General features: G+C 55.8%; 56 protein-coding genes (1 of these 56 cut by a window edge). 21 read left to right on the top strand and 35 right to left on the bottom strand.

Translation table 11 applies throughout. From position 1 onward, the window contains the following. The 5 genes from fdhF to QOY30_RS01105 form a co-directional block, all read left to right on the top strand. A protein-coding gene (gene fdhF / locus QOY30_RS01125) for a formate dehydrogenase subunit alpha (RefSeq protein WP_283742805.1) crosses the window boundary here: on the top strand, positions 1-1,096 show its 3' portion. 1,742 nt of this gene lie to the left of the window's left edge; the window shows 1,096 of its 2,838 coding nt (coding positions 1,743-2,838); the start codon falls outside the window, past its left edge; it ends in the stop codon at positions 1,094-1,096. After that, complete coding sequence (gene fdhD, locus QOY30_RS01120; RefSeq protein WP_283742804.1) at positions 1,093-1,902, top strand: formate dehydrogenase accessory sulfurtransferase FdhD; 810 nt, start codon at positions 1,093-1,095, stop codon at positions 1,900-1,902. The genes fdhF and fdhD overlap by 4 nt, the downstream gene beginning before the upstream one ends. After that, complete coding sequence (locus QOY30_RS01115) at positions 1,899-2,120, top strand: formate dehydrogenase subunit delta (protein WP_283742803.1); 222 nt, start codon at positions 1,899-1,901, stop codon at positions 2,118-2,120. Before fdhD ends, QOY30_RS01115 begins: the two co-directional genes overlap by 4 nt. A 19-nt stretch (positions 2,121-2,139) precedes the next feature. Next, positions 2,140-3,132 carry a GTP 3',8-cyclase MoaA gene (gene moaA, locus QOY30_RS01110; RefSeq protein WP_283742802.1) on the top strand — a complete coding sequence of 331 codons (993 nt, stop codon included), beginning with the start codon at positions 2,140-2,142 and terminating at the stop codon, positions 3,130-3,132. A gap of 181 nt (positions 3,133-3,313) precedes the next feature. Further along, positions 3,314-3,520, top strand: coding sequence for a DUF2188 domain-containing protein (locus QOY30_RS01105; protein ID WP_283742801.1), 207 nt, complete (start codon positions 3,314-3,316; stop codon positions 3,518-3,520). Positions 3,521-3,553: 33 nt separating this feature from the next. Here the strand turns inward: QOY30_RS01105 and QOY30_RS01100 are convergent, their stop codons facing one another. The 6 genes from QOY30_RS01100 to QOY30_RS01075 all read right to left on the bottom strand — a co-directional run bounded on the left by QOY30_RS01100 (position 3,554) and on the right by QOY30_RS01075 (position 8,317). Beyond that, positions 3,554-4,177 (bottom strand): class I SAM-dependent methyltransferase, encoded by a 624-nt coding sequence (locus QOY30_RS01100; protein ID WP_283742800.1) that lies wholly within the window; start codon positions 4,175-4,177, stop codon positions 3,554-3,556. Positions 4,178-4,197: 20 nt separating this feature from the next. Next, on the bottom strand, positions 4,198-5,112 hold the full coding sequence (hemF, locus tag QOY30_RS01095; protein WP_283742799.1) for an oxygen-dependent coproporphyrinogen oxidase: 915 nt from the start codon (positions 5,110-5,112) through the stop codon (positions 4,198-4,200). A gap of 23 nt (positions 5,113-5,135) precedes the next feature. Then, entirely contained in the window at positions 5,136-5,693 is a 558-nt protein-coding gene (gene tsaC, locus QOY30_RS01090; RefSeq protein WP_283742798.1) for an L-threonylcarbamoyladenylate synthase type 1 TsaC, read from the bottom strand. Between the two features lie 104 nt (positions 5,694-5,797). Next, positions 5,798-7,084, bottom strand: coding sequence for a phosphoribosylamine--glycine ligase (gene purD / locus QOY30_RS01085; protein WP_283742797.1), 1,287 nt, complete (start codon positions 7,082-7,084; stop codon positions 5,798-5,800). 49 nt (positions 7,085-7,133) lie between these two features. Further along, on the bottom strand, positions 7,134-7,373 hold the full coding sequence (locus tag QOY30_RS01080; protein WP_283742796.1) for a hypothetical protein: 240 nt from the start codon (positions 7,371-7,373) through the stop codon (positions 7,134-7,136). A 2-nt stretch (positions 7,374-7,375) separates the two neighbouring features. After that, a complete protein-coding gene (locus tag QOY30_RS01075; RefSeq protein WP_283742795.1) occupies positions 7,376-8,317 on the bottom strand; it encodes a tetratricopeptide repeat protein in 942 nt (313 codons plus the stop codon). Between the two features lie 243 nt (positions 8,318-8,560). Between QOY30_RS01075 and QOY30_RS01070 the strand changes: the two genes are divergently transcribed. Further along, a complete protein-coding gene (locus QOY30_RS01070) occupies positions 8,561-8,902 on the top strand; it encodes a hypothetical protein (RefSeq protein ID WP_283742794.1) in 342 nt (113 codons plus the stop codon). Between the two features lie 43 nt (positions 8,903-8,945). Here the strand turns inward: QOY30_RS01070 and purH are convergent, their stop codons facing one another. The 3 genes from purH to dusB are packed head-to-tail and all read right to left on the bottom strand — an operon-like array spanning position 8,946 to position 11,784. Further along, on the bottom strand, positions 8,946-10,508 hold the full coding sequence (purH, locus tag QOY30_RS01065) for a bifunctional phosphoribosylaminoimidazolecarboxamide formyltransferase/IMP cyclohydrolase (RefSeq protein ID WP_283742793.1): 1,563 nt from the start codon (positions 10,506-10,508) through the stop codon (positions 8,946-8,948). Positions 10,509-10,525: 17 nt separating this feature from the next. Further along, complete coding sequence (locus QOY30_RS01060) at positions 10,526-10,780, bottom strand: helix-turn-helix domain-containing protein (RefSeq protein WP_283742792.1); 255 nt, start codon at positions 10,778-10,780, stop codon at positions 10,526-10,528. After that, positions 10,777-11,784 carry a tRNA dihydrouridine synthase DusB gene (gene dusB, locus QOY30_RS01055; protein WP_283742791.1) on the bottom strand — a complete coding sequence of 336 codons (1,008 nt, stop codon included), beginning with the start codon at positions 11,782-11,784 and terminating at the stop codon, positions 10,777-10,779. The genes QOY30_RS01060 and dusB overlap by 4 nt, the downstream gene beginning before the upstream one ends. A gap of 92 nt (positions 11,785-11,876) precedes the next feature. Between dusB and QOY30_RS01050 the strand changes: the two genes are divergently transcribed. The 4 genes from QOY30_RS01050 to QOY30_RS01035 all read left to right on the top strand — a co-directional run bounded on the left by QOY30_RS01050 (position 11,877) and on the right by QOY30_RS01035 (position 15,453). Then, positions 11,877-13,031 carry a UbiH/UbiF family hydroxylase gene (locus tag QOY30_RS01050; protein WP_283742790.1) on the top strand — a complete coding sequence of 385 codons (1,155 nt, stop codon included), beginning with the start codon at positions 11,877-11,879 and terminating at the stop codon, positions 13,029-13,031. Between the two features lie 18 nt (positions 13,032-13,049). Further along, on the top strand, positions 13,050-13,763 hold the full coding sequence (locus QOY30_RS01045) for a DsbC family protein (RefSeq protein WP_283742789.1): 714 nt from the start codon (positions 13,050-13,052) through the stop codon (positions 13,761-13,763). Beyond that, positions 13,760-14,221: a DUF4149 domain-containing protein gene (locus QOY30_RS01040; RefSeq protein WP_283742788.1), complete on the top strand. Its 462-nt coding sequence runs from the start codon at positions 13,760-13,762 to the stop codon at positions 14,219-14,221. Before QOY30_RS01045 ends, QOY30_RS01040 begins: the two co-directional genes overlap by 4 nt. An 86-nt stretch (positions 14,222-14,307) precedes the next feature. Further along, positions 14,308-15,453: an EAL domain-containing protein gene (locus QOY30_RS01035; protein ID WP_283742787.1), complete on the top strand. Its 1,146-nt coding sequence runs from the start codon at positions 14,308-14,310 to the stop codon at positions 15,451-15,453. Positions 15,454-15,491: 38 nt separating this feature from the next. Here QOY30_RS01035 and mltA read toward each other — a convergent pair whose 3' ends face one another. The 4 genes from mltA to QOY30_RS01015 all read right to left on the bottom strand — a co-directional run bounded on the left by mltA (position 15,492) and on the right by QOY30_RS01015 (position 20,753). Then, positions 15,492-16,676 (bottom strand): murein transglycosylase A, encoded by a 1,185-nt coding sequence (mltA, locus tag QOY30_RS01030; RefSeq protein WP_283742786.1) that lies wholly within the window; start codon positions 16,674-16,676, stop codon positions 15,492-15,494. A gap of 6 nt (positions 16,677-16,682) precedes the next feature. Next, the gene (gene apaG, locus QOY30_RS01025; protein WP_283742785.1) at positions 16,683-17,066 is read right to left on the bottom strand and encodes a Co2+/Mg2+ efflux facilitator ApaG/CorD; all 384 of its coding nucleotides are present in this window, start codon (positions 17,064-17,066) and stop codon (positions 16,683-16,685) included. 66 nt (positions 17,067-17,132) lie between these two features. Beyond that, the gene (locus QOY30_RS01020) at positions 17,133-19,007 is read right to left on the bottom strand and encodes a protein kinase domain-containing protein (RefSeq protein WP_283742784.1); all 1,875 of its coding nucleotides are present in this window, start codon (positions 19,005-19,007) and stop codon (positions 17,133-17,135) included. 3 nt (positions 19,008-19,010) lie between these two features. Then, entirely contained in the window at positions 19,011-20,753 is a 1,743-nt protein-coding gene (locus QOY30_RS01015; protein ID WP_283742783.1) for a DAHL domain-containing sensor histidine kinase, read from the bottom strand. 484 nt (positions 20,754-21,237) lie between these two features. Here QOY30_RS01015 and rpe point away from each other — a divergent pair, with 484 nt between their 5' ends. The 6 genes from rpe to QOY30_RS00985 all read left to right on the top strand — a co-directional run bounded on the left by rpe (position 21,238) and on the right by QOY30_RS00985 (position 27,887). After that, positions 21,238-21,924 carry a ribulose-phosphate 3-epimerase gene (gene rpe, locus QOY30_RS01010; RefSeq protein WP_283742782.1) on the top strand — a complete coding sequence of 229 codons (687 nt, stop codon included), beginning with the start codon at positions 21,238-21,240 and terminating at the stop codon, positions 21,922-21,924. After that, positions 21,924-22,610: a phosphoglycolate phosphatase gene (locus tag QOY30_RS01005; RefSeq protein WP_283742781.1), complete on the top strand. Its 687-nt coding sequence runs from the start codon at positions 21,924-21,926 to the stop codon at positions 22,608-22,610. The genes rpe and QOY30_RS01005 overlap by 1 nt, the downstream gene beginning before the upstream one ends. Before the next feature lie 111 nt (positions 22,611-22,721). Further along, positions 22,722-24,308 carry an anthranilate synthase component I family protein gene (locus QOY30_RS01000; RefSeq protein ID WP_283742780.1) on the top strand — a complete coding sequence of 529 codons (1,587 nt, stop codon included), beginning with the start codon at positions 22,722-22,724 and terminating at the stop codon, positions 24,306-24,308. Positions 24,309-24,320: 12 nt separating this feature from the next. After that, positions 24,321-24,890 carry an anthranilate synthase component II gene (locus tag QOY30_RS00995; protein WP_283742779.1) on the top strand — a complete coding sequence of 190 codons (570 nt, stop codon included), beginning with the start codon at positions 24,321-24,323 and terminating at the stop codon, positions 24,888-24,890. A 2-nt stretch (positions 24,891-24,892) separates the two neighbouring features. Continuing rightward, complete coding sequence (gene trpD, locus QOY30_RS00990; RefSeq protein WP_283742778.1) at positions 24,893-25,912, top strand: anthranilate phosphoribosyltransferase; 1,020 nt, start codon at positions 24,893-24,895, stop codon at positions 25,910-25,912. A 16-nt stretch (positions 25,913-25,928) separates the two neighbouring features. Then, complete coding sequence (locus QOY30_RS00985) at positions 25,929-27,887, top strand: RelA/SpoT family protein (RefSeq protein WP_283742777.1); 1,959 nt, start codon at positions 25,929-25,931, stop codon at positions 27,885-27,887. A gap of 69 nt (positions 27,888-27,956) precedes the next feature. Here QOY30_RS00985 and QOY30_RS00980 read toward each other — a convergent pair whose 3' ends face one another. From QOY30_RS00980 to QOY30_RS00960, 5 genes are all read right to left on the bottom strand, one after another. After that, positions 27,957-28,715, bottom strand: a complete 759-nt coding sequence (locus QOY30_RS00980) for a hypothetical protein (protein WP_283742776.1) — start codon at positions 28,713-28,715, stop codon at positions 27,957-27,959. Positions 28,716-28,780: 65 nt separating this feature from the next. Continuing rightward, entirely contained in the window at positions 28,781-29,131 is a 351-nt protein-coding gene (locus QOY30_RS00975) for a hypothetical protein (RefSeq protein ID WP_283742775.1), read from the bottom strand. 259 nt (positions 29,132-29,390) lie between these two features. Then, on the bottom strand, positions 29,391-29,828 hold the full coding sequence (locus tag QOY30_RS00970) for a phage holin family protein (protein WP_283742774.1): 438 nt from the start codon (positions 29,826-29,828) through the stop codon (positions 29,391-29,393). A 124-nt stretch (positions 29,829-29,952) separates the two neighbouring features. Then, entirely contained in the window at positions 29,953-30,717 is a 765-nt protein-coding gene (locus QOY30_RS00965; protein WP_283742773.1) for a class I SAM-dependent methyltransferase, read from the bottom strand. A 10-nt stretch (positions 30,718-30,727) separates the two neighbouring features. Beyond that, positions 30,728-31,426 (bottom strand): phytochelatin synthase family protein, encoded by a 699-nt coding sequence (locus QOY30_RS00960; protein WP_283742772.1) that lies wholly within the window; start codon positions 31,424-31,426, stop codon positions 30,728-30,730. Between the two features lie 279 nt (positions 31,427-31,705). On the opposite strand from QOY30_RS00960, the gene QOY30_RS00955 reads away from it, so the two are divergent. Then, the gene (locus tag QOY30_RS00955) at positions 31,706-31,834 is read left to right on the top strand and encodes a hypothetical protein (protein ID WP_283742771.1); all 129 of its coding nucleotides are present in this window, start codon (positions 31,706-31,708) and stop codon (positions 31,832-31,834) included. A 198-nt stretch (positions 31,835-32,032) separates the two neighbouring features. Here QOY30_RS00955 and QOY30_RS00950 read toward each other — a convergent pair whose 3' ends face one another. The 5 genes from QOY30_RS00950 to QOY30_RS00930 form a co-directional block, all read right to left on the bottom strand. After that, complete coding sequence (locus QOY30_RS00950; protein WP_283742770.1) at positions 32,033-32,416, bottom strand: bacteriohemerythrin; 384 nt, start codon at positions 32,414-32,416, stop codon at positions 32,033-32,035. 118 nt (positions 32,417-32,534) lie between these two features. After that, complete coding sequence (locus tag QOY30_RS00945; protein ID WP_283742769.1) at positions 32,535-33,734, bottom strand: YbfB/YjiJ family MFS transporter; 1,200 nt, start codon at positions 33,732-33,734, stop codon at positions 32,535-32,537. Between the two features lie 71 nt (positions 33,735-33,805). Beyond that, the gene (locus tag QOY30_RS00940; protein ID WP_283742768.1) at positions 33,806-34,567 is read right to left on the bottom strand and encodes an SDR family oxidoreductase; all 762 of its coding nucleotides are present in this window, start codon (positions 34,565-34,567) and stop codon (positions 33,806-33,808) included. 87 nt (positions 34,568-34,654) lie between these two features. After that, positions 34,655-35,731: an alkene reductase gene (locus tag QOY30_RS00935; RefSeq protein ID WP_283742767.1), complete on the bottom strand. Its 1,077-nt coding sequence runs from the start codon at positions 35,729-35,731 to the stop codon at positions 34,655-34,657. Positions 35,732-35,803: 72 nt separating this feature from the next. Continuing rightward, on the bottom strand, positions 35,804-36,073 hold the full coding sequence (locus QOY30_RS00930) for an ArsR/SmtB family transcription factor (protein WP_283742766.1): 270 nt from the start codon (positions 36,071-36,073) through the stop codon (positions 35,804-35,806). Positions 36,074-36,246: 173 nt separating this feature from the next. Here QOY30_RS00930 and QOY30_RS00925 point away from each other — a divergent pair, with 173 nt between their 5' ends. Continuing rightward, positions 36,247-37,236, top strand: coding sequence for an LLM class flavin-dependent oxidoreductase (locus QOY30_RS00925; RefSeq protein WP_283742765.1), 990 nt, complete (start codon positions 36,247-36,249; stop codon positions 37,234-37,236). Positions 37,237-37,250: 14 nt separating this feature from the next. On the opposite strand, the gene QOY30_RS00920 is transcribed toward QOY30_RS00925, so the two are convergent. Continuing rightward, entirely contained in the window at positions 37,251-37,925 is a 675-nt protein-coding gene (locus QOY30_RS00920) for a haloacid dehalogenase type II (RefSeq protein ID WP_283742764.1), read from the bottom strand. A 316-nt stretch (positions 37,926-38,241) separates the two neighbouring features. On the opposite strand from QOY30_RS00920, the gene malQ reads away from it, so the two are divergent. Beyond that, positions 38,242-39,744, top strand: coding sequence for a 4-alpha-glucanotransferase (gene malQ, locus QOY30_RS00915; RefSeq protein ID WP_283742763.1), 1,503 nt, complete (start codon positions 38,242-38,244; stop codon positions 39,742-39,744). A 105-nt stretch (positions 39,745-39,849) separates the two neighbouring features. Here the strand turns inward: malQ and QOY30_RS00910 are convergent, their stop codons facing one another. The 4 genes from QOY30_RS00910 to QOY30_RS00895 all read right to left on the bottom strand — a co-directional run bounded on the left by QOY30_RS00910 (position 39,850) and on the right by QOY30_RS00895 (position 44,657). After that, entirely contained in the window at positions 39,850-39,972 is a 123-nt protein-coding gene (locus QOY30_RS00910) for a hypothetical protein (RefSeq protein WP_283742762.1), read from the bottom strand. Between the two features lie 207 nt (positions 39,973-40,179). Continuing rightward, complete coding sequence (locus QOY30_RS00905) at positions 40,180-41,235, bottom strand: acetate/propionate family kinase (protein WP_283742761.1); 1,056 nt, start codon at positions 41,233-41,235, stop codon at positions 40,180-40,182. 82 nt (positions 41,236-41,317) lie between these two features. Further along, on the bottom strand, positions 41,318-43,687 hold the full coding sequence (locus tag QOY30_RS00900; RefSeq protein ID WP_283742760.1) for a phosphoketolase family protein: 2,370 nt from the start codon (positions 43,685-43,687) through the stop codon (positions 41,318-41,320). 91 nt (positions 43,688-43,778) lie between these two features. Next, positions 43,779-44,657, bottom strand: a complete 879-nt coding sequence (locus QOY30_RS00895; RefSeq protein WP_283742759.1) for an SDR family oxidoreductase — start codon at positions 44,655-44,657, stop codon at positions 43,779-43,781. 49 nt (positions 44,658-44,706) lie between these two features. On the opposite strand from QOY30_RS00895, the gene QOY30_RS00890 reads away from it, so the two are divergent. After that, positions 44,707-45,708, top strand: a complete 1,002-nt coding sequence (locus tag QOY30_RS00890; RefSeq protein WP_283742758.1) for a CDP-6-deoxy-delta-3,4-glucoseen reductase — start codon at positions 44,707-44,709, stop codon at positions 45,706-45,708. A 91-nt stretch (positions 45,709-45,799) separates the two neighbouring features. Here QOY30_RS00890 and QOY30_RS00885 read toward each other — a convergent pair whose 3' ends face one another. The 5 genes from QOY30_RS00885 to hemC form a co-directional block, all read right to left on the bottom strand. After that, complete coding sequence (locus QOY30_RS00885; RefSeq protein WP_283742757.1) at positions 45,800-46,222, bottom strand: hypothetical protein; 423 nt, start codon at positions 46,220-46,222, stop codon at positions 45,800-45,802. Between the two features lie 127 nt (positions 46,223-46,349). Then, positions 46,350-47,510: a heme biosynthesis HemY N-terminal domain-containing protein gene (locus tag QOY30_RS00880; RefSeq protein ID WP_283742756.1), complete on the bottom strand. Its 1,161-nt coding sequence runs from the start codon at positions 47,508-47,510 to the stop codon at positions 46,350-46,352. Then, positions 47,507-48,598, bottom strand: a complete 1,092-nt coding sequence (locus tag QOY30_RS00875; protein ID WP_283742755.1) for a uroporphyrinogen-III C-methyltransferase — start codon at positions 48,596-48,598, stop codon at positions 47,507-47,509. The genes QOY30_RS00880 and QOY30_RS00875 overlap by 4 nt, the downstream gene beginning before the upstream one ends. A gap of 4 nt (positions 48,599-48,602) precedes the next feature. Next, positions 48,603-49,388, bottom strand: coding sequence for a uroporphyrinogen-III synthase (locus tag QOY30_RS00870; protein ID WP_283742754.1), 786 nt, complete (start codon positions 49,386-49,388; stop codon positions 48,603-48,605). 83 nt (positions 49,389-49,471) lie between these two features. Then, positions 49,472-50,416 (bottom strand): hydroxymethylbilane synthase, encoded by a 945-nt coding sequence (gene hemC / locus QOY30_RS00865; RefSeq protein WP_283742753.1) that lies wholly within the window; start codon positions 50,414-50,416, stop codon positions 49,472-49,474. 100 nt (positions 50,417-50,516) lie between these two features. On the opposite strand from hemC, the gene ppc reads away from it, so the two are divergent. After that, positions 50,517-53,285, top strand: a complete 2,769-nt coding sequence (gene ppc / locus QOY30_RS00860; protein ID WP_283742752.1) for a phosphoenolpyruvate carboxylase — start codon at positions 50,517-50,519, stop codon at positions 53,283-53,285. 219 nt (positions 53,286-53,504) lie between these two features. Here ppc and QOY30_RS00855 read toward each other — a convergent pair whose 3' ends face one another. Both QOY30_RS00855 and QOY30_RS00850 read right to left on the bottom strand, forming a co-directional pair. Then, positions 53,505-54,869, bottom strand: coding sequence for a hypothetical protein (locus QOY30_RS00855; RefSeq protein ID WP_283742751.1), 1,365 nt, complete (start codon positions 54,867-54,869; stop codon positions 53,505-53,507). A 653-nt stretch (positions 54,870-55,522) separates the two neighbouring features. Further along, entirely contained in the window at positions 55,523-56,893 is a 1,371-nt protein-coding gene (locus QOY30_RS00850; protein WP_283742750.1) for a hypothetical protein, read from the bottom strand. Positions 56,894-57,078 lie beyond the last annotated feature (185 nt).

The raw sequence follows: 57,078 nt of genomic DNA, 5'->3' as shown, positions 1-57,078 counted from the left end.
CATGGGCAGCTTCCCGCACGAGTTGCCCGGCTACCGCCATGTATCCGACAGCATCACGCGCGGACTGTTTGAAGATGCGTGGAATGTCACCATCCAGTCCGAACCCGGCTTGCGTATTCCCAACATGTTCGAAGCTGCGCTCGACGGAAGCTTCCTCGGACTTTATTGCCAAGGCGAAGATCCGGCGCAATCCGACCCGAACACGCAACACGTGCAGGCCGCGCTGAGTGCCATGGAGTTCGTTGTAGTGCAGGATATCTTCCTCAACGAGACGGCCAAGTTTGCGCATGTGTTCCTGCCGGGTTCTTCCTTCCTGGAAAAGGACGGCACTTTCACCAATGCCGAGCGGCGCATCTCGCGCGTGCGCGGGGTGATGCCGCCGCTGGCAGGCAAAGCCGACTGGGAAGTGACGATGGCGCTGTCCAACGCGCTGGGCTACCCGATGCACTACGACCATCCGTCGCAGATCATGGACGAAATCGCGCGCCTGACGCCGACTTTTGCCGGGGTCAGCTTCGACAAGATCGATCGTCTGGGCAGCCTGCAGTGGCCGTGCAACGACGAGGCTCCGGACGGCACACCCACCATGCACGTGGATCATTTTGTGCGCGGCAAAGGGCGCTTCCTCATCACGCAGTACGTGCCGACCGACGAGAAGGTGACGCGCAAATACCCGCTGCTGTTGACGACGGGCCGCGTGCTCTCGCAATACAACGTCGGCGCGCAAACGCGGCGTACCAGGAACGTGCATTTCTATGACGAGGACAGGCTGGAGATTCATCCGCACGATGCGGAGGAACGCGGCATTGCCGACGGCGACTGGGTAGGCGTGCAGTCGCGCGCGGGCGATACGGTTTTGCGTGCCACGATCACCGAGCGGGTGCAGCCCGGCGTCGTTTACACGACCTTCCACTTCCCGGAATCCGGTGCCAACGTGATCACGACCGACAACTCGGACTGGGCCACCAACTGCCCCGAGTACAAGGTGACGGCGGTGGAATTGGTGCGGGTCGACCAACCGTCCGAATGGCAGTTGCGCAATGCCCGGCATGACAAGGAGCAGCGCCGGTTGCTGGCCGACGCCACCGCAAAATGATCGTTCTCGAAAACATGCCGGCGAAAACACAGCTGACGGTTCAGCGTACCGGAAGTGCTTCCCAAGTCGACACCGTGGCAGAAGAAGTACCGGTGGCCCTGGAGTACAACGGTATTTCGCACACGGTGATGCTGGCCACACCCGCCGACCTCAAGGACTTCGCACTTGGCTTCAGCCTGACTGAAGGCATCGTGGAACGGCGCAGTGAAGTGTTCGACATCGAGATCGAGGAAGCGGAAGAAGGAATCACCCTGCATCTGGAGATCGCGGGCGGCGCCTTCGCCCGCCTCAAGGAACGCCGCCGCAGCCTGGCCGGGCGCACGGGCTGCGGTTTGTGTGGTGCGGAAAGCCTGACCCAGGTCATGCGCGATCTGCCGCCCGTAGCTGATAGCACCCCCTTTCCTCTCGCCGCGCTGCATGAAGGTATGCGCCGCTTGCCGGCTCAACAGCAATTGCAGCAGACGACAGGTGCCGTGCATGCCGCCTGCCATGTCTCTGCCGACGGCAGCATCAGCCAGGTGCGCGAGGATGTCGGCCGCCACAATGCGCTGGACAAGACACTGGGCGCGCTGGCAGGTATCGATGCAGTTCCCGAAGGAGCTTTGCTCATCACCAGCCGCGCCAGTTTCGAGATGGTGCAGAAATCTGCAGCGATGGGCTATGGCATCCTCGCTGCCGTTTCGGCACCGACCGCGGCTGCAATACGCCTGGCAGACAAGCTCAATCTCACTCTGGTCGGCTTTTTACGCGGCGCCAACTGCTCGATCTATACTCACGCAAAACGCCTGCAAGGAAGCAATCTATGAATATTCCCAACCTGATCAAGATGGCCAACCAGATCGGCGCTTTCTTCGAAGCCATGCCCAACCATGAACAGGCGGTAAAAGATATTGCCGCACATATCCAGAGAAGCTGGGACCCGCGCATGCGCGCGGCAATGCTCCAGCATATCGGTGATGCCGGCGATGTGGAGCTGTCACCGATGGTGCGGGAAGCTTTCCTGCTGGTAAAGAAGGCCGGCTGACGTTCGACTTATGGGAGCAATGGCCGTGAATGACATACAAGACACATTCGGCAGGAAAGTAAAATACCTGCGTTTGTCGGTGACCGACCGCTGCGATTTTCGCTGCACGTATTGCATGTCCGAGAAGATGGAATTCCTCCCGCGCAGCGAAATACTGTCGCTGGAAGAGTGCCTGCAAGTCGCCAAGACTTTCGTCGGGCTGGGAGTCGACAAGATCCGCCTCACCGGCGGCGAACCGCTGACGCGAAAAGACCTGCCATGGCTGGCCTCGCGCATACGCGAGCTTGCCGGGTTGCGCGAATTGACGATCACAACCAACGGCTCGCAGTTGGCGAAGTTTGCGCAACCGTTGGTGCAAGCGGGAATAGACCGCGTCAATATCAGTCTGGACAGCCTGGAGCCGGACACCTTCCACCGCATCACGAGGACCGGGAATCTGCCCCAGGTATTGGCGGGGATCGACGCGGCGATAGAGGCTTGGGGACCGCGTCACGTCAAACTGAATACCGTGCTGATCCGCGATATCAATCATCTCCAGGCGAATGACCTGGTCCGGTTCGCATTGGCACGCGGCATAGACATCAGCTTCATCGAACAGATGCCGCTTGGCGAGACCGGCTATCACCATGCCGATTCCTACTACAGCAACACCGAAATGCTGGAGCAGGTGAAGCAGCATTTCGAGGTTTTTCCCAGCGTCGAAAGCACGGGCGGTCCGGCACGCTATTGGCGCGTATCGGGTCACGAATCGCGCATCGGCTTCATCTCGCCGCACTCGCACAACTTTTGTGCGGACTGCAACCGGATGCGCGTGACTGCCCGTGGTGAATTGTTTCCCTGTCTCGGCAACGAGGGCATGGTGGACTTGCTGCCCGCGGTGCGGGCGGGTGACGAAGGCCGCGTGCGCGATCTGATCGCCCAGGCCGCCGGGCTCAAACCCAAGGCCCATACCTTCGATCTGACCCAGCCCGCATCCAGCATCGTGCGTTTCATGTCGCGTACCGGCGGATGACGCCCGGTCTGTAGCGGCATCCAGTCCTTTCCTGCAAGTCCCCAATCTGTGCATCAGCGCACAGAGCGCACTCTGTCCAAGTGCGAAGATTCTTTCTGGGGTACCGGTGAACAAGCCGTTCAGGCGCCGGTCCCACCAGAGTACGAAATATTCGCAAGCACACATACCAACAGGAGTTTATATGACCGACAAAAGATTATTTGTGGAACGCCGCCCCGAGGGTGACTATGCAGTCAGGAAATCAAATTCGGAACGTGCCAGCGATGTTTTGCCCACGCAGGCTGAAGCAATCAAACGTGCCAAGGAACTGAATCCCGGCGCCGCGCCCGTGGTTGAACGCGTTCGCAATACGCCAGGCGGAAAACCGGATCAGTGGCGCAAGGCATAGCATCGTCGCCGTGCCTAAAATTGGCCGTGGTTGTTAGCTATTGATCCGTCGGCAATAGCAATAGACGAATTTCTGGACCTTGCCCGCCGGCGTGTGATGCTCTTCCTTCTGGTGTTTCAGCAGGGTGAACGCATCGCCGAACTGATCGTGCAATTCGTCCGCACGGTAGCGCATCACTGGTAGGCCGCTGCATTGCTGCGGCCCGTCCTCTGCGAACGTGGCAACGATGACATGCCCTCCGGGCTTGACCGCATTGAACACGGTGCGCACGTAGGCATCGCGTTGCTGCGGTGTTGTCAGGAAGTGGAACACCGCGCGGTCGTGCCAGACATCATAACGTTTGCCGGGCAGGTCGACGTCGGTGATATCCGCCTCGATCCAGCGCACTTTGCTCTCCTGCATCCCCAGACGCTGGCGCGCCGCATGCAGCGCTGCAGCAGAAAGATCGAGCACTGTCAGGTCGCGGTATCCCTCTGCCAGCAGGTCATCCACCAGCGTCGAAGCACCTCCGCCGACGTCGATGATGCCGGCATCCTTGTTGGCAGTGGCTGCCTTGATCAGATCCAGCGACAACTGGGCATGAGGCTGGAACCAGCTCACCTCGTCGGTGGCCTTGGTTGTATAGACGGTTTCCCAATGTTCTTTGCCAGCTTGCATAGTGGCCTCCTGTATTTGCTTCACACCCAATCCCTGGGCACCAGATACTTGTCATACAGCTCGGCTTCCGGCGTACCTTTTTCAGGATGCCAGTCATAGCGCCACTTCACCAGCGGCGGCATGGAAAGCAGGATGGATTCGGTACGCCCGTTCGACTGCAGGCCGAAGATGGTGCCGCGGTCGATGACCAGGTTGAACTCGACATAGCGGCCGCGACGATAGAGCTGGAAATCGCGCTCGCGTTCGCCGTAGGGGGTGTCCTTGCGCTTTTCCAGCAACGGCACATAGGCCGACAGGTAGTGGTCGCCAACACTTTGCTGGATCGCGAAGCAGCTGTCAAAATCCGGTTCGCTCAGATCGTCGAAGAAGATGCCGCCGATGCCGCGCGGCTCCCCGCGATGCTTGAGGTAAAAGTAATCGTCGCACCATTTCTTGAAGCGCGGATGCAACGAAGGGTTGAGCGGCGCCAGCGAGTTCTTGCAGATCTGGTGGAAGTGTTTCGCATCTTCCTCGAAACCGTAGTAAGGCGTAAGGTCCATGCCGCCGCCGAACCAGAACACTTTTTCACCGTCGGGCTTGTGCGCCATGAACATGCGCACGTTGGCATGCGAGGTCGGCGCATAAGGATTGCGCGGATGCATCACCAGCGATACGCCCATCGCCTCCCAGCTGCAGCCGGCCAGCTCGGGGCGGTGCGCGGTGGCCGATGCGGGCATCTTGTCGCCCTGCACATGCGAGAACGCCACGCCGCCACGCTCCAGTACATTGCCTTCCTCGATCAGGCAACTGATGCCTTCGCCCTTGCCGATGCCGCCGCTGCCGCTGGCACGCTCCCATTTGTCGCGCAGGAATTTCTTGCCGTCCACTTGTTCCAGGCGTTCGACGATGAGCTCCTGCAGTTCGAGCAGGTATTCTTTGACGGCTGCGCTATCCATGTATTCTCCCGTTTGATGCGTTGTTATTTTCGAATGATTTTACCATCGGCCCATGCGCGAATTGTGGAAGGTTGTTTGCGTTTCCCCACCCGCCCGCGCAATACCCACACTGCTCCACCGAATAAGCGTTGGCATTCGGCATAAGTTTTCGTCGGGCGTTGTCCACTGCGATTGGCACTGGTGGAAACCAGTGCACTGCCTGCGCTGCGGCAGAGCCCCCTGGCAATTGGATGGGCGGTAAGGCGCACGGCCAGCGTGTCATGTTCACCGCGCAACCAGTGCGGGGCGGAATGGCGAGTCGGCATCAGGCAAGTAACGGCTTGCGAGCCATATTGCTGCAACTTGACCTGATCGGCAGGAGCAAGTGGCAACAAGTAGCGTGCAACTTGACGGTAGTGCGATGCGATCAGGATGAGGCCTTTGCGCTGCGGGCGCTGTTTGAGCTTGAGAATGCGCAGCACGGCATTGCGATTGGCCGGATCGCAACCCAAGCCATAGCAGGACTCGGTCGGATAGGCGATGATGCCGCCGCGCTTGAGGTGGGCTTTGAGTCGTCTGGCAGGTATAGCTAATTGGCGCAACTTGTTCCCCCAACCGAGCGTGAGTTGTTGGGGCTTTAGCCCCTTACAACCACGGCCTAACCCTTGCGGATGAAGCCCTCCCCCGGAGGGAGAGGAAACTTGGATTATTTGCGTCCGATGGCGCGATAGCCGATATCCCGCCTCATCTGACAGCCATCGAAGTGGATGGTATCGGCGATGTCATACGCATGCTTCTGCGCCATTTTCACCATATCCCCAAGCGCGACCACACACAGCACCCGTCCTCCGTTGGTGACGACCTTGCCGTCCTGCATGGCCGTGCCGGCATGGAACACATGCGCGTCTTCCAGCTTTTTCGCCCCCTGACCATTGGGAAGCCCCGTGATGACGTCGCCCTTGCGCGGCGTATCGGGATAATTGGCCGCAGCCATCACCACCCCCAGCGCGGTGCGTCGATCCCATTCCGCTTCGACTTTGTCGAGCGTGCCGTCGATGGCGTGCTCGACAATGGCGGAAAAATCGCTCTTCAAACGCAGCATGATGGGTTGCGTTTCGGGATCGCCCATGCGGCAGTTGAATTCCAGAACCTTGAGTCCGCCGTCGGGCGAGATCATCAGGCCCGCATACAGGAATCCGGTGTAGGTGATGCCTTCGCTTTCCATGCCGCGCACCACCGGCTGGATGACTTCGCGCAGCACCTTGGCATGGATGGTCGGCGTGACCACCGGCGCGGGAGAGTATGCGCCCATGCCGCCGGTGTTGGGGCCTTGGTCGTTGTCCTGCAAACGTTTGTGATCCTGGCTGGTCGCCATCGCCAGCACGTTCTTGCCGTCGACCATGACGATGAAGCTGGCCTCTTCGCCTTCCAGGAATTCTTCGATCACCACGCGCGCCCCGGCGTCGCCGAGCTTGTTGTCGGAGAGCATCATGTCGATGGCGTCGAACGCTTCGTCCTTGCTCATCGCCACCACCACGCCTTTGCCTGCTGCGAGGCCGTCCGCCTTGATGACGATGGGTGCGCCGTGCTTCTCGACATAAGCTTTCGCAGCCGCGATATCGCTGAAGGTCTCGAAAAACGCGGTGGGAATGTTGTGGCGCGTCATGAAACGCTTGGCGAAATCCTTTGAGGATTCCAGTTGTGCCGCGGCCTTGGTCGGGCCGAATATCTTGAGCCCTGCCGCACGGAACGCATCGACCACACCCGCCGCCAGCGGCGCTTCCGGACCGACCACGGTGAGCTCGATGTTCTCGCGTTTAGCGAACTCGATAAGATCCGGAATCGCGGTGATCGCGACGTTTTCCACGCCCTCTTCCAGCGCCGTACCCGCATTGCCCGGTGCAACATACACTTTCTGCACCTTGGCGCCCTGCGCCAGACGCCAGGCCAAAGCATGTTCGCGACCACCGTTACCTATTACCAATATCTTCATAACACAACCTCAAATTATCGTAATAGTGGGCTGCATGCCCACAGGGAGTTTATTTTTTGGGATTTTTTTGTCCGCGCTTTCCTGTGTAGGGATTAGTGTTGCCCTTGCTGCTCCAGTTGTCTCTTTGGGTTTTGTTGGCATTAGTTCGATTGTGCGGAGCAACATATTTTCCATCCTTCCTCATGTGCCCACGAACATGCTCTGAAGCTTCGGAGGGAATAGCAAACAATGCCGCCAATAAAATTGTTACGACAATCGAGCCTACAGAACTCATTACTTTTGTTGGCATCGCTAACATCCCTTGAATTTATTAGCGATACATTTTCTGGCAAGTTCTTGCGCTTCAGCAATTTGCTGTGCAGTCATTGAATGCTCCAACAAATCACGTGGTTTACTCAATTCCTGCTGATTTGCGCTATTCGCGTTAGCTATCCCAATATTCATCCACATGTGTGACAAAACATAATCTTGAGAGACACCACGCCCATTTATGTACATCGCCCCGAGACTGTATTGTCCTACTGCGTCACCCTGTTCAGCTGCCAATCGATACCACTTCACAGCCTCTTTGTAATTTTGAGAATCACCTTGCCCAATTTCGTACATATGCCCAAGGTGTGATTGCGCTAATGCATCACCCTGTTCTGCGGCCAACCGATACCATTTCATCGCTTCCTTATAATCTTGAGGAACCCCGCGTCCATATTCATAACAAGACCCAAGCTTGAATTGTGCTGTAGTTTCACCCTGCCCCGCTGCAAGTTGAAACCACTTCACTGCTTCTTTGTAATCTTGAGTTATACCTATGCCATTTAAGTACATCGTGCCGACGTTTATCTGAGCAAATTTATTACCCTGTTCTGCGGCCAATCGGTAATGCTTCATTGCCTCAATATTATCCTGAGGAACACCTTGTCCATTGAGATACACCCCTCCAAGGTAGAATTGCGCGCCATCATCACCTTGTTTTTCTGCCAGTCGAAGCCACTTCAAGGCTTCAGTGTAATTTTGTGGAACACCTTTTCCATCTACATACATTGCCCCAATCAATCCTTGTGCTAAAGCATTCCCATTCTCTGCTAGCTTCCTGAGTAATTTTGCTGCTTTTACATAATCATTTGCACTATAGGCACGTTTTGCATCTGACAACGGGTCAGCAACGGCTTGCCCAATCAATGCAAACAAACACCCACAAACCAACAATAAATGTTTTAGCAAAAGATTCACTTTCATTCTCTCTATCTTTTATTTCCCATGCTTAGGTTCTATTTAAATCGGCAACGTTACGTATACCTGTAAGTACCATGTCGTAAATGGGACTTGTAACTATCAAGTCATGAATAGTCATTAAATCTTTCTCGTGGCTCAAAACTTTTAACTACCATCGACAGACTGAATCACCAGTTCTAAACGCTAGGGTTTCAGTTGTATATTGTGCCTCGTTGTAATCTACATCAACCAACCGGAGATCAAACCATGAACCCATGTAAATGCATTAAGCAGACATTGCAACGGGTAGGCATTGTGCGACGCAAAAAAAGCAACTCAGACTTCTCCTCATTTATGGTCACTACACTACTTACGCGCAAGCAACTTCTAATTGAAGAGTGTGTAAAACAAGATGTCTCAATCAATATTGACGACCCGTCTGAGCAGTCTTCTGGCCCCTATTCAATTTTTAGTTGTATCGCATCTGAGGCTGAACTAGAAAGTCGTTTGAATGCCAAAAAAGAAACTATTCTTTCCAGACACGCAAACTTCATTGCGCTCTCTGCTCTCATTGTTTCAGCTGTTGCTCTCGTCAGGCCTTTCCTATGAGACACCAAAGGAAGGTTGAAAAGCGTAGCCCTTTCGCCCATATTTAATGCCTGAAGTGACGGAAGCCAGTAACCACCATCGCAATCCCATGCTCGTCGGCGGCGGCGATGACTTCCTCGTCGCGCATCGAACCACCGGGCTGGATGACCGCTTTCGCGCCTGCTGTCGCCAGCACGTCCAGACCATCGCGGAACGGGAAGAAGGCATCGGACGCGACAACGGAGCCCGTCAGGCTGAGGCCTGCGTTCTGTGCCTTGATGCTGGCGATGCGTGTGGAATCCACTCGGCTCATCTGCCCCGCACCCACGCCCAGCGTCTGACCGTCCTTGCAGAACACGATGGCATTGGACTTCACATACTTCGCCACGCGCCAGGCGAACAGCAGGTCGGTCAATTGCTCTTTGGTAGGCTGTACCTTGGTCACGACTTTAAGTTGCGACGCCTGCACGTTCAGCACGTCCGGCGTCTGCACCAGCAGGCCGCCGCCGACGCGCTTGAAGTCGAACTGGTTGTGTGCGTTGGACAGCGGCACGGTCAGCACGCGCACGTTCTGCTTCGCGGCAGTCACTTTCAGTGCAGCTTCGGTGGCGCTCGGCGCAATGATGAGTTCGACGAACTGGTTGGTGGTGATCTGCGTGGCACTTTCGGCATCCAGCTCGCGGTTGAAGGCGATGATGCCGCCAAAGGCGGAAGTGCTGTCTGTGGCGTAAGCCAGCTTGTAAGCGTTCAGCGCGGTGTCGGCGATCGCCACGCCGCACGGGTTGGCGTGCTTGACGATGACGCAGGCCGGTTGATCGAAAGTCTTGACCAGTTCCCAGGCCGCATCGGCATCGCCGATGTTGTTGTAACTAAGTTCCTTGCCCTGCAACTGGGTGTAGCCGGAGATGCCGCCCACCAGCGGCACGAGGTCACGGTAGAACGCGGCCTTCTGGTGCGGGTTCTCGCCATAGCGCATTTCCTGCACTTTGGCGAAGTTGAAATTGATCTGTGCCGGGAAGTCACTCTTGCTGCCGTCGCTGTTGATCGCGGTGAGGTAGTTGCTGATCATGCTGTCGTAGGCGGCAGTGTGCGAGAACGCCTTTTTCGCCAGATCGAACTTGGTGGCGGCGGAGACTGCACCCTTGTTGGTCTGCATCTCGGCCAGCACATCGGCGTAGTCGGCCGGATCGGTGACGATGGCGACATGCGCATGGTTCTTGGCGGCGGAGCGCACCATGGCCGGCCCGCCGATGTCGATGTTCTCGATGGCATCTTCGAGCGTGCAGCCGGGCTTGGCGATGGTCGCCGCAAACGGATACAGATTCACCACCACCAGGTCGATGGTCGGAATGTCATGCTTCTTCAACGTGGCGACATGCTCCGGCAGGTCGCGCCGCGCCAGAATGCCGGCGTGCACTTTCGGTTGCAGCGTCTTCACGCGTCCGTCCAGCATTTCCGGAAAGCCGGTGTAGTCGGCCACTTCGGTGACCGGAATGCCGTTGTCGGCGAACAATTTCGCCGTTCCGCCGGTGGAAAGAATCTTTACCCCGAGCTGATGCAAACCGCGGGCGAATTCGAGAACGCCGGACTTGTCCGACACGCTGATGAGTGCTTGTTTGATGGCCATCTGGATTCTTTCGTGGATTATTTGATTCGGTGGTCCTGCATCTTCTTGCGCAAGGTATTGCGATTGATGCCGAGCAATTCGGCGGTGCGCGTCTGGTTGCCACCCGCATGGTGCAACACGGTTTCGATCAGCGGTTTTTCCACGCAACAAAGCACCATGTCGTATACACCGCACGAAGGCTCCTCGCCGTCGAGGTCCTTGAAATAGTCGTTTACTGCCTTGCGCACATGTTTGGCGATGTCGTTCTCGTTAATCCCTATATCTTCAGTCATGCTGCAAGCTCCCCTTCGTAAAGCAGTCGTTCGCTGCTTATTTTTTGTTCTTCAAAAAAATCCGTTACGGCGCCCATCTGTTCGTCCACGCTCTCCAGTTGGTTCATGCGGTGTCGGAACACGGCCGAACCCGGCAAGCCCTTGGTGTACCAGGAGATGTGCTTGCGCGCCACGCGCAGCCCGGTATGCTCGCCGTAAAAATCATAGAGTTCATCAAGATGGCCAATCAGCACAGCCTGTATTTCGCCGACTTGTGGCGAGAGCTGGTGAGTGCCCGTCTGCAGGAAATGCTCGATCTCGCGAAACAGCCAGGGACGGCCTTGTGCGGCACGACCGATCATCACTGCGTCCGCGCCCGTATGTTGCAGCACGAAGCGCGCTTTTTCCGGCGTGGTGATGTCGCCATTGGCGATGACGGGGATATGCACTTCCGCCTTCACCGCGCGGATGGTGTCGTATTCGGCATCGCCGGTATAGGCACAGGCACGGGTACGGCCATGAATGGCCAACGCCTGGATGCCGCTTGATTCGGCAATGCGCGCGATGTTGACCGCATTGCGGTTGGTCTTGTCCCAGCCGGTACGTATCTTCAGGGTGACCGGCACATCCACGGAGCCGACGACGGCTTCCAGAATTTCCGACACCAGTTTTTCGTTCTGCATCAGCGCGGAACCCGCCATGACGTTACAGATCTTCTTGGCCGGACAGCCCATGTTAATGTCGATAATCTGCGCGCCGTGATCCACGTTGTAGCGCGCGGCCTGCGCCAGCATCTTGGGATCGGCACCGACGATCTGCACCGAAATCGGATCGACCTCACCTTCATGGTTGGCGCGGCGCATGGTCTTTTCCGAGCCGTACAGCAGGGAATTGGAAGCCACCATCTCGGACACCGCCATGCCCGCGCCCATGCGCTTGCAAAGCATACGGAACGGCCTGTCCGTCACGCCCGCCATGGGTGCGACAATGAGGTTGTTCTTGAGCTTGTAGCGTCCGATTTGCATGATGATTTCCAAAGGGGGCGGCGATTATAAATTAATCAACCTGCCCATGCTATGATGCTCAAAGATTTTTCTGCAGGATATGAAGTTTCGGCATGGAATTCGATATCGTTATCATCGGCGGTGGATTGGTAGGCGCAAGTCTTGCTGCCGCGCTCAAAAACAGCGGACTGCGACTGGCATTGATTGAAGGCCAGCCCTTGCCCGGGATCGATTCCGGGTGGGATAGCCGCATATACGCTTTCACCCCTGGCAATGTGGGTTTTCTCAAGGAATGCGGCGCCTGGCAGCGACTGGACATGTCGCGCGTGCAACAGGTGGAAGAAATGCGCGTGTTCGGCGATACCGGATCCAGGCTGAATTTCAGCGCCTATGAGATCGGCGCACCGGAACTGGCCTTCATCATGGAAAGCCGATTGTTACAGCATGCCCTGTGGGAAGACTTGAGTAAACAGGACAACCTGACCCTGCTGCAGCCCGCTCAATGCGCGGAAATGTCGTTGTTGGAAGAGGCTGCCCTTCTGAAATTGAAGGATGGCCGCGAAATTCGCGCCAGGCTCATCGTCGGTGCGGATGGGCGCGATTCCTGGGCGCGCCATCAGGCCGTCATGCCGGAAGTCGCCACGCCTTATCATCAGCACGGAGTGGTCGCCAACTTCGGTATCGGCAAAGCGCATCGCGGTATCGCTTATCAGTGGTTTAAGCCGGAAAGTATCCTCGCGCTGCTGCCATTGCCGGGCAAGCGCATCTCCATCGTCTGGTCGGTCAGCCCGGAGCAATCTGCAGAGCTGTTGGCACTCACTCAGGAAGAGTTTTGCGCCCGCGTATCTACCGCATCCGATCATACGCTGGGCGAGTTGCAAGTCATCACTCCGCCCGCAGCCTTTGCCCTGCGTGTATTGAATCTGGCACATCTCACCAAACCGCGTCTGGCACTGATCGGTGATGCCGCGCATAATGTGCATCCGCTCTCGGGACAGGGCGTTAACCTCGGCCTGCGCGATGTGCGAGAACTGGTGAAGGTGTTATCGCAACGCGGCACTCTGGATTGCGGTGACCTGAGTCTGCTGCGCCGGTACGAAAAAGCACGTCAGGGTGACATCATGTCCATGCAACTCACCACGGATACGCTGAAAAATCTGTTCGTCAACGCCAATCCGCTGCTGCGCACCCTGCGCAACGCCGGACTCTCCGCGACCAACAGCATTTCACCCTTGAAGAAAATGCTGGTACGCCACGCCCTCAACTGATTTTTTAGGATCTTGCAAATGTTCAAAATTCTGATTTTATTGTTGTTATCTGTTTCCCTGGCGCACGCCGCCGAAACCGACAAGACCGCTGCCACCATCAAAAATACCCTGGAAAAGAACTACGAGCAGCTCATTGGTCCGATCAGTCAGGTCAACAAGTCGCCCATCCCGGGCTTGTATGAAGTGATCACCGGTGACCACATTTTCTACACCGACAAGGCCGCTCAGTACCTCATCGACGGCAGCATGTTCGATTTGAAAGCGCGGCGCAACCTGACCGAAGAACGCGCGCGAGTCTTGTTCGCCGTGGACTTCAGCAAATTGCCGCTTGATCTAGCGGTAAAAAGGGTAAAGGGCAACGGTAGCCGCAAAATGGCCTATTTTGCCGACCCGAACTGCGGCTACTGCAAGAAGCTGGAGCATGAATTGCAGAGTGTCAGCGATGTCACTCTGTACTTGTTCCTTTATCCCATCTTCGACGGTTCTGCGGAAAAGGTCCAGAATATCTGGTGCAGTGCCGACAGGGCCAAGACTTGGGAAGACCTGATGTTGAATGGAGTACAGCCCCCCGCTGTTGCCAAGTGCGACACCCCAACAGCCAAGGTCATGGCATTAGGCAGGAATCTCAAGGTGAATGGCACGCCCGCATTGATTTTCGCCAATGGTGTGATCAATCCCGGCTATATGCCCGCCGCCGAACTGGAAAAAGCCTTGGATAGCAACAGCAAATGATTGTGCGTTATCTGCCCAGATATCTTGCAACTTTGAGTATCACTTTCTGGGTGGGCGGCATGTGGATGCTCGGCTATGTGGCCGTGCCGACACTCTTCAGGATACTGCCCGATCGCCAGCTCGCCGGTATTGTGGCAGGCCATTTATTTACCTCGCTGGCTTATGTCGGCATGGCCTGTGCGTTGTATCTGCTCGTCTATCAACTCAAGCAGTTCGGGCATGCGGCGTTGCATCGTGCAACTTTCCGCATCATCGGCATGATGTTGCTGCTCGTTCTGATCGGGCAATTCGTCCTGCAGCCGATCCTCGCCGATCTCAAGGCCCGTGCATTTCCTCTCGACGTGATGAGTAGCTTTTTTGCATCCCAGTTCACGACCTGGCACGCTGTGTCCGGCATTCTCTATTTGATTCAGAGTTTGCTCGGCATCGCACTGGTGCTTGTTTCAAGAAGCGAATAACCCTGCTGATCCGGTATCCATGCCGTTTGAATATTGACGCAACTATCGTGTCGGGTTAGCTTGTGCGCTATTAAACGGGGAATAGCATGCTAAAGAATCTGCATCGTGAAATTTATCCTGCCGGCGAGATCATTTTCAAGGAAGGCGATTTGGGGGACGGTGCATATATCATCGAAGAAGGATGCGTCGAGGTCAGCGTCAGCAGCACACAGCGGTCTCGTATCGGAAAAGGCGAACTGTTCGGCGAGATCGCGCTGATCGACCAGCAACCGCGCACTGCCACCGTTCATGCTATTGAGCACACCGTGCTCATCCCCATTCCGCGCCTACTGGTGAAGGAACTGCTGGAAAAAACCGACCCTGTAGTGCGTCATTTGCTGATGACTATTCTTGAACGCTACCGCTCCACGCGCAACCAACCCGCTTTTGACCCGTCGCGCTCTACCGTTTTCAAGCGCGATGCCACGCGCGGAATCGCCACACAGCAATTGCGCCTGGCGCACGATATTGCCGAGGCATTGCGAGAAAAGCAGTTTGAAATGTTCTATCAGCCGATTTGCGATCTCTCCAGTGGTCGCATGGCCGGATTTGAAGCACTGATCCGCTGGCATCATCCGGTCGACGGTTTGATCTCTCCGATGGATTTTTTGTGGGTGGCTGAACAGACCGGGCAAATACGCGAGATCGGCCTGTGGACGCTTGAACAAGCCTGCCTCGATTGGCCCTCCTTGCGTCAACGTCTCAATCACCACACTCCCTTCGTCAGCGTCAACCTGTCGCCCTCGCAACTGACCGGAGACGGCTTCGTGGGCGAAGTGAAAGCCATCGTCAGCAAACACCGGATGCCCGCGCCGGAACTCAAACTGGAATTGACCGAAACCGTCATCATCAACAATCCCGAACTCGCGCTGCAACTGCTCGGCAAACTCACCGAATCCGGCAGCACCCTCGCACTGGACGATTTCGGCACGGGACATTCCGGCCTGGATGCACTGCACCGTTACCCCATCGGCACCATGAAGATCGATCGTGCCTTCGTCAGCCAGATGCTCGCCTCCCCGCACAGCGCCAAGATCGTCCAGTCCTCGATCGAGTTGGCGCACTCGCTCAAGATGGATGTGGTGGCGGAAGGGATAGAGAATGAAGATGAACGTCTCGCCCTGCTGGAACTGGGCTGCGACTACGGACAGGGATGGCTGTTCGGTAAACCGGCTTCGTTGAGGCGTATCTAAGTACAAAAGGACGCCCGGTATACCCGATTGCGCCGGATTCAATTCAGCGCCGGCTCTCCGCCTTTGGGAAACAACACCCACATCTTCCCGGATTGCTTCATGCTGCCGGCCCGTACCGCTGCAATTTCACCAAATCCCCAGAAAAAATCCGCCCGCACCGCACCCTTGATGGCGCCGCCCGTGTCCTGCGCGAACATCAAACGGTTGAGCGGCTCGGGGCTGTTGGGCTGCGAAGTTGCAAGAAAAACGGGCACGCCGAGCGGGATGATGCGCGGATCGACGGCAATGCTGTATTCGTTGGTGAGCGGCACGCCCAATGCGCCGAGCGGTGCGGAAAGCGTGTCTGGCAGTTCACGGAAAAAAACGTAACTGGGATTCTGCCCCAGCAGTGTGAACAGCCGTTCGGGATTCTTATCCGCCCAGTTCTTGATGCCTTGCATGGAGGCTTCTTCCGGCTTCAGTTCGCCCATCTCGATGAGTTTTTTACCGATGGAAGCGTAGTTATGTCCATTTTGTTCGGCATAACCGATCTTCACGCGCCTTCCGTCTTCCAGTTCGATACGGCCGGATCCTTGAATTTGCAGGAAAAACAGTTCGACGGGATTTTCCACCCAGAACAGTTCGTGCCCCTTCAATGCCGGATCGAGACCTGCATCGATCTCGGCGCGGTTGAAATAGGGCACAACACGTTTGCCTACCAGTCGTCCGCGCACGTGCTGGCCCCTGAACTGCGGGAAAAGCTCGCCCATGTCCACGTCGAGCATGTCGTCCGGCGGACCATAGATGGGGTAGGCAAAACGTTTGCTGCGCGTGCGGCTGCCTTTCAGCAACGGTTCGTAATAACCGGTGATGAGCCCAGTTTCGGTGCCATCCGGATTGAATACCTGGTAGGGCGTGAACCAGGTTTCGTAAAAGGCTCGCTGCGCAGCCACATCGTCGGTGCCTACCTTCGCGGCGGCGGCACAAATGGGCAACCACACCGGCCTGAATCTGAGTGCGCGACAACTTTGTTGCATGGCCGGCCATGATGCGGACAAATCCTGCGTGACCCAATCGGGCAACATTTCCCACTTGCTCACCATGAAATCAGGCGCGGCTTTTCCAACCGGAGGCGGCACTACGACAGGTGGTTTGGGTTGAGGTTGCGGTGGTGGCGGCGTCTGACACGAAGCAAGCAATACACTCAATAACAGTACCAGCCGAACAGATTTGCTCTTTAACATTTTCCCTTAGTGCAATACACGCGGCACACTCAAGACGAATTGCGGGATAGGCACCGAGAACTCACCGCCGTCCACCACCTGCATCTGATAGCTGCCGGACATGGTGCCTACCTGCGTTGCCAGTACGGTGCCGCTGGTGTATTCAAAACTCTGACCCGGCTTGATGACGGGTTGTTCGCCCACCACGCCCTTGCCCCTTACTTCCTGCACATGGTTGTTGGCATCGTTGATGATCCAGTGACGACTCAGCAATTGCACGGCGTGCTCGCCTTCGTTGGCCAGTGTAATGGTGTACGCGAATACGTGGCGGTTATCGGCCTCATCGGACTGGTCGGCAAGGTAGCGCACTTGCACGGAAATCTTGATGCGATAGTGTGAGGAATCTTCCATTGCCGCATTTCACCGTATTTTGCCCAAAGTGACAAGCGGTGTCTTACTTTCAGTGAATCATGACAACTACCCGCGCAGCATCTCCAGCCCCTTCAGGATATTCTTGGCAAACCTGGACGTGTGGACTTTCTCGGGTGTCTCGACTTTATGTGCCTGAACCAGTTGCGGGGTTTGCTGATACATGAGGAAGCGCTGCAATGCGGCATGCACTTGCGCCTTCAAAGTCGCAACATTGATCGGTTTGTGGAGAATGCGAAACACTTGAGCCTGATTGATGAGATCGATTGCAAGATCAGCATCTTTGGCATTGGTTGCGATAATGGAAAGAATTTGCGGATATTTCTGTTTTAGCAGCTTGAGCATCACGGTCAATTCTTCCAGCCTTGATTCGACATCGGCGATCACGACTGCGATCTCGTGTTTACTTAACATGCCTAATGCCGACTCTGCATCTTGGGCATAGTACACCGGACACAAGTCACCGATGAGTTCCCTGACGACATTGAAGATTTCCTTGTCAATGTCGATCACCAGAATTCCGGCTTTGATCTTGTTCGGCAGTGCCACCGCCGCCGCTTTGGTATCTGCAAGCTCCAGGCCGATCGTGGAGGCCTCGGCTACCACCGACTGCAACGCCTGGTTGTCCCATGGCTTGCTGATGAACCGATACACTTCTCCGTCGTTGACCGAACCCACGATGGCCGCCAGGTCCGAATAGCCGGTCAACAGGATGCGCACGCTGCGCGGAGAAATTTCGCGTGATCGTCTCAAAAGCTCGACACCCAGCATGATGGGCATGCGCTGATCGCTGATGATGACGTGCATGTGGTATCGGGTTATAAAATCAAGCGCCTTGTTGCCGTCAGTAGTGGTGAACACATGGTAGCGCTGCCTGAAAATCGATTTCAGCGCAGCAAGTATCCGCTCGTCGTCATCGATGATCAGCAGGCGGGCCTGCTTGATGCCCGTATTGATCTGGATCGACCTGTCCTCTTCCGTTTTCGTCAGCGTACTCTCGATACTTTCGTCAATCATATCCTTCTGCAACATGCGTGCCGCGTCCAGCAACTTGGCTGCATCGGGTAGGGTAGCCGTTGCCCTGCGGTCGACGAGGCCAAGCGACATGCTGACTGCCCTTTTTAGGGCATCTGAAAATTCGCTTGCCAACTGGTAGCGCTCAGCAGGCGCTTTCGCCATCGCCTTGAGCAAAACCCGGTCGATTTCTGGCGAAAGCTGGGGATTCAATGATGAAGGCTTTTCAGGCGCCTCATGTTGAACCTGTTGCACCAGAGTCGCCATATTTCCAAAGAACGGTTGCCTGCCCGTGAACAGCTCATAGGCAATCACCCCGATCGAATACAGGTCTGTGGGCCCGCTGATTTCGCCACCGGCAAACTGTTCGGGAGCCATGTATGGCGTGCCGATCAAATCGTCGGCCCTCGTTATTGTCGGGGTTTCAATACGGGCAATTCCGAAAAAGTTGATCTTGATGCGTCCGTCATTGTTGATGAGGATGTTTTCCAATTTCATGTCGCGATGCACTACGCCCTGTGTATGGGCATAGCCGATACCGTCCAGCGCCTGGGTGATGATCTGGCCGACTTCCCACAAACCGTATTTTTCGTTGCCTTCCAGATACTTCGCCAGCGCCTTGCCGTGTACCAGTTCCATGATGATGAAAGCGGACTGATCATCTTCATAAAAGTCATAGATTTGGACAATTCGGGGATGCACCAGACGACCGACTGCCTGTGCCTTCTGACGAAAACGGTTGAGCAAATTCTCCCGCTCACCGACCGGATAAGCAGTCTTGTCGATTCCCTTGATCGCCACTTCCCGTTTGATGGCCGGGTCCCAGCCCTTATAGACGACCCCCATGCTTCCAACACCGAGTTCGCCCTGGATTTCGTATTTGCCGATTTTCTTGATGGGTGCATTCATGGACTAACTCTCTAAATTAGCTTCAGCAGGGGGTGTGAGCGGAAGCCACACCGTAAATTTTGTACCATGACCGGGTTTGGATTCAACGCTGATTTTTCCACCGTGTTCCTGGATTATCTTGTAAGAAATGGACAAACCCAAGCCCGTGCCTTTACCGATCTCCTTGGTCGTGAAAAATGGATCGAATATTTTGGACATGACTTCCGGCGGAATTCCCGAGCCGTCATCCTCCACATCGACTGCAACTCCCTCGCCCTCTTTGCGTGATGTCAACGTAATGCTTCCGCGTTCTTCCGGCATTGCCTGCACCGCGTTGGTAATAAGATTCAGGAAAACCTGGTTGATCTGGGAAGGCGCACAAGTGATATCGGGAATCTCGCCAAAATTTTTATTCACGGTAACAGATTTGAGCAGGTGTTTTGCCAGTAGCAGCGTATTGCCCAAACTCTCGTTCAAATTGGAGTGCGAGACTTTGCTGCGATCAAGCCGGCTAAAATTTTTCAGATTACCCACGATCTCGGACACTTGGCCGGTACCGAACAATCCATCCTTGACCAGCCCGCTCAATTCTTGAATCACATGTTGCTGTTTGAGCATGCCCAGCTGCTCTGCCGCTTTCTGGAATTCGCGAGACAACCCTTCCGGGTCATTCCCTGCCTCCAGGAACTCCAGCAATTTATCGCAGTGCTCCAGGGCGTTGCCGATACCGGGCAACTGCTCCGAAACCTGGCCCAGGCTGTTCTTTACATAGGCCAGCGGTGTATTTATCTCATGCGCAACCCCTGCCACCATCTGGCCCAGCGATGACATCTTTTCCGATTGAATCAATTGCAACTCTGATTCCTTAAGGTGTTGCAAGGCAGCTGACAATTCCCGCGTTCGTTCATCCACCCTGTGCTCCAGTGTCTGATTGGCAGTTCTGAGCCTGGCGCCGGCATACATCAGCAGGATCAACAGGGCGGACGCGTAGTAAATCAAATATACGCGGTAGCGTTCTTTCTCCTGCAGCATTTGTTCCAGTTCATTGTTGAACGACAATGTCAGGTTGATCAAGCGCGGCCCTGTACTCAGCTTCTCAAGCTGTGCGAAATGGTCCAACTCAACCGGCACTTGCTCCAGCAGGGTCTGTACGGCTTTCTCGATCCTGGTTCGCTCTTCGCCGGTTATCTGCAAAGTATCCAGTTGAGCAAGCGCTTCCTGCAAGCCGGTCCGTTGTCCCGGCATCCCATGCAAAAAATATTGTGCTGCAATTTCATTCATCTGACCCAATACCAGCGAGTGATCCGGCACGGATTTTTTTACCTGTATTTGGGAGTTGATTTCCGTCGCTGATTTAACCAGCTCATGGAGTACAGCCTTATTGCTTCGGTTTTCAGCAATGAACATCTGAACCAGATCGGACTTGCGCTGTATGGCACTCCTGAGTTCTGGCAGGCCGGTTCTGAGCACCTTGCTGGAAGTCAGCCCCGCAAACCGGGTGATGTCACGAAGAGCCTTGTCGCCCGAATCGGCACGAACAAAGGGCGCATCCTGAGAGTAAAGATCGATACGCGCACGCTGAACTTCGGTGTCCCAGCGGCTATCGGTATCTTTCACCTGATTCAATAGATCCATCACTTCGTTCTGCTCGCTCAGATCGACAGCCTGTGTTTTGTCGTAAAGAAACCAAAGGGCACCCAACATGATCAAGACAACAAGTCCTATCAAAATGTTCTGTTGCATCTCGGACCTGGTTATTTCAATCATGATATTTTTGCTGGATTTTTTGATTTAATTATATGCAAGCTTATATCCGCTTCCATTTTTCATCTGGAAGCGGACGCATGTTTTCGGTTTGCACTGACTATCTACACGGAAAGTTGCTTTTTCAGGACCGTATTTGCGATCCCGTTCCCCCTGATTTGCATTCATCTTATACCCAATACCGAGTTAATCACATATTCCATATTACCTATATAAAGGCCTAGTACTTAACGAGAATTTAACCTTTTTATAATAGTGGTATTTACTTTATCACTCGATAATGCTACGTCCAAAGTGATCCGGCTTTATGCAAATTCCGGATTTCGAAATACTTCACTGTTCGATGACAAACTCCCGGCCCCGAAATGAAAGCATGATATTCGGTTGAAACTGCCAAGCTCATTACGGCACAAGGTGTCCAATATTACTGGAACAGTTTCGGGTAAAATATCCCTCTTGAATTCAAAATCATCCTGAGGACCAAACCATGTACCAGATCGCACCCAGCATTCTTTCCGCCAACTTCGCCAAGCTCGGCGAGGAAGTCGACAACGTGCTCGCCTCCGGCGCGGACATCGTGCACTTCGACGTGATGGACAATCATTACGTGCCCAACCTGACCATCGGCCCGCTGGTATGCGAAGCATTGCGCAAACATGGCGTGACCGCCCCCATTGACGTGCATCTGATGGTCAAGCCTGTGGACCGCATCATTCCCGATTTCGCCAAGGCTGGCGCGACCTACATCACCTTCCATCCGGAAGCGTCCGAGCACATCGACCGCACCATCGGCCTGATCAAGGAAAGCGGCTGCAAGGCCGGCCTGGTATTCAATCCGGCCACACCGCTGGATGTGCTGGAATACACGCTCCCCAAGCTGGACATGGTGTTGCTGATGTCGGTCAACCCCGGCTTCGGCGGCCAGAAGTTCATCCCTTACGTGCTGGACAAGGCACGCGCAGTGCGCAAGCTGATTGATGGAGGCAAGTACAACTGCCGCCTGGAGATCGATGGCGGCGTTGGCCCGGCCAACATCAGGGAAGTCGCGGAAGCGGGGGTGGACACCTTCGTGGCCGGCTCGGCCGTCTTCGGAAAATACAACGCCAACGACAAGAACCACTACAACACCGTCATCGGCGAGCTGCGCGCCGAGTTGGCGAAAGTCAAGAAATAATGGGTTTCAAGAACTTCCCGCTGGCCGTTTCGGCTATTGTCGTCGACCTCGACGGTACGCTTTTACATACCGCCCCGGAACTGGCCGAATCGGCTAACCGCATGCTGCGCGACATGGGACGTCCACCCGTTTCGCAGGAGCTGCTGATGAGCTATATCGGCAACGGCATCTCATGGCTGGTGAAACGCGCGCTGACCGGCGACATGCACGCCGAACCGGATGCCGACCTGTACGTCAAGGCGCTGCCCGTCTTCGAAAAGCATTACACCGAACTGTTGCTGCAAAGCAAACCGTTCGCCGGTGTGGTGCAGGGGCTGGATGCGATGAAGGCGGCTGGCTTCAGGCTGGGCTGCATCACCAACAAGGTGGCGCGCTATACCGAACCGCTGCTCAAAGGGATAGGTCTCGCGCATTACTTCGACATCGTGCTGTCCGGCGATACGCTGGCGGAGAAAAAGCCGCATCCGCTGCCTTTGCTGCACACTGCTAAATTCTTCGGCGTGCCTATCGAGCGCTTGCTGCTGATAGGTGACTCATTGAACGATGCCCTCGCCGCCCGCGCCGCAGGCTGTCCGGTGTTCTGCGTTCCTTATGGTTATAATCACGGCGAGCCGGTGGACGGACTGGATCTGGATGCCGTGATCGCCGACCTGCCCGCCGCATTGAAACTGATCAAACGCGTTTGACTCATGACACATAACGACCTCTCTCCGAAGATGACTGCCTGGCGATGGTGAATCCGCGTCGCCAGATGCTGCGCTCATTTATCGTCATCGAAAATCACTAGAGAGGTTTTTATGCTGTCCCCCATTACCGAACAAGAATTCCACGCACTTGCCAAGCAGGGCTACAACCGCATCCCGCTGGCTGCGGAAACCTTCGCCGACCTCGACACGCCGCTGTCGCTGTACCTCAAGCTCGCCAACAAGCCGTTCTCCTACCTGCTGGAGTCGGTACAGGGCGGCGAACGCTTCGGGCGCTACTCCTTCATCGGACTGCCCGCTGACACGCGCATCACCGTGCGCGACCTTCAAGTCACGCTGACCACGCCAGCCGGCGAAACCACGCAAGAAGTCGCCAATCCGCTGGACTATATCGAGGAATACCGGGCACGATTCAAGGTTGCGCCGTTGTCCGGCCTGCCGCGCTTCACCGGTGGCCTGGCCGGCTACTTCGGCTACGACACGGTGCGCTATATCGAACACAAGCTGGCCAACACGCAAAAACCGGACGTACTCGGCACACCCGATATCCTGCTGATGCTTACCGAACAACTCGCGGTGATCGACAACCTTTCCGGCAAACTGACCTTCATTGTTTACGCCGATCCCGCGCACGCCGATGCTTATCCCGCCGCACTGCAGCGCCTTGTTGAACTGCAGCGCGCGCTGCGCCAGCCGGTACAGATTCCGGATGCTCCGCAAATGCGCCGCTACGAGGCCAAATCGGAATTCGGCGAGGCCGCGTTCAAGGCCGCGGTAGAAAAATCCAAACAGTACATTTTCGACGGCGACATCATGCAGGTGGTGCTGTCGCAGCGCATGTCGCAGCACTTCCCGGCTTCGCCGTTGTCTTTGTATCGCGCACTGCGCAGCATCAACCCGTCGCCCTACATGTTTTATTACGACATGGGCGACCACCATGTGGTCGGCTCCTCGCCGGAGATATTGGTTCGGTTGGAACACAACACTGTCGAAACTGACAGTTCGCAGAGCCAACCGAACAGCGACTCCTCCCGCACCAGCGGGCTGCGCCCCACCGTGTCGGAGTCGCGCCTCTCAGGTGCCACCGTCACCGTGCGCCCCATTGCCGGCACGCGCCCGCGCGGCAAGACGCCGCAGAAGGATGCAGAACTGGCGGATGAGTTGCTGGCCGACCCGAAGGAACTGGCCGAACACCTGATGCTGATCGACCTCGGCCGCAACGACATCGGTCGCGTGGCGCAGAACGGCACGGTCAAACTCACCGACAAGATGGTGATCGAGCGCTATTCGCACGTGATGCACATCGTCTCCAACGTCGAGGCGAAACTGAAAGACGGCCTGAGCGCGATGGACGTGCTCAAGGCCACGTTCCCCGCTGGCACGGTGAGCGGTGCCGCCAAGGTGCGCGCGATGGAGATCATCGACGAACTGGAACCCAGCAAGCGCGGCATCTATGCCGGGGCGGTCGGCTATCTTGCATTCAACGGCGACATGGATGTTGCCATTGCGCTGCGCACCGCCGTGGTGAAGGACAACACGCTCTATGTGCAGGCGGGAGCGGGCATCGTCGCCGACTCGGTGCCGGACAGCGAGTGGCTCGAAACGCAGAACAAGGCACGCGCGGTGCTGCGCGCGGCCGAGATGGTGCTGGACGGGCTCGACGCCCGGACGCACCGCTAGGGAGAAGTAGACATGTTACTGATGATAGACAACTACGACTCCTTCACCTACAACCTGGTGCAGTATTTCGCCGAGCTCGGCGCGGATGTACTGGTATACCGCAACGACGAGATATCGGTGGAGCAGATCGAGAAACTGAACCCGCAGCACCTGGTCGTGTCGCCCGGTCCGTGCACGCCGAACGAAGCAGGCATCTCGGTCGCCGCAATCAAACATTTTGCGGGCAAGGTCCCGCTGCTCGGCGTGTGCCTCGGCCACCAGAGCATAGGCCAGGCCTTCGGAGGCAGGATCATCCACGCCAAAACTCTGATGCATGGCAAGACCTCGCAGATTCGCCATAACGGCAACAGCGTGTTCACCGGATTGCCCAGCCCGTTCACCGCCACGCGCTACCATTCGCTGGTGATCGAGCGCGAGACCCTGCCGGATTGTCTGGAGGTCACCGCCTGGACCGACGACGGCGAGATCATGGGCGTGCGCCACAAGACGCTGCCGGTGCACGGCGTGCAGTTCCATCCCGAGTCCATCCTGACCGAATACGGGCATGACATGCTGAGGAATTTTCTGGAAGGGAAGCGATAGCCATGATCACTCCACAACAAGCGCTGGTGCGCCTGATCGAGCAGCGCGAGATCTTTTACGACGAGATGCTGTCGCTGATGCGGCAGATCATGAGCGGCGAAGTCTCGCCGGTGCAGATCGCTGGCATACTGATCGGCTTGCGCGTTAAAAAGGAAACCATAGGCGAGATCTCCGCCGCCGCGTTCGTGATGCGCGAGTTCGCCACCCAGGTTCCGGTCACGCAACGCGAGCATCTGGTGGACACCTGCGGCACCGGCGGCGACGCGGCACACACGTTCAATATCTCGACGGCCAGTGCATTCGTCGCGGCAGCGGCGGGCGCCCGCGTTGCCAAACATGGCGGCCGTTCGGTGTCTTCGACCTGCGGCTCGGCGGACGTGCTGGAAGCGCTGGGCGTCAACCTCAACCTGACACCTGAACAGGTGGGACGCAGCATCGACCAGATTGGCATCGGCTTCATGTTCGCGCCCAATTTCCATGGCGCGATGAAACATGCGGCACCGGTGCGCAAGGAACTGGGCGTGCGCACACTGTTCAATGTTCTCGGTCCGCTGACCAACCCCGCCGGCGCGGAAAATCAGGTACTGGGCGTATTCCATCCCGACCTCGTCGGCATCCAGGCGCGCGTGCTGCAGCGCCTGGGCAGCCAACATGTGCTGGTGGTGAACGGTGCGGATGGCCTGGACGAGATCACTATCAGCGGACCAACGTATGTCGCTGAACTGAAGGACGGTCAGGTGAACGAATATACCGTCACCCCCGAGGTATTCGGTTTGAAGTCTGCACCGCTGGACGATATTCGCGTCACCAACATCGACCAGGCCAAGGCCATGTTGCTGGGCGTGCTGGACAATCGGCCGGGTGCGGCACGCGATATCGTCCTGCTCAACGCGGGGGCCGCGATCTACGCTGCCGGTCTGAGCATCACGCTGGCAGAGGGCGTGAAGCGGGCGGGCGAATCGATCGCCTCCGGCGCCGCAAAGAACAAGCTGGCGCAGTTGATCCAGGTCAGCAACAGCTAATCTTTCTACCGCAGACGTGGTCTCGATCCAGCATCAGTTTCCTCCGCTCGCCGGGCAGGACAGCGCCGACATCCAAAATTGGCTGGGCGCGTTGTCCGAGGTCTTTGCACCCGCAGAGATCGAGGTGATCCGCCGCGCATGCGAGTTCGCCGCACCGCTGTATCACGACAAGCATGAGGTCACCGGCACGCCATTGTTGCAACATGCGCTCGGTTCGGCTTCCATCCTGATCGGCCTGCACATGGACCACGAGACCATTGCCGCCGCCGCACTGCACGCCGTACCCGAGTATCTCGACAATTGGGTTGCAGTCCTGTCCGAACGTTTCGGCCGCAACATCACCATGCTGGTCGACGGCATCTCCAGGATGGAGCATATCCGCCAGTTCAGCGAGATGCGCAGCCCCGCCACCAAGGACAAGGGCGACACTGCAGGGCAGATCGAGAGTCTGCGCAAGATGCTGCTGGCGATGGTGGAAGACATTCGCGTGGTTCTGATCAAGCTGGCCGAGCGCACCCAGACGCTGCGCAACCTTTCAGGTGCAACGCCGGAACAGCAAATGCAGATCGCGCAGGAAACGCAAAGCATCTTTGCGCCGTTGGCCAACCGGCTTGGCGTATGGCAGATCAAGTGGGAGCTGGAAGACCTGTCGACGCGCTACCTGGAGCCCACGGTCTACAAGCAGGTCGCCAAACTACTCGACGAACGGCGCGTGGATCGGGAACGCTACATCGCCGATGTCATCGGACGGTTGCAGCAGGCATTGGTGCAGGCCGGCATCAAGGCCGAAGTGAGCGGACGCCCGAAGCACATCTACAGCATCATCAACAAGATGAAGCGCAAGCATCTCGATTTCGACCAGCTCTACGACGTGCGTGCAGTGCGGGTATTGGTAGACGACCTTGAGCAATGTTACGCGACGCTCTCCATCGCGCACGAGCTGTGGCAGCCGATCCAGAGCGAGTTCGACGACTACATCGCGCGCCCCAAGCCGAACGGCTACCGTTCGCTGCATACCGCCGTGCGCGGTCCGCGCGATCTTTCGGTCGAAGTGCAGATACGCACCCGGCAGATGCATCACGATTCAGAGCTCGGCGTGGCCGCACACTGGCGCTACAAGGAGAACAAAAAATCCGAGAGTGGCGTGGACGAAAAGATATCCTGGCTCCGCCAGATTCTGGCGTGGAAGGAAGAACTGGCAGACAGCGGAGAGCTGCAGGCACAGTTCAAGAATGAACTTCTTCAGGACCGCGTATATGTGCTGACGCCGCAAGGCAAGGTGATCGATCTGCCAAAAGGTGCGACGCCGGTGGATTTTGCCTACGTGGTGCATACCGATCTCGGCCATCGCACTCGTGGCGCCAAGATCGACGGCAGCATCGTGCCGCTCAACACCAAATTGCAGACAGGCCAACGCGTGGAGATTCTCGCCGCCAAGCAGGGCGGGCCCAGCCGCGACTGGCTCAGCCCGAGGCTGGGTTTTTTGCAAAGTGCGCGGTCACGCGCCAAGGTGCGCCACTGGTTTTCCGAGCAGAATTTCGACGACAGCGTCGCACAAGGGCGCACCCTGCTCGACCGCGAACTGCACCGCGTCGGCGTGACCGACATCAACCAGGAAAAGCTCGCACAGAAACTTCGTTTCAACAAACTGGACGACCTGCTGGCCGCGTTGGGCCGCGGCGACATTACCCCGCGCCGCGTCAGCCTCGCCATCGCGCAGGACACCCCGGCACCGGCACCGCGCAGCTCTGCCAGCCAAACGCTGCCCACCGCAAGCGGCAACGTGCTGATCGAAGGCGTGGGAAATCTGATGATCCGTACCGCCAGATGCTGCCATCCGGCCAAGCCGGACGCGATCATCGGCTATGTCACGCGCGACCGCGGCATCACCATCCATCGCCGCGATTGCCCGTTCATGCAACGGGTGCCGGAAGAACGCGAGGACAGGTTGCTGGAAGCACGCTGGGCATCGTGACGAGACACGCACTCCCTCAAGACATACCCGAGATTCGCTGACGCCGGCAGTGACACCTGCGCGTGCTTCTTAAAAGTAGCCGATGATCATGGCACCGATGCCGGTGTCCGGACTGCCATTCGAGAAACCTTTCATGACATGCGCCTGGACCTTGGTGTCGGCGGCGATCTTCTGCGAGACATAAACGGTCAATTCTTCCTGGTCTCCACTGTAGATGCTCGGACTTTTCGCCACATCCAGCATGGCCCCTGCGCTGGTCTTGTCGTTCAGCTTCTGGTTCGCACCAATGGTGCCGTAAGGCTCGTTGGTCAAATTTACCCCGTCAACGGGCGAGCCATAAATCCTGTAGCCTGCCGTTCCAAACAGAGTGGTCCTGTTGAGCGCATAGTAGCCGTCGATCTGGGCCGAGTAATCGTTCTTTCCGGTTCCAAGCCCCTTGTTCGCATCTGCAGTGCCAAACTTTATATTGCCGACGAGATCGAGCATGAGGGGGCCTGCTGAATAGATGGTGTGACCGGCCGACGCGATTACGTCCCCCAATCCGGAATTGGTTGTGGTGGTGGTTCGCGCAGTCATTTTGCCGAACCGCCCGATCCCATAAGCAACTCCGCCGGGGCCGGTGATGCTGATGTAGGGCACGGTCAGCTTCAGAGTCAATTCGTCCGACACATACTTCGCGGTAACGGGGATGTACAGAATGTCGGTTGATTTTGTATCGCCATACTTGCCTGTAGTGTAATCGAACCCCGTGCCAAGGCTGAATTGATCTGCCGCCGCCGCTGGAAGCGAGATTGCGAGCAGGGTCAGCACAACAAATCGTTTTCTCATTGCTTGCATCCTTCAAGAGTAAAAATCCCGGCAGGGTATCCGCCGGGGCCGGTCAGATGTTGCAGTTATTTTCCCGGGCGTTCGATCCTGTCGGGACGTTCCACTTTTTCCATGCGCTCCATTTTCTCCATGCGCTCATGCTTTTCCATGCGTTCATGTTTTTCTTCTTTGTTCTTTTTTTGTTTGGCGGTGTCGGCCGTCTTATCAGCGTCGGCGCGTTTTGCCGCGATCTTCGCCTGATTGGCCTCCAGCCGCTGGTCGGCATTCTGCAACCCCTTGTTATCTTTGTTTCTGCTCAGGTTTTTGTCGACACTGGCTTCGCCCTGGGTTACCGGCTGATTCGCAGTTTCTGCGTGGGCGACTGAAATGGAAGCGAACATCAGCGCAGCTACGATATGGCTCATCTTGATTGTCATGGTAAATGCTCCTGTAATAAAAAAGCGGGTTAATTTCCTGCGGCCGTTCATATGTTTTTGCCGCATTGTCATCAACGCACTGCATGGCCGTTTCGAAGACAGAACAGCCGTGCCGACGATGGGCGGCAAACAGTTGGAGACAAACGGTAGGTAGACACCCGAAACCACTCCGGAATCCGGTGTGCGCTGTACGAGCTGACCATTAGATGCCTTGCCCCCTTTGATGACCCTTCCCTGCCGAATATCGGAGTTGCATCCTTCAGGCGAGTTCCCAAACATGGTGAGCCGATTTCAGGGCGAAGGTCAAACCGCGTTGCGTTGGAATGACAACCGGGTTGTCGCCTGACTGGAAGATGAGCATGCCCACGATGAAACTGAGCGCCGCGATGAAAATGCTCGAAAAAAACGCTGTCCAGAATCCCGATATCTTGAATCCGGGTACGGCAGACGACACCAGAAGCATCATCAGCGCATTGATCACCAGCAGGAAGAATCCGAAGGTGAAAATCGTCAGCGGGATGGTCAGAAAGATGACGACCGGCCTGATGACCGCATTGGCCAGTCCCAGCAGGAGCGCGGATATCAACAGGGACTGCTTGTTGCTGAACGAGATGCCGTGAAATATGAAACTGGCTACCCAAAGCGATATCGCCGTGATTCCCCAGTGAAGCAGAAATTCAATGATGTTGTCCGTCATATGAGTGCGCCCGAAATTCTGCTTAATCTTGTGAATCGCCCATGGGGTGTTTCAAACATTCATGCCCCGGCTTCGTAAAGCTGAACGGCCTTCCCCTTGAATGCATTTTGCCAGGAGCGCCCGACTAAGGTTTGACGAAGCGCAAAGCAAAGCTGTCTGTCGGCATCTTCATATGGAAGAATGCCTGCTCCCGCGGATCCGACGGGTTATGCAGAAAGTCGCCTTCCTGTTCGAGCTTGAAGCCGGCTTGCTGCAGCTCGCTCAATACCACCGATTCATCTATGCGATGGAGCGTTTTGGCAACCGTAACGCCCTCACCCTTTTTAGCCGAGTGGTCGATGACAATCAGGTGCCCGCCGGATTTCAACGCACCGAACAATCGCTGGTTCATCCTGGCACGATCAACCGGCATGTAGGCGATATCGTGGTAGTTCAGAATAATGGTAATCAGGTCCAGCTTGGGTGCATCGTCCGGCACCGGATCATCATAAGGCCGCACTACCGGGATGATATTCGGCTGCGGATGATCTGCCAGTCGTTTGGTTAGTTCCTGTCGCGGTTTGTCGGCTTGAGCCCATACGGTCCCGCTGTTTCCCACTGCCAGCGCCAGTAGCTGGGTGGTATAGCCTCTGCCGGTAGCTACATCCAGCACCAGCATGCCCGGACGGACATTCGCGAACTGCAGGAATTCTACCGGTTTGCGCGATGCATCCACCTGTCGATCGTCATCCGTGCGTATCGGGCTGGCAGCCACCTGCCGGTATAGCGAATCCAGATTTTGCGCGTCACCCGTTGCCGTCGCGGCATTTCCGTTCACGCTCCAAACCAACGTGGCGAAGACCAGCAGGGCTGGGAATTTAATCAAGCTCAACGCATATTGTGCAGACATGCTCTCTCCTTCATTCCGACACAACAACCAATCCACGGGCTTTGTTGCTGGTTGTATCTATGGTGGCAATCGCCTTTTGCAGTGTGTCGATCCCGACCCACGCCGGGGCATACATATACTTGGCCACATCGAGGATCAGCACTCGGTCGGACTGCGCATCGTAGGCTGCCAGCACCGACCAATGACCTCCCCCTTCCTGTCCAACAGCTGTACGCAAATAATTGACCAGCACGAACTGCCCGTCGTCGCCCAGTGCCTTCTGCAGCAAAGTGCGCAATCCTTTGTCATCGATGGAATCGCCGGCAATGGATACGGCTTTGACACCCTGGCGCACCAGGGTCTGTACCATTTCATCCCGTGTCATGCCTTGAGCCAGCACGGTCTGCGGACTGATCACCTTGGCGACTTCCGGTGTGAAATAGTTGCTCTGGGTGAAGTAGGCATTGGGCGCGTAAATCGGATCGACCGGCTTCTTGATCGGCAACGCGTTGAGAACCGTGATCGCGCTGGCAACGGAGCAATAGGTCTGGTTGATCTGCTCGGCAAACCAGGGACTCAGTTGCCAATAATCCGCATCAGCCGGAATGCGGGCACGCAATATCTTGCCTGCATCCGAGTTCCAATAGATAAGCGCAGGTTCTGCGGCCTCAAGGACGAGGGGTACTGATAAAAGAACGGCAAGGAGGATTAAACGCGCAAGTTTATTCATGATGAACTCTCCCACTCTGGTTACGGCAAGGATAAATGTGCCACGATCATCTGCACACCGTGCTGAATCTACTGTCTTCTTTGCGATTTTCCTTGAACAAAATTAAACGAATTCTGCTCTTTGAATGACGTTTTAAATATACCCCAAAATCCGTCAATACTTGACCTTATTAGTCTGCTTAGTATAATGAAATCGCACTTTGTGGAGCGGATCAAACACAGGTGCAATGACTACTGGGTTTGAAGTAGTTGTTTCAAATTATCTGCAGGAGGTTGACATATGAACTCCCATATTTTGGAACACGTTACCAGTGAAAACGCCATCGACGTAGTGCGTAGCGTTGAGCTTTTCATAGTGATGGTTGTCTTTGTCTGCGCGGTTGGGCTTATGTTTATTGCGGTGGCTTGAGTAGGTTGCATCAAGGGTCGCGAGCTCGATAGTTTTGCGTGCCCGCCAATGCCGCCTTCAATACCGGGCTATGCAAATACTCCGGTGAGCAGGGTGCGGTCGGGAACCTGCTCACCGGATTGTCTGCGCCAAACTCCTACGCGAAATTCTGTACAAGCAAGCCCCGAATAAAATCTCCGCGATGGTGCGCGCGAGACTTTATACCTTCACGCTATGCTGGGAGATGTAGTCCTTGATCTGGTTGTCTGCATACTGAATATGCGCAAGCACCCTGGCGAACGGCCAGTGAGTGAACCAGTCCGTGAACATCTCTCCACCGACATAATCCAGCTTTTCCTTGAGATGGAGTGCTTCCTGAACCAGCTGTTTGTGTTTGTCCTTATGCGCCTCGATCTCGGGGTATCCGGCCTCGACCATCAGCTGCTCTTCGATCTCGAAATGCAGACACGTATATGCGATCACATCGTCGATGATCCGGTAAATATCGGTCCGTGGCTCCTTGTTTTTCACGGCCTCGTTCAGTCCGTTTAGCATGCTGACAAGCTTCTGATGCTGCTGTTCGATCTCTGGCACATCATGCATTCTCACTCCTCCTATGCTGGTTGGCTTTCCCTCTTTTTAAGTTCTTGACGCTCTCTCATTCTACAGTGCATCGCCCAACGCCTCATCCTTACTGGCAGTAAGGCGTTTGAGCTGCTATTTACGGCTGTTGTGCCGCGACGATGTTGCCGCCTTCACGTTTCTCCACAGCCCTGAGGATCAGGAGGATCAGGGTCCCTGCAAACATTGCCCCGCCCGCCAGATAGAGACCTTCTGCATAGCTGCCCAGGCGAGTAGCAAGCCAGCCGGTGACGGCGGGAGCGATGATCTGGGCGGCTCCGTATGAAAGCGTCATCTTGCCCATCATCTTGGCAGGGCGGGTCGGATAGTATTGGCCTGCCATGGTCAGCACCAGGCTCACGATACCCATGACAGTACCGCCGAAAAGAATCGCTCCGGCAATTGCCGCAAACAATCCGCCAGCGAGGACCGGAAGCATGATTCCGAAAATCTGAAGGACTGATGCAGCGATCAGTGCATTGAGTTTTCCGATACGGCGCGCAATCAGATCCCAGGCGATACACGATGGTGCCGCGGCGATTCCGATCACGAAGAAAACAAGCGTTCCCTTTCCTGCCATGCCGGGCATATGGTCGATGATGGCGACAATGAATGTTGCGCTGACCACATAGCCGATGCCCGCACAGAAATACGCGGACATCAAAAGACGCATGAAGAAAGCGCTCGGCGGCGCATCTTCCATCTTCTGGCCCGTCTTGGTCACGGCGCTGCGATCCGGAGGAGGCAACCAGCCCAGCGCGGGAACTAGCAGCAGGCATCCCAGTGCCGTGAGCACGTACCATTGCTGATCCCAGCTTAGCCACTGGTTCATCAGGAATACGGCGGCGGCGGCGGATGCTATGCCGAGGCCGATGCCCGCAAAATGGATGCCCAGTTCGCTGTGGTGGTTATGGCGGATCAGCCAGTTGAGGATCAGCCCGCTTCCCAGGAGCAGGCCCGCCGCACTGCTCAGGCCCGCGACATAACGGGATATCGCCCAGACGGTGAAATCCGTGGTCATGCCCATCATGACAGTACTCACGATGGCCAGGATCATGCCGATGCGGTACAGGCGATCCTTGAGCACCATGTCGCTGATCAATGAAGCGATGAGCGCGCCGCTCAGGTATCCGGCATAATTGATCGCTGCCAGCCAGCCCGCTGCGGCAACGCCCAGCCCCGCCTGATGCTGCATCAACGGCAGCAAGGGTGTATAGGCAAAGCGGGCGACACCCATCACCAGTATCAGGCTGAAGATGCCGGCGCTTAATACTTTGATCCGTTGCCGTTGGTCACTCATGCAGGCGAACCCTCATATATTTAATTGCAGGAAAGGATCGCGCACGTCACGGCCGGTACTCCCGGAACGGATCAGGGATAATCCTGCCGCGTCGGACGGACCATGATGTCGCTGATATGGACATGGGGCGGCTGATTCACGATGTAGTGAATCGCGTTTGCCACATCGTCGCCGTGCAACAATGGACCAAACTTTTCCTCGAAGTGATGCACCATATCCTCAGTGTAGCCTGCGCCATCCTGAAACCCGCTGACCACAATGCCCGGTTCGACCAGCGACACCCGAATGCCTTTTGGTCCAACCTCGCGACGCAAGCCTTCCGCAAGCGAATGGACTGCGAACTTTGTTGCGCCATAGACTGCGCTGAATGGCGATATGTGCCTACCCACGACCGAGCCGATGATCACGATGTCTGCGGCTTTTTTGGGATAGTCCGGCCGCTGCTCATCCGCCATTTTCCGGGCGGCTTTCTGCAGCAAGGCCAGAGTGCCCGTTACGTTGATCTTGAGCATGTCTTCGAACCTGGATAGATCGGCATCCTTGACCGATCCGCCCAGGCCCCGGCCGGCGTTCGCCACCACGATGTCGGCTGGTTTCCCGAAGCGTTCGCTCGCCGACACAAAGAGCCGGTCCAGCACAGCGCTATCGGAAGCATCACCTGCCAGGCCGATAAAGGCCGCCCCCAACTCCTGTTCCAGTGCACGAAGCTTTTCAGCATTGCGGCCATTGCCTGCCACGCCATAGCCGCTGGCAACAAATTTTCTGGCTGTCGCTTCCCCAATACCGGAAGTGGCACCGGTTACGATTGCGATACGCGAATATTTCCCGGACACGTCGGTCTCCCATTGTTCATGAAACGGCTCCTGCGCAAGATGCGCAGATCGCCCGCCCCGGAGAGCCGGGGACACTACCAGTGCGTTCTAAGCGACTTCCGCTACCAGGTTCGGGTAATCGATATAGCCAACCTTGGCATCCTGAAGACCATAGCCGTAGAAAGTCTCAGGGTGATACGGGTTGAACGGTACATTCAGCTGCACGCGGCGCGGCAGATCCGGAGTGGAGATAAAGTCCTTGCCGAAGGAAACGGCATCTGCCTCGCCCGCCGCAATGACTTGTTGGGCCGTCTCGCGGTTGAAGCCCTCATTGGCGATAAGCACGCCGCCGAAGCGCTTCTTCAATTCCGGGCTGATGCGATTTTCTCCCAGCGATTCCCTGGTGAAAATAAAGGCGATGCCGCGCTTGCCCAATTGTTCCGCCACGTATCCGAAAGTGGCCAGGGGATTTGAATCGCCCATGGTGTGAGCGTCTCCTCGCGGCGCCAGGTGCACCCCGACCCTGCCCGCACCCCAAACGGAAATGGCCGCATCGGTTGCTTCCAGCAGCAGCCGGGCACGATTTTCGATAGGGCCGCCGTAGGCATCGGTGCGCTTGTTGGTGCTGTCCTGCAGGAACTGGTCGAGCAAATAGCCATTGGCCCCGTGAATCTCGACGCCATCGAATCCTGCCAGTTTCGCGTTTTCAGCACCTTTGCGGTAAGCCTCCACGATCGCCGGAATTTCTGAAGTTTCCAGAGCGCGCGGCGTCACATATTCGCGTTGCGGGCGCAACAGGCTGACATGACCTTGCGGCGCAATTGCACTTGGAGCAACGGGCAAGTCTCCGCCGAGGAAATCCGGATGCGAGATCCGGCCCACATGCCAGAGCTGCAGGAAAATGCGTCCGCCTGCGGCATGCACTGCTTTCGTGACAAGCTTCCAACCCTGTACCTGCTCATCCGACCAGATTCCCGGCGTATCGGGATAACCCACTCCCTGCGGAGAAATGGAAGTCGCCTCGCTCAGGATCAATCCCGCACCGGCACGTTGGGCGTAATACTCGGCCATCAATGCATTGGGCACCCTGCCTGCGCCGGCACGGCATCGGGTAAGGGGCGCCATCACAACGCGGTTGGGAAGATTCAGGTCTCCGACCTGGATGGGTTTGATCAGGTTACTCATTTGTTCTCCTTGGTTTTGCACTGCTGTTAAAGGTCGCTCTTGATGCGCTCAAGAAACTTGTCGATCAAGGCTTCATTGCGGGAATAAAAAATCCATTGCCCGACTTTCCGGGGGGGTAATCAGCCCCGCCCGCTGCAATGTGGCCAGGTGGGCAGAGATGGTCGATTGGGACAAATTCGCCTTTTCAAAAACTTTGCCGGCACAGACTCCCAGTTCAAACGAATGCTCTTGCGCGGGGAAGGACTTTTGCGGATCCTTCAGCCATCCGAGTATTTCCCTGCGAACGGGATGGGCCAATGCCTTGATGATTTCGTCAATGTCTGGAACAGGTTTTTTTGCCATGGCAGTTATATGTATTTCGATTTACGACGACCTTAATTTCGAATTAAGACGAAATATATATCGACTATTCTAGAAATACAAGAGAAAATAAACACAGCGACGATCTCGCGTCCGGTTCCAAATACATGTGAGGTTTAGGCTAGTCCTTAACAGGCTATCGCCAGAATACAAAAATGATTCCCTTTTCCATTCTTGATCTATCACCCATTGCCGAAGGCAGCGACGCTGCCAGTTCGTTTTGCAACACGCTGGATCTTGCCCGGCACGGCGAGCGCTGGGGCTATCGGCGCTTCTGGTTGGCCGAGCATCACGGTATGCCCGGCATTGCCAGCGCCGCGACCGCCGTCCTGATCGGGCATGTGGCCGGCGGCACATCGACCATCCGCGTCGGTGCCGGCGGCATCATGTTGCCCAACCATTCCCCCCTCGTGATTGCCGAACAGTTCGGAACCCTGGAGTCGCTTTTCCCCGGACGCATCGATCTGGGTCTCGGGCGAGCCCCGGGTTCAGACATGCTTACCGCGCGTGCTTTGCGCCGGAATCTCGCCTCGGATGCCGATCAGTTCCCGCAGGATGTCACCGAACTCATGGATTACTTCTCGGCACCCCACCGGCATGCGGTACGCGCGGTACCCGGTGCCGGCCTGAATGTGCCGATATGGATTCTTGGATCAAGTCTTTTCGGTGCGCAACTGGCAGCCGCCCTGGGGCTGCCTTATGCGTTCGCCTCGCATTTTGCCCCCGGGCAAATGATGCAGGCGATAGACGTGTATCGCTCCACTTTCAAGCCGTCCGCCGATCTGGAGAAACCGTACGTGATGCTCGGCTTCAACGTCTTTGCGGCAGACACCGACGAAGAGGCACAATTGCTCGCGACTTCGGCGCAGCAGGCATTTGTCAATCTGCGCAGCGGCAAACCAAAACCCCTGCCGCCGCCTGTGGAGGATTATCTGGATCGTATCGGCCCGCAAGAAAGGGCCCTGTTGGCCCAGATACTGTCATGCTCCGCAATCGGTTCGCGCGACACGGTAAGGTCTTCATTGAAAGGATTCATCGAACAGACTGGTGCGGATGAATTAATGATCACGTCCCAGATTTTCGATCATGCTGCCCGCCTCAGATCATATGAGATTACCGCAGGCCTTCGCGAGGTGTTGGGTTGATGGCTTGCCACGGTTCATTTCCGCCCGATTTGTTCAATCAGGCTCACAAGACTGTCTGCAATTAGAGTCGGCTCTATACCCCACGGATCAAAAATCGCTTCGGGAGAGCGTTTAAGCCACGCTGCCCGCATTCCGAAAGAGACAGCCCCGATCACGTCAAACGGGTTGCTTGATATAAGCCAGGTTTCTGCGCCAACAGCATCCGCCCTTCGTAAAAAATGGCTATACACACCGGGATTCGGCTTGTAGGACTTGATTTCGTCGACGCTTACTACGCCAAGAAAACAGTCTGCAATGCCTGCGTTTTGCAGCAACAGCTCCACCGCTTCCGCACTCCCATTCGAAAACGCGAACATTCTGAAGCCGGCTTGTTTGGCCCGAGCCAATCCGGTATTTACATCCGCGAATGCGGGCAGTAATTTGTATACACCGATCAGTTCCTCTTTCTCTTCGATACTCAGCGCCAGTTTGAAATAGGCGCATGTGTAATCGAGGGCATTGCCGGTACACACTGCGAAGTTTGCGTAGTTCTGCATCAGTCCGCGACGAAATGAATATTCAAGCTGCTTTTCACGCCAAACGCGCGAGAACTCGGTCGCCCTGTTGCCGACATGTTTTTCCAATGCAGAAATGACGCCATGCGTATCAATCAGAGTTCCATAGACATCGAATGCAAGGGTTATGGTCATAGAATTCCCAGTCTAAAGTGATATAGGCGTGCCGAATTGAAACTGCATATATTCAATTCCGGCCTGTGGGCTCAAGCAAGTTACACTTGCTGGAGCAAGCATCTGATTGCAATTGCTCGCGCCTCCCGAATGGCAATTTAATTTGCCAGACATTCTGTCCCAACTCCCATCTGCATACCACCTATACCATAGTATGAAAGTCGACTATTAATTTAAGCGTGCTTTTGCAGAGCCATTCCGGGAAATAACACGTATATTCTCAAACTGTTGTTCTATACCTTTACACAGATTCCCGGATTTTTAGATAGCGATAATTATGATTTCAGCACGTGCCAGCGGTATTTTGCTTCATCCCACGTCACTCCCCGGGCAGTTTGGTTCAGGCGATCTCGGTACCGGTTCATACAAGTTTGTGGATTGGCTGGTCAGTGCCGGACAAACCTACTGGCAGATGCTCCCGCTGGGAGAAGTGGGCGCAGGAAATTCGCCCTACGCAAGCAACTCTGCTTTTGCCGGCAACCACCTGATGATCGACCTGGAGGAGCTGGTAACACAAGGCTGGCTGGATGCCAGCGACTTGATTCCGAATCCGGAATTCAATGCTGATCATGTACATTTTGATTTGGTGAAACCTTATCGGATTGAGCGATTGCAGCGTGCGGCACTTCGATTTTTTTCAGCGCCCCGCAACAGCGCTCACTCTGAATACATTGAATTCTGCATATCGGAAAAACACTGGCTGGACGATTTCGCCCTGTTCAAAGCCGTTGAACATCACGAGCAGTTTCAGGCGTGGAATCATTGGCCGGAAGAACTCGTGAGACGCGAGCCGAGAGCCATTGCGGAGGCAAGGCTGCGTTATGTGGATGAAATTGAATTCCACAAATTCTGTCAGTGGTGTTTTTACCGGCAGTGGTTCTTGTTGAAAAATTATGCGAATGCCCGCGGCATTCGCATAATCGGCGACGTCCCCATTTTCGTTTCCTATCAAAGCGCCGATGTGTGGGAACACCAGGCTCTTTTCGAACTCGACGCCAGTGGAAATCCCATCGTTGTCGCCGGTGTTCCTCCCGATTATTTCAGCGAGACCGGACAGTTGTGGGGAAATCCCTTATACCGCTGGGATGTTCATGCACGGACCGGATACACCTGGTGGATAAAAAGGCTGGAGCAGGCCTTTCGACTATTCGATCTGGTTCGCATCGATCATTTTCGCGGTTTCGCAAATTACTGGGCAACGCCTGCCGGTGCGCCCAATGCCATAGGTGGAGAATGGATGCCCGGTCCCGGAGAAAACCTGTTTGAAGCATTTCAGCAGGCCTTCGGAGAACTGCCCATCATCGCCGAAGACCTGGGTTTGATCACACCCAATGTCATTGAGTTGCGGGACAAGTTCAATCTCCCCGGTATGCGTATTTTGCAATTTGCTTTTGGAGATAACGACAGCAACTATTTCCTGCCCCATCACTACATTGCCAATACGGTTGCCTATACCGGAACGCATGACAATGACACCAGCCTGGGTTGGTGGAATTCGGCCACAGAACACGAAAAAAAGTTTGCCCTGTTCTATTTGGGTAGTGAAGGCAAGGAAATAAACTGGGACATGATCGATGCACTTTCCGCATCCGCTGCAAATACCGTCGTCTTCCCGCTGCAGGATGTGATGGGTCTGAACAGCGAGCATCGGATGAATTTCCCGGGGACGCCGTTGGGCAACTGGGAATGGAGATTCTCGTGGAACTGGTTGCAAAACTGGCAGACGGAAAAGTTGGAAGGTTTGACCGCCTCGCACCACCGCAATCCGCGAGTGCCCTGATTTATTTGGATTGAATCAACACACCCGGGACTGAAAAAATCTTTGTCCAATGACAAGAGGCGGCTTTCGCCGCCTCTTGTCGCAATCTTCCCGCAAAATCAGTCCTTACGAAAAACTGACTATGCCGACGATGCTCGCGATTGCTGTAGCTGCCGCTGCGATCCAACCCAGAACCACACTGAATGTCACCTCCTCGTGGCCGGTATTGTCACTGTCTTTGTAAGTCATTTCAAATCTCCTTTTGCCATCGTTAAAAAATATGACGTACGGTTTGCCCTCAACTGCCAAGGCAATACTATGACTGAATACTCAAGGTTGGATTAAACCGCTCATCTTTTTTTCTTTGCCGCCGGTCATATTTGGTTTCCTATATTTGCGCACTTTCCTGTCGTGCTTGGCCGGATGAATACCAAGATCATTGCAAAGCCGGACTTGTTACTGCGTCCACTTCAAACACAGTTCATGAATCATGTGTTCTTCGTCCGCGGCCACGATGCAGACCGGTTTTGAATCGGCACTCTCAAGCCGCGCCGCATTGGCCAGGTTCGCTGCCTGATCTAGACCAAGCCCCATGAATTTCAGCGGAGTGCAGATATTTGCACGTACGGTTGCCCCGTTCTCACCGATACCTCCGGAAAAGACCAGCGCATCGATGCCCCCCGCCTTGGCGGCAAGACTTCCTATTGCTCCGCTGATTTGCCGGCAAAAATATTCCACGGCAAAACCGGCAGCAGCGCTCTTGCTCTTGAGGAGGTCGCTCATTTCACTGCTTTCACCGTCGGACAAGGCAAGCAAACCCATTTTATGGAACACGATGTCACGCAGGGCTACGGGATCGTACCGCTGTGCCAGCTCCAGCATCACGCCGGGATCAAGGTCGCCACTGCGCGTTCCCATCGTGATGCCTCCTGCCGGGGTAAAGCCCATTGTGGTGTCCTGCGAACGCAGCCCGCGCATCAGGCACAGGCTGGCACCGCTACCCAAGTGTGCCACTATCACATTCCCGTAAGCCTTTTCTCCCAGCATTTCCGGCAACCGGGACGCGACATGCGCGTAGTTCAAGCCGTGGAATCCGTAACGTCGCAGGCCGTATGCAGCAGGAATGGGCAATCGTTTGGAAAGCTCCGGCATGGTGGTGTGAAATGCCGTATCGAAACAAGCGATTTGCGGCACTGAAAAGCGATCGCGGCACAGCTCCAGGCCCAGCAGATTGCCCGGCAGATGCAACGGGGCCAAATGCACGATGCTGTTCAGCCGCTCCAATTCCGCATCATCCACCACACGCGCCGCGTCGGTGATGTCGCCGCCATGCACGAATCGGTGACCGACGATGTCGGGTGCGTGCCCGCCAAGATCGCGCATCAACTGCTCAAACCCTGATGCCGGATCGCGCAGATGCCCGTAGCGGAAATCGCGGCGAGAACCGTCTGCGTCGAACAGGCTGGCCTTGACCGATGAAGAACCGCTATTGATGGTGAGGATGGTTTTCATGGGCAGGATACTGGATACGGGATACAGGCATCAGGAAGGGAGCAGCGACTATCCCTGCATCCTGTATCCCGTATCCTGATTTCTAAAACGGCCACGTCCATCCATCCGCCTCCGGCAGATCGACGCCGTTTTCATAAGCGTAGTTGCGGCATTCGATCTGCCTGTTCAACATCTGCTCTTTTACGTGCGCTCCCGCCACATGCAGCGCAGGCAGACGGTCAATGATGTCGATCACCAGGCTGAAGCGGTCGATCTGGTTGCGGATTGCCAGTTCCAGCGGCGTATTGATGCTGCCTTTTTCCTTGTAACCGCGCACATGGAAATTCTTGTGGTTGGTGCGACGGTAGGCGAGCCGGTGAATCAGCCAGGGATAGCCGTGGAAATTGAACATCACCAGCTTGTCCAGCGTGAACAGGCTGTCGAAATCGCGGTCGCTCATGCCATGCGGGTGTTCGCTTGCTGGAGTGAGCTTATACAGGTCCACGACGTTGATGAATCGTATCTTGAGATCGGGAAAATGCTCGCGCAACATCACGACTGCCGCCAGCGCTTCCTTGGTCGGGACGTCGCCTGCGCTTGCCATCACCACATCCGGCTCTCCATCCTGGTCGTTGCTCGCCCAATCCCAGATGCCGATACCCTTGGTGCAATGCTTGCTGGCAGCATCCATATCCAGAAACTGCAAGTGCTTCTGTTTGTCGCACACAATGACGTTGATATAGTTGGTGCTCTTCAGGCAATGGTCGGCAACGGACAGCAGGCAGTTCACATCGGGCGGCAGATAGATGCGAGTGACTTCCGGGCTCTTGTTCACCACCAGATCCAGGAAGCCGGGATCCTGGTGTGTGAAGCCGTTGTGATCCTGCCGCCATACGGTGGACGTAATGAGCAGGTTCAACGACGACACCGGCGCGCGCCAGGGCACGTCCTTGGACATCGCCAGCCATTTGGCATGCTGGTTGAACATCGAGTCGATGACATGCACGAAGGCTTCGTAAGTTGAAAAGAAGCCGTGCCGTCCGGTAAGCAGATAGCCTTCCAGCCAGCCTTCCAGCGTGTGCTCGGAAAGCATTTCCATCACCCGGCCATCCGTCGCCAGTTCGCCGCCGTCCGCGTCTTCAGGCAGGGTTTCCGCCAGCCACATCTTCTTGCTTGCCTCATAGATATTGTCCAGCTTGTTCGAACTGGTCTCGTCCGGTCCGAATACACGGAAGCTGTGCATGTTGTCGCGCATGATGTCGCGCAGGAATTTGCCGAGCGGACGTGTATTTTCAGCCAGTATGGTGCCGGGCTTGGTCACGGCGATCGCGTAATCCTTGCAATCGGGCATATGCAGCGCCTTGCGCATCAGACCGCCATTGGCATGGTGATTTGCGCTCATGCGCCGGTTGCCCTTGGGTGCCAGTGCTTTCAGCTCGGGCAGCAGGGTTCCGTTCGCGTCGAACAATTCGGATACTTTGTAGCTCTCCAACCATTCATTCAGCTTGGCGAAATGTTCCGGCGTCTTCAGGTCGCCGATCGGCACCTGGTGCGCGCGCCAGAAGCCCTCCACTTTTTTTCCATCCACTTCTTTCGGTCCGGTCCAGCCCTTGGGTGAACGCAGCACGATCATCGGCCAGCGCGGACGCACCGGTTTGTTGCTGCTGCGCGCTTCCTGCTGAATACGGCGAATCTCGAGCACGCATTGCTCCATCGTCGCGGCCATCGCCTGATGCATGGTTTCAGGATCGCTGCCCTCGACAAAATGCGGCGTCCAGCCGTAACCCTTGAACAGGTTCTCCAACTCCTCGTGCGAGATCCGCGCGAGGATGGTCGGGTTGTTGATCTTGTAACCGTTGAGATGCAGGATGGGCAGCACCGCGCCGTCGCGGATCGGATTCAGGAATTTGTTTGAATGCCATGACGTCGCCAGCGGTGCGGTTTCGGATTCACCATCACCCACCATCACCGTCACAATCAGGTCGGGGTTGTCATAGGCCGCACCGAAGGCGTGCGACACGCTGTAGCCGAGTTCGCCGCCTTCATGGATAGAACCCGGCATCTCCGGCGTGCAATGGCTGCCGATGCCGCCCGGGAAAGAGAACTCCTTGAAGAATTGGCGCATGCCTTCCTCGTTCTCGCTCTTGTTCGGATAGACCTCGCTGTACCTGCCTTCCAGATATACCGGACCCAGGATGCCGGGTGCGCCGTGCCCCGGCCCTGCCAGAAAGATGGCATTCAGGTCGTACTTGTTGATCAGGCGGTTCATGTGGATGTAGGCAAAGGCCAAGCCCGGACTCGAACCCCAGTGCCCCAGCAGTCGGCTCTTGATGTGTTCGAGTTTGAGCGGTTCCTTGAGCAGCGGGTTATCGCGCAGATAGATCATGCCCGCAGCAAGGTAGTTGCAAGCGCGCCAGTAGGCATGTATGCGTTTGGCTTCGTCCGGAGACAATGGCATTTCGGGATTATTCATGCGTTATTCCTCGTACTGAATAAAGTATAGATAGAATCATGACCCGGCCATATTAAATTCTGTTTAATCAAGTCATTTTCTAATTCGGAATTCATGCCGGAGCCTCACGAGCCCGATCCGCAAGGGCATTTCCCACCGTCGGATAATTGAGCCTTACCTGCAACTCCTGTTTTATTCTCGAATTCGTCAGGCGCCGCGATTCATTCATGAACGATAGCATCGATTCGGGTATGGATCGTTGGGCCTCGGCGCGGCTGATGCGTTGCGGGCGCGGTAATTGATACGCATCGGCAACGACATCGAAGTAATCGCCCATTTTCATTACGCCGTCGTCGCTGGCGTGATACACGCGGTTTGGCTGGCCGCGATGCATGGCAGCAACAATGATCTGTGCGAGATCGTCGGCGTGGATGTGGTTGGTGTAACTGTCTTCGTCCGCCGCAATGGCCGGCATGCCGTTCCGCAGTCGCTCCAGCGGCAGCCGATCTTCCGCATAGATACCGGGAACTCGCAATATGCTGGCCTTCACGCCATTCACTTTTGCCCAATGGCGTATCTGCGATTCTGCATCCACCCGCCGTTGTGCGCGTGCCGACTGGGGGTTCACCGTATACGTCTCGTTCACCCAGGCACCTTCGCAATCGCCATACACCCCGCTGGTGCTGATGTAGATGAACTGCCGGGGCAGCCTGCCTTTCGATAACGCGGCGAGAAGATGGCGGGTGCGAACATCCTTTGCCCCTGAATTGGGTGGCGGCGCAAGGTGCAGCACGATATCCGCCAGCCCTGTTATCCTGGACAAACTCTTGCGATGATCCAGATCGCCCGGGATTGGAATGGTGTCCATCGCGCGCAGTGCATCGCGTTGTATACCGTTTCGTATCAGCGCGTAGATGTGATAGTTCTTCCGGAGCAGTCGGATGGTGCGCCGTGCGATGTCTCCGCAACCAATGATGAGCATTCGTTCCATGCGCTAATTATGCGTTAAAATCGCGGCCTTTATTCAACCGGACAGTCCCATGAGTTTCAAGACCACCATTCTGCCAAGCAACCATTCCTTCCCCGTCGGCAAAGACGAGACCATATTGGAAGCTGCTCTGGAACATGGTTATACGCTACCGTATAGCTGCCGCAACGGCGCATGCGGCGTGTGCAAGGGCAAGATTCTTCAGGGATCGGTGGATTACGGCAAAGCACAGGCCTTTGTGCTGAGCGAGGAAGAAAAAAGTGCAGGGTTTGCGCTGTTCTGCTGCGCCAAGCCGCTTTCCGATCTGGTGGTCGAAAGCCACGAAGTGACGACCTCGCAGGAAATTGTGGTAAAGACGCTGCCCTGCCGCGTTGAAAAGATGGTCAGGATGACCGACGATGTAATGGCGCTGTACCTCAAGTTGCCCACCAACGAACGTCTGCAATTCCTTTCAGGCCAATACATCGACATCCTGCAGAAGGAAGGCAAGCCGCGCAGTTTTTCGCTGGCGAATGCGCCGCATGCGGACGATTTGCTGGAGTTGCATGTACGCAATATCGCGGGCGGCGAATTCACCCACCACGTTTTCAACGCCATGAAAGTGCGCGACATCCTGCGCATCAAAGGCCCGCTTGGCAGTTTCTTTCTGCATGAAGACTCGCCCAGGCCTATTGTCTTTGTTGCCAGCGGTACCGGCTTCGCACCTGTAAAAGCGATTATTGAACACGCGCTGCATATCGGTTTCAAACGCGAGATGCATTTCTATTGGGGCGTGCGCAAGCAATCCGATTTCTACATGCTGGACAAGGCGCATGAATGGGAAGCGCAGGGTATCAAGTTCACGCCTGTCGTTTCCGAGGAACAATGGAACGGTCGCACGGGATTCGTGCATCAGGCTGTGCTGGATGATTTCAAGGACCTGTCGGCCTATGCCGTATATGCCTGCGGTGCTCCCGTGGTAGTGGAAGCCGCGCATCGTGAATTCACCTCGCAACGCGGATTGCCCAATGATGCGTTCTATTCCGACGTGTTTACCTACACGCCGAAAATCTGATTGGTGCTTTTCTGATATTTGTTCCCGGCAATTCCAGGTCTGATCCTTCGAACCAGCCGGATATGGATTTAGCATTCATTGGCAGCAATGGTTAACGGTAATCCCAATGTATGAGGTTGGGCTGAACCAGCTTGATGCGCGCCTCATTCTCAATCAGCACATCCATCTCATGCGGGCCGGGATCGCTGGATAAAATCAGCAAGTACGTCTCGCCTTCCAACTGATGAAGGTACTTTATGCCGAAACGTTTGTAGTATTTGAAAATGACGGCTTCATCTGCATCCGGAGCCAGCGTCACAAGATATTCATCGGGCACGCGCGGCTGCTGTTCAGCCTTTTCTGTAGTGTATTTCTCAACTGGCGGCTCCTGCGCTGGAGGCGTGACTGCGCAACCCGAAAACATGGACATCACCACCGCCATCAGGCCCGGCAACAGCATGTACTTGACGCGCTCCATCCTTGTCTCCCGTTCAGACATTTCGAAGTGCGAATTCAGCTTCGAAACGGTCGTCATGCGCGGTTATTATCCATGTCGGGAGTTTAACAGCGTCATTCAGGATGGGATATATGCCAAAGGATATAGAACTGTTTCTATATCCTTTCAGCACTAATCGCCTTTCGGATGTAAGGACTAATTCCAGCTATGCCGCTTTTTGAAAATAGGCAATTGCTTCCTCATGCTTGCCCAGTTTTTCGGCGAGCTGGCCCAGAGCGGAATAAGCAGCGCGGCTGGATTCGAGGCTGAGACTGGCATCCAGATAGCTCTGCGCTTTTCCCCACAGTTGCTGGTGCATGCAGAGCTTGCCCAATGCAAGCAGCAGCCCCGCATCGTCGGTATGCTTTTTCAACCAGCGCTCTGCCTGTTCGATCTGCGCGATGTTATTGTCGTTGCGGCATTCCCCGTACAAAGTGACCAGTTCGCTATCCCATTGAGCATTGAGGCTGTCCGTCAGCAATTGCTGCGCGCCTTTGCAATCTCCAAGCCGGTTGAATGCCTCTGCCGCTGCGGCGGAGATTTTGGCGCGTTGCCTGAATTCGGCGGGTATGGATTTCCATATCGCGCGCAGGGTTGTGATGTCCGCTCCCTGACTGCGCAGTTTTTCCAGCCAGGCTTGCTGCCGCAGTTGGGTAGCGACGACTTTGTCGATCGCATTGCGTTTTTCCAGTTGCGTCATGACATCCAGCACCGCATCCCAGTTGTGCGCCTGTTGCTGCGCTTTCAGTTCCAGACTGAGCGCACCGATATGCTTGTGCATGCCCGTGTCGTTCAATTCCTTCAGGGAATTGAGTGCCGACTGGGGCTGCTTTTGATCGAGCATGAATTCAGTCTGCGCGATCAGGCGCATCGTCGATTCGCCCACGGTCTTGCCTTCGCCGCTGGCGAGATAAGCGTCGCGCCTGTCGAATTCGCGCTGTTCATGCGCGGCGCGGGCAGCGACGATGGAATTGAGCCCGGATTTCTCGCCCAGTTCCATTGCCCGTACCGCGGCTTTTTCTGCGGCCGCAAAGCGCCCCTCGAAATAGGCCTTGAGCGATTCCATCATCGCCGCGCGGCCCTTGCTTGCAATACGCTCTTCTCGAAAGGCGCGTACATATACCGGCAATTGCATCGCTGCCACCGCCAGGCGCACCAGCAGATATCCCAGCACAAAGACCGCGAGCAAAGCGAACACGAAAAGCGTCAGCGAAATTTCTACCCTGTAAGGTGGATAGACCAGTTGCACATAACCGGGATTGCGCGCAGCCAGCGTCACACCGACTGCGGCGGCAAACAATCCGAGCAACCATAACAGTCCTTTCATCGCTCGCTCCGTTCGTGCGTTACGCGATAATTGCGCACTGCTTCCAGACTGCCGCTGATATCCGGCAGATCAATGACGATGCTGGACGCGGCAAGTTTCTGCAAAGTACCGAGCGCCTCCGCACTTTCGCTGGATCTGACGTCGAAATAGCGCTTTAGCCATTCCTGCGATGTCTTCAGATCGCGGCGAAAACTGACTTGGTCTCGCGTCAACAGGGCCATACGGGCCGAGAGCAATCGCAGTTTCAGGTTCTCGCGCAGAAAGAATGTCTGCGTCGGCGACAACAGCGGCATTTCCTGGCGCTCGGTATTTTCGATCCGTACCAGGCTCTTTGTCTCCTGCCAAATTTCACTCCAGAATCGCTTCCAGGTTCCCTCTGCCGGATCGACCCCCGCTGCCTGCTTCGGCGGCTCGATATGCGTGTCCTGTACCAGCGGCAAGCTGTCCACTACGGCGATCACACTATCCAGACGCAGATTGATGGCCGGAACGTCGACGTAGGGTACTGCACGCAATTTCTCGATATCCTGGCCTATACGCTTTTTCAGGTTAGCGAACGCGGGACGTTGCAGCCGGCTTTCAGCTTGTTGCATGGCAATCAAAGCCGCCTTCACATTGGCGGACAATTGCAATTGTTGTCCGGCGATCAGCAGCATCTGCTCCACTTCCGCCAGCGCGGTCTGATCGCGACTGCTCGACATTTCCTGATACAGTGACTCGAGCGCGGCACGTTGATTCTGGGTCTCGGCATATTTGCTTTCCACCAGGCTGAGCTTGCCGCCCAGCTCGCGCACCAATTCCTGATTCTGCACTACCAGCATCTGGTTGGTCTTGTTCGCCGCTTCCACTTCGGACAAGCGTCGCGCCACTTCCTGCTGCGTCTGGTTGAGTTGGGAATGGGCATCCAGCCACTGCCAGATGAAGATCACCACCAGCACGGCCAGAGTAAGTTGCGTCAGCGTCACGCGCGCCAGCAAGTCTCCGATTCTATTGCCGTGAGGGGCGTGTGGCACACCGGCAGGTGTTGCCGTTTCAGGTGAGGTGCCGGACTTAACTGTAGAAGCAGGTTGCTGTACTGGATCGTTCATCGCGTCATTTCCGTTTTGTGTTTGCCCATGCTATCAAACCCGACAACAGTCCGTCATCTCCGGATTCGGTGATGGTGACATGCTGCCAACCCTGTTGCCTTGCCGCTGTTGCGATGCGCTCGTGCGGCACAAACAGCGGCAAGTCCGTGAGCCTTGTTCTGTCAGGCTCTTCGAGCATCCCCCACAAATGGCTCAATGCCTCGCTGCTGGTCACAGAAATCGCAGAGGTCGCTCCCGCCAGCATTTCGCCTGCGTTCATTTCCGGTTTGCTGCGAATATAGCAGGTGACATATTCCACTTGCGCTCCGCGTGCCCTGAGCGTGTCGCCCAGTAGCTCGCGTCCGCCGTCGCCGCGCAGGATCATCACATGCTTTCCGGCTACATCCTGCAATTCTGCCAAAGCCAGCAACCCCTCACTGTCAAAGCGCTCTGCGGGAGCGATGACGCGGGCAACACCCAGTTCGTTCAATGCTTTCGCACTGGACTGTCCGACGGCGGCGATCTGCATAGATGCGGGAATATCTCCTGCTGCGCGTATCGCAGCCATACCATAGCGCACCGCATTCGGGCTGATGAAGATCGCAAGGTCGGTTTGTTTGAGGCGGGAGATTTGTTCGCGCAACAACTGATCGTCGTGCACCGCTTTGATCTCCAGCAGCGGGAACAACAATGGTTTGCCGCCGAATTGTTCGATACGCCGGGCCAATTCAGCCGCTTGTTCACGCGGACGCGTGATGACGATGTTGAGTCCGGCTAGCGGCAAGCTGGAAACCATAAATTCATTTGCCACAGAGGTCACAGAGACAACCGGCTTCGGTTGGATATTTCCTCTGCGTGCTCTGTGCCCCCTGTGGCATGAAGTCTTTTCGCCGTCTACAAAGACAGCGCCGCAAGGATTGCACCTGCGCCCTGCTTGAGCAAGTCTTGCGCAACGATATCGCCCAGCGCCTCAGGATTGGTGATGTCGCCCATATGCTCGGCGCGCAGCAAGCGCTTCCCGTCTGGCGTCGCGACAAAACCGCGCATACGCAGCTTGCCGTTCTGCACTTCGGCAAAGCCGCCCAGCGGCACTTGGCAGCTACCCGCCAGCGCCCGGCTCATGGCACGTTCTGCCAGCACGCAGGCCGCAGTGTCGGCATGATGCAAGGGAGCGAGTACGGCCTTCAGGTCGGTCCTTCCAGCGCGCGTCTCGATGCCCAGTGCCCCCTGCCCCACGGCGGGCAGGCTGTCTTCGCTGGAGATCACGGCGCGGATGCGGTCGCCCAAGCCCAGCCGTTTCAAGCCGGCAGCAGCGAGAATGATCGCCGCATATTGGCCTTCGTCCAGCTTGCGCAGCCGGGTCTGCACGTTGCCGCGCAACGGCTCTATCTTCAAATGCGGGAAGCGTGCGCGCAACTGGCTTTCGCGGCGCAGGCTGGACGTTCCAACCACACTGCCTGCCGGCAATGCGGCGAGATTATCGAATTTGTTGGATACGAAAGCGTCGCGCGGATCCTCGCGTTCTCCAATGCAGGCCAGCGCAAAGCCTTCCGGCAAATTCATCGGCACATCCTTCAGCGAGTGCACCGCGATGTCCGCGCTGCCGTTTTCCAGCGCAGTCTCCAACTCCTTCACAAACAGGCCCTTGCCGCCGATCTTGGACAAGGTCACGTCCAGAATCTGGTCTCCTTGCGTGGTCATGCCCAGGATACTGACGGATGTTTGTGGGTATAATGCCCGTAACCTGTCGCGAATATGTTCCGCTTGCCACATGGCTAACGCGCTTTCGCGTGAAGCGATCACCAGACGGGTTGGAGGAATGAAAGAAGCCTGATTCATCGGGTTTTCCTAAAATTTGTGACTAAATATTATGCGGTTAATACGCGGCGCATTCTAACAGGTGCGCCGTCCTTTTGCGCCGACGACACACTCTGACAAAATGAACCTGATCTCAGCACCAGCCTCCATTTCCAGCAAAGACCTGCCCTTGCGCGACGATGTGCGCCTCCTTGGCCGCATCCTTGGAGACACCCTCCGCGAACAGGAAGGCGAAGAGACTTTCCAACTGGTCGAGAGCGTGCGCCGCGCCGCTGTGCGCTTCCGCAAAACTCAGGACGAGCGCGACGGCGAAACGCTCGAACAGATGCTGGATGCGCTTTCGCCCAGCGATACACTGGCCGTGGTTCGCGCTTTCAGTTATTTCTCGCAGCTTTCCAACATTGCCGAAGACTTGCATCACAATCGCCGCCATCGTGCCCACCTCAAAGCAGGCACTCCACCCAAGGACGGTACGCTGCAATTGGCACTGGACCGCCTGCAGGAAAAGAAGATCGACAAGGAGACGCTGCAGGCTTTTCTGGACAACGCGCTGGTTTCGCCGGTGCTGACCGCCCACCCCACCGAAGTGCAGCGCAAGAGCATACTCGATTGCCAGCTCATCATCTCCAGTCTGCTTTCGAACCGCGACCGCGTGGACATGACACCGGACGACCTCGCCGAAAACGAGGAGGCCCTGCATCGCTTTGTGCTGATCCTGTGGCAGACGCGCATGTTGCGCACCGCCAAACTCAACGTGCGCGACGAGATCCGTAACGGCCTTGAGTACTACCGCTACACCTTCCTGTCCGAGATACCCAAGCTCTATGCGAATCTGGAGAAGCAGCTGGAAGCGCGCTTCGACAAGGACATCAAAGTACCTCCGCTGCTGCGCGTCGGCAGCTGGATCGGCGGCGATCGCGATGGCAATCCCTTTGTCACGCATGATGTGATGACTGACGCGGTACAGGAACATTCCGCACTGGCGTTTGAATATTACCTGAAGGAAACTCACATCCTCGGTACGCGCCTGAGCCTGACCGACCGTCTGGTCGAGGTCACACCCGAGATGCGCAAACTGGCGGATGCCTCGCCGGACAAGGCCTCTGCGCGCGACGACGAACCTTACCGGCGCGCGCTGATCCTGATCTACTCGCGCCTGTCGGCCACCGCCAAACAGCTCGGCCACGATCTTTCTTATTTTGCCCCCGTGGACAAACATGCGCAGCCTTATGCCACGTCGCAGGAATTCATCGCCGATCTCGATGTGATGATCGATTCGCTGTTCAGCCATGGCGCGTTCTATCTCGCACGCGGCCGGCTTGCCAACCTGCGCCGCGCCGCCGAATTGTTCGGCTTCTACCTCGCGCCGCTGGACATGCGCCAGCATAGCGCCATCCTTGAACAGACCGTGGGCGAGTTGTTCTCTCACAGTTCCGGGAAAGCAAACTACGCCGACCTCAATGAGCTGGCAAAGCGCCAGGTTTTGCTGGAAGCGCTGCAAGCCAACAAGATTTTGCTGACCGACATCGAGCGCTATTCCGACGTTCCGCAGAGCGAACTGCGCATCATGCAAGCTGCGGCTTCCATTCACAAACGCTTCGGGCACGGCGCGCTGCCCAACCACATCATCTCCAAGGCCGATGCGGTGAGCGACATGCTCGAAGTCGCACTGATGCTGCAACAGGTTGACCTGCTTGAAGGCGGCAATACGCTGCACGTCAACATCATCCCGCTGTTCGAAACCATCGAGGACCTGCGCGGCGGTGCGGCCATCATGGACGATCTTTTCTCCATCCCGTGGTACCGCAAGCTGCTGGCCAGCCGCGGCAATACGCAGGAAGTCATGCTGGGCTATTCCGACAGCAACAAGGATGGCGGATACCTCACCGCCAACTGGGAGCTGTACAAGGCCGAAGTCGAGTTGGTTAAGGTATTCGAGAAGCACGGCATCGAGTTGCGCCTGTTCCATGGCCGCGGCGGCACCGTGGGTCGCGGCGGCGGCCCGAGCTACGACGCCATCCTGGCCCAACCGCCGGGCAGCGTGAACGGCCAGATACGCATCACCGAACAGGGCGAAGTGATCGCCAGCAAATATTCCAACCCCGAGATTGGCCGTCGCAACCTGGAGACACTGATCGCCGCGACCATCGAAGCTACGCTGCTGCATCATCACGGCGCGGACAGCACCATGCCGGAATATCACCGCATCATGGAAGCCCTGAGTCTTGATGCTTTTGTTTCCTATCGCAAGCTGGTGTACGAGACTCCCGGTTTCACCGAGTTCTTCTTTACCGCAACACCAATTCGCGAGATCGCCGAACTCAACATCGGTAGCCGCCCCTCTTCGCGCAAGGCCTCTGACCGCATTGAGGACCTGCGCGCAATCCCCTGGGTGTTCAGCTGGGGCTTGAGCCGCATGATGTTGCCGGGCTGGTTCGGTTTCGGCAGCGCGGTGAAGCAATTCGTCGAACGCGAAGGCGATGCCGGACTCAAGCAGCTGCAGGCGATGTACCAGAACTGGGCATTCTTCCGCGGCATGCTGTCGAACATGGACATGGTGCTATCCAAAAGCGACATGGGCATCGCCTGGCGCTATGCCGAATTGGTACAGGACGTTGAGTTGCGCGACCGCATCTACGGCGCGATCAACAGCGAATGGGAGACCACCATCGAGATGTTGTTCGCCGTGACCGGCAACACCACCCTGCTCCAGGACAACCACGCTTTCGCACGCAGCTTGCTGACTCGAACTCCGTATATCGATCCGCTCAACCACTTGCAGGTCGCCTTGCTGCACCGGCATCGCGCAGGCGACAAGGACGAAAAAGTGAAGCGCGCAATCCATCTCACTATCAACGGTATCGCGACAGGGCTTCGTAACAGCGGCTGATTTATATATCGCTGACCATCACTGCACGAGGTAGTTGAAGCAGCCGCCTTTTGCATTTTCAGAGCCGGAACAGATAAAAAAGGGGAGGCCGAAGCCTCCCCATTTTTTTCCAGCATTGGTTGTTGTGAATCTTATTCGTATATCAATTCCTTCCACCTTGCTTTAACCGGTTTGCATCAACCGCTGCGAACTTGTGCCCGCAGCGGTTGAACTAGCCGATTAGAACAGGACGTACATATTAATGGCGGTTACTTTGCTGCCTGAAACTTGTGTGTTGGTCAAATTAGTAGGATTAGGGTTAAGGTTCGTGGAAACCGCATTCCAATACGATCCGGTCTGATCAACCCACGACAAACGAGCCAGCATGTTTTGCGCAAACTTGTAAGTAGCTGTCAAGTAAATCGCGTTATCTGACATGTTGTTGTTACTTGCATCAGCCACACCACTGCTGGCGCGACGGATGGCCGCACCGATCGTGGCAACTTCCGGAATGACGCCGATTTCCGCATCAATGTTGAAGGAACTACGAGTCAGCGTACCTCCGTTAAAGGCATTAGGAGCCTCATTTGTGGCAGCAGCAGGAGCCCTTGCATAGCTGAAGTAGAAGCCAGTTGGCATGTCACCCAGCGTGCCCTGCATCTGGCCATCGATCGCCCATGCCTTGCTCTGCATCATTATTGCGCTTGTGGCGGCAGCGGGATTAACATTACTACCATCGTTCAGCGATGAACCGCTCCAGTTCTGGAAGCCCAAAGCGGAATCCCAGCCTGCCAGATCAAACAAGCCCGCTACGCGCAGATAGGTGGAACCCAAGGTTGCTTGTTGTCCGGTTGCCATACCGCTCATGTTGAACTTGGTGATGTTGACGAAGCCCATGTCGCTGTTCACCACGGCTGCAACACCATCCGCGCCCGTCGCAGTGCCGATGTACTGTTGTGCAGAGACCGCGTTAATGAACTCGCTCTTTTGACCTAAAGGAGCACTGCCCAATGCATTACCAACGGTATTGGTAATCGAATGGATGGCATTGGCACCGGTATTCAAGTATTCAAAACCGTAGGATGCACCTTGGCCGTTTGTGGCGAAGGGAACCATACCAGCATGGATACCGCTGCTGCCAATTTCGGGCAGGATTGCCAGTTTGCCGGAATCGATTGCGGCTGCACCCGATAGGGTGATCTCGGATAACCAGCCAGCATAATCACTCACACGGCCACCGACGAATAGGGACGCTTCACCGGCAATGCCGGGCAGGTAGAAACCGCCGTTACCTGCATTCTTTGTGACGCCAGAAAGGTTAGGATTCTGGTTGGTCTTGACATAGCCCATGCTGGCCAGGAAGTTCATGTTCAACGTATCCGGAATCGACAGGCGGTCGCCTTCGATCTTGCCTTGCGCGCCCACCATGGTGAAGCCGCCGGACTTGAATGCACGGCCAAAGCTGTTCAGCGCCGGAAAGTGCTGGAAGTGACAGGCGGAACAGGCCATACCGGTTTGGCGTGCAAACGCCGGTAATGCCGATGCTTCAGGTGCAAATGCGACCGCAGCCATCACGCCCGCCAGGGACAGTACGATTTTCTTCATTGCGTTTCTCCTCTTGTTGATAATCTCACTAAAACTTCCCAACGTATCCCTTGCGCACCGTTAAATTAAAGTTAAGCACACAAGCGTTGGGGAGGATGCTAACAATCAATATGTAAAGTAATCGTTAATAGAGGGTAAAGAAAAGGTTAAATAAACATTTTTGAGACACTTTATATCAAGTGTTAATCATTTTTTAGCTAAACTACCGTTAACCATAATAATAACATTGGTTTATAGGGTTGAAGATTAATTGCTTCCATAGCCAACTTTTTCCTGCATTTGCGACAGCCTGATAATTGGATTGTGGCGTTTACTTTTTTTAGTTGATGGGATGCCGCGCCGCGCCCCGGATTGATCCTGCAGTTTTTTTAATTTCCAATTACCAAAAAAATAGGGAGACCGAAGTCTCCCCAATCTGGGTTCCACTATTTGCCGTTGTGTGATGAGTAGAGCGCCAGCCCTCTCTGGTGCAACCTTCTGCTCTCCCCTTATCACAGAAGATCGCGAACTAGTCTCAACTCACCCGCATGGCTTGATAGTTGTTATATTTTTATTGGAACACCAATTCCTTCTACCTCGTTGTAACCGGCTTGCCTCATCCGTTGCTCACTCGCGCTTGCAACGGATGAATTAGCCAATTAGCTCAGGACGTATTAGAAGCCCATTGCCAAATCTATTGTGTAAACATTGTTGCCGTATAGATTGGGATTGTTTGTTGCATTGAAGCTGTAAATATCACCCGATTGGTGGACGTAGGTCACTTCTGCACGTACGTTCAGGGCGATGGAGTAAGTTGCACCCACCATGATTGCATTGTCGGATGCGTTTGCACCGTTAGCTACACCCGTTGCCAGCAGTCCTGCGTCTTGACCACTCTTGCCGAAACGGAAGCCAGCTTGCACCGTTGCGATACCGGGAACGACACCCAATTCAGCGCCAACTGTGAGTGCGTGTTTGGCTGCAATAGCAGTGGTGGTTGAACCGCCGTTATTGTACAGGTTGCCCATACCGTTGCTTCCCATCGGGGCATTTGCATACGATGCAACGAAGGTCAGAGGCAAGCTTCCAAGCTGACCCAGCAACTGAGCGTCAATTGCCCAAGCTTTGGTTTGTACCGGCATGCCCGCAGCGCCACCAGGACCACCAGCAAGGGTGTCGTTTACGCTAGTACCGCCCCAGTATTGACCACCGACTGCGAAGTCATAATTCGGGATCAGATCGCCGGTCATCCAGGCACCACGTGCATAGGTTGATGAATCCGCACCGTACTTACCCGTACCCGTGTTTGCGCCGAATTTTGCCAAGTTTGTGAAGAAGGAGTCGTTGTTTGCAACAAATGCCACGCCATTCGCATTGGTTGCTGTGCCGATATATTGTGCGGCGGAAATGACAGCCATCGCATTCTGGTTAAACGCGTGGACATTGACCGCGCCGGTATCCAGAATTTCAAAGCTGTCTGCAACGCCGTTGGAGGTGCTGAACGGGATTTCCAAGGTCTTAACGGTATCCCAGTTTTGCACGAACGGAACCTTAAGCCTGATCAGCGATGATGCGGCTTGTCCCGTGCCAGCGCCTGAGATGCTGTACTCAGCCTCAAAGCCGATGTTTTCGCCTACGCGCCCGCCAAAGAACAAGCTCACCTGCTGAGGAATCTGCAGCGAACCGTTATTGGTTGTCTTGCCATTAATGCTGCTGGTGCCAGGTGCACCAGGTGATCCATCAGACGGACCGTTGGTCTTGGAATACTGCATGTATCCAACGATAGCGGCATTCAAAGTGGAAGGAATGGAAAGTCCTGGCGATGTATCGCTTTTCGGATCCTCGATCTTTTCTTCGGTACCCACCATGGTGTAACCGGCAGACTTGAACGCACGACCGAATGAATTGATTGCCGGGAAATGTTGTTGGTGACAGGCGCTACATGCCATACCTGTTTGACGTGCAAATGCCGGTACAGCTGATGCTTCAGGTGCAAATGTGGCTGCTGCCATCACGCCTGCCAGAGACAGTACTATTTTCTTCATTGCAATTCTCCTCCAGAAAATTAACCCATTCGGGAACAAACGTCCCAAATCCAATTGGTAAAACGGAAACATCTTGTGCAACGTGACTCCCCTGCTTCATGCACAAGTTGGTAGGGATACTAGCAATGGCTTAGTAAAACACTCGTCAATAGAGCGTTAAAGTTTAGTTAATTTGCGTTTATTGC

It is taken from the genome of Sideroxydans sp. CL21, from assembly GCF_902459525.1.
Taxonomy (GTDB): domain Bacteria; phylum Pseudomonadota; class Gammaproteobacteria; order Burkholderiales; family Gallionellaceae; genus Sideroxyarcus.
This window is presented reverse-complemented; position numbering and strand designations above follow the sequence as displayed.

Bases quoted from the DNA above. Each gene is read 5' to 3' on its own strand.
- rpe (WP_283742782.1), top strand. From the start codon at position 21,238: ATGTACCAGATCGCACCCAGCATTCTTTCCGCCAACTTCGCCAAGCTC.
- QOY30_RS01115 (WP_283742803.1), top strand. From the start codon at position 1,899: ATGAATATTCCCAACCTGATCAAGATGGCCAACCAGATCGGCGCTTTC.
- QOY30_RS00850 (WP_283742750.1), bottom strand. From the start codon at position 56,893: ATGAAGAAAATAGTACTGTCTCTGGCAGGCGTGATGGCAGCAGCCACA.
- ppc (WP_283742752.1), top strand. From the start codon at position 50,517: ATGAACCTGATCTCAGCACCAGCCTCCATTTCCAGCAAAGACCTGCCC.
- QOY30_RS01035 (WP_283742787.1), top strand. From the start codon at position 14,308: ATGCTAAAGAATCTGCATCGTGAAATTTATCCTGCCGGCGAGATCATT.
- apaG (WP_283742785.1), bottom strand. From the start codon at position 17,066: ATGGAAGATTCCTCACACTATCGCATCAAGATTTCCGTGCAAGTGCGC.
- dusB (WP_283742791.1), bottom strand. From the start codon at position 11,784: ATGCAAATCGGACGCTACAAGCTCAAGAACAACCTCATTGTCGCACCC.
- QOY30_RS00920 (WP_283742764.1), bottom strand. From the start codon at position 37,925: ATGACCATAACCCTTGCATTCGATGTCTATGGAACTCTGATTGATACG.
- QOY30_RS00995 (WP_283742779.1), top strand. From the start codon at position 24,321: ATGTTACTGATGATAGACAACTACGACTCCTTCACCTACAACCTGGTG.
- QOY30_RS00955 (WP_283742771.1), top strand. From the start codon at position 31,706: ATGAACTCCCATATTTTGGAACACGTTACCAGTGAAAACGCCATCGAC.
- purD (WP_283742797.1), bottom strand. From the start codon at position 7,084: ATGAAGATATTGGTAATAGGTAACGGTGGTCGCGAACATGCTTTGGCC.
- QOY30_RS01075 (WP_283742795.1), bottom strand. From the start codon at position 8,317: ATGAAAGTGAATCTTTTGCTAAAACATTTATTGTTGGTTTGTGGGTGT.
- QOY30_RS00890 (WP_283742758.1), top strand. From the start codon at position 44,707: ATGAGTTTCAAGACCACCATTCTGCCAAGCAACCATTCCTTCCCCGTC.
- QOY30_RS01040 (WP_283742788.1), top strand. From the start codon at position 13,760: ATGATTGTGCGTTATCTGCCCAGATATCTTGCAACTTTGAGTATCACT.
- QOY30_RS00905 (WP_283742761.1), bottom strand. From the start codon at position 41,235: ATGAAAACCATCCTCACCATCAATAGCGGTTCTTCATCGGTCAAGGCC.
- QOY30_RS00930 (WP_283742766.1), bottom strand. From the start codon at position 36,073: ATGGCAAAAAAACCTGTTCCAGACATTGACGAAATCATCAAGGCATTG.
- fdhD (WP_283742804.1), top strand. From the start codon at position 1,093: ATGATCGTTCTCGAAAACATGCCGGCGAAAACACAGCTGACGGTTCAG.
- QOY30_RS00895 (WP_283742759.1), bottom strand. From the start codon at position 44,657: ATGGAACGAATGCTCATCATTGGTTGCGGAGACATCGCACGGCGCACC.
- QOY30_RS00925 (WP_283742765.1), top strand. From the start codon at position 36,247: ATGATTCCCTTTTCCATTCTTGATCTATCACCCATTGCCGAAGGCAGC.
- QOY30_RS00970 (WP_283742774.1), bottom strand. From the start codon at position 29,828: ATGACGGACAACATCATTGAATTTCTGCTTCACTGGGGAATCACGGCG.
- QOY30_RS00960 (WP_283742772.1), bottom strand. From the start codon at position 31,426: ATGAATAAACTTGCGCGTTTAATCCTCCTTGCCGTTCTTTTATCAGTA.
- QOY30_RS01105 (WP_283742801.1), top strand. From the start codon at position 3,314: ATGACCGACAAAAGATTATTTGTGGAACGCCGCCCCGAGGGTGACTAT.
- QOY30_RS01100 (WP_283742800.1), bottom strand. From the start codon at position 4,177: ATGCAAGCTGGCAAAGAACATTGGGAAACCGTCTATACAACCAAGGCC.
- QOY30_RS01020 (WP_283742784.1), bottom strand. From the start codon at position 19,007: ATGAATGCACCCATCAAGAAAATCGGCAAATACGAAATCCAGGGCGAA.
- QOY30_RS01015 (WP_283742783.1), bottom strand. From the start codon at position 20,753: ATGATTGAAATAACCAGGTCCGAGATGCAACAGAACATTTTGATAGGA.
- moaA (WP_283742802.1), top strand. From the start codon at position 2,140: ATGGCCGTGAATGACATACAAGACACATTCGGCAGGAAAGTAAAATAC.
- QOY30_RS00885 (WP_283742757.1), bottom strand. From the start codon at position 46,222: ATGACGACCGTTTCGAAGCTGAATTCGCACTTCGAAATGTCTGAACGG.
- QOY30_RS00875 (WP_283742755.1), bottom strand. From the start codon at position 48,598: ATGAACGATCCAGTACAGCAACCTGCTTCTACAGTTAAGTCCGGCACC.
- QOY30_RS00880 (WP_283742756.1), bottom strand. From the start codon at position 47,510: ATGAAAGGACTGTTATGGTTGCTCGGATTGTTTGCCGCCGCAGTCGGT.
- QOY30_RS00980 (WP_283742776.1), bottom strand. From the start codon at position 28,715: ATGAGAAAACGATTTGTTGTGCTGACCCTGCTCGCAATCTCGCTTCCA.
- hemC (WP_283742753.1), bottom strand. From the start codon at position 50,416: ATGAATCAGGCTTCTTTCATTCCTCCAACCCGTCTGGTGATCGCTTCA.
- purH (WP_283742793.1), bottom strand. From the start codon at position 10,508: ATGGCCATCAAACAAGCACTCATCAGCGTGTCGGACAAGTCCGGCGTT.
- QOY30_RS00950 (WP_283742770.1), bottom strand. From the start codon at position 32,416: ATGCATGATGTGCCAGAGATCGAACAGCAGCATCAGAAGCTTGTCAGC.
- malQ (WP_283742763.1), top strand. From the start codon at position 38,242: ATGATTTCAGCACGTGCCAGCGGTATTTTGCTTCATCCCACGTCACTC.
- QOY30_RS01070 (WP_283742794.1), top strand. From the start codon at position 8,561: ATGAACCCATGTAAATGCATTAAGCAGACATTGCAACGGGTAGGCATT.
- QOY30_RS00935 (WP_283742767.1), bottom strand. From the start codon at position 35,731: ATGAGTAACCTGATCAAACCCATCCAGGTCGGAGACCTGAATCTTCCC.
- trpD (WP_283742778.1), top strand. From the start codon at position 24,893: ATGATCACTCCACAACAAGCGCTGGTGCGCCTGATCGAGCAGCGCGAG.
- QOY30_RS01000 (WP_283742780.1), top strand. From the start codon at position 22,722: ATGCTGTCCCCCATTACCGAACAAGAATTCCACGCACTTGCCAAGCAG.
- QOY30_RS01045 (WP_283742789.1), top strand. From the start codon at position 13,050: ATGTTCAAAATTCTGATTTTATTGTTGTTATCTGTTTCCCTGGCGCAC.
- QOY30_RS01060 (WP_283742792.1), bottom strand. From the start codon at position 10,780: ATGACTGAAGATATAGGGATTAACGAGAACGACATCGCCAAACATGTG.
- mltA (WP_283742786.1), bottom strand. From the start codon at position 16,676: ATGTTAAAGAGCAAATCTGTTCGGCTGGTACTGTTATTGAGTGTATTG.
- QOY30_RS00965 (WP_283742773.1), bottom strand. From the start codon at position 30,717: ATGTCTGCACAATATGCGTTGAGCTTGATTAAATTCCCAGCCCTGCTG.
- QOY30_RS00900 (WP_283742760.1), bottom strand. From the start codon at position 43,687: ATGAATAATCCCGAAATGCCATTGTCTCCGGACGAAGCCAAACGCATA.
- QOY30_RS00945 (WP_283742769.1), bottom strand. From the start codon at position 33,734: ATGAGTGACCAACGGCAACGGATCAAAGTATTAAGCGCCGGCATCTTC.
- hemF (WP_283742799.1), bottom strand. From the start codon at position 5,112: ATGGATAGCGCAGCCGTCAAAGAATACCTGCTCGAACTGCAGGAGCTC.
- QOY30_RS00855 (WP_283742751.1), bottom strand. From the start codon at position 54,869: ATGAAGAAAATCGTACTGTCCCTGGCGGGCGTGATGGCTGCGGTCGCA.
- QOY30_RS01080 (WP_283742796.1), bottom strand. From the start codon at position 7,373: ATGCCAACAAAAGTAATGAGTTCTGTAGGCTCGATTGTCGTAACAATT.
- QOY30_RS01005 (WP_283742781.1), top strand. From the start codon at position 21,924: ATGGGTTTCAAGAACTTCCCGCTGGCCGTTTCGGCTATTGTCGTCGAC.
- QOY30_RS01050 (WP_283742790.1), top strand. From the start codon at position 11,877: ATGGAATTCGATATCGTTATCATCGGCGGTGGATTGGTAGGCGCAAGT.
- QOY30_RS00975 (WP_283742775.1), bottom strand. From the start codon at position 29,131: ATGACAATCAAGATGAGCCATATCGTAGCTGCGCTGATGTTCGCTTCC.
- QOY30_RS00910 (WP_283742762.1), bottom strand. From the start codon at position 39,972: ATGACTTACAAAGACAGTGACAATACCGGCCACGAGGAGGTGACATTC.